Genomic DNA, 42,823 nt, shown 5'->3' on the forward strand with positions numbered 1-42,823 from the left:
TCCTTGGTGCGCTTTGAGGGCACGAAGGCCATGGACCATGCGGCCGGGATGCCGATCAGAAGGCCGATGACGGTGGAGCCGCCGGCGATGATGACCGAGTTCCACAGGTAGCGCATGTAGTCGGAGCGCTCCTGGACAACGGCATAGTTCTCAATTGTCCAGTCGAAGAACAGGAACAGGGGCGGATCGTTGATCGCCTGGGCTTCTGTCTTGAAGCTGGTCAGGATGGTCCACAGGATCGGGAAGAAGATCAGGAGACCGATTGCCCAGGCGGCAAGGGTGTTGATGGTCTTGCGGCGGGGTGTGACAGCACGGGCCATTTGGGGTCCCTCCTCAAGTGTCCAGGTTCTTGCCGACGATGCGCATCAGGAAGATGGCAACGATGTTGGCGAGAATGATTGCGTAGACGCCGCCGGCCGAGCCGAGACCGACATTCTGGCTTTCCAGGACACGCTGGAAGATCAGGTAGGTCAGGGTGCGGGTTCCGAAGGAACCGCCGGTGGTGACGAAGATCTCCGCGAAGATCGCCAGCAGGAAGATCGTCTGGATCAAAACGACGATGGTGATGGCGCGCGACAGGTGCGGCAGGATGATGAAGGCGAAGCGCGACAGGGGCGGCGCACCGTCCATCTCGGCTGCTTCCAGCTGCTCGCTGTCGAGCGACTGGATGGCGGTCAAGAGAATGAGGGTGGCAAAGGGCAGCCACTGCCAGGAGACGATGATGATGATCGACATCAACGAGGCATCGCTGAGCCACTCGACCGGCTGGGCCCCGAAGGCCTTCCACAAATGGGCCAGAAGACCGTTGACCGGGTCCATGAACATGTTCTTCCACACCAGGGCGGAGACGGTCGGCATGACGAAGAAGGGGGCGATCACCAGAATGCGGACAATCCCCTGTCCCCACATGGGCTGATCGAGCAGGATCGACAACAGCACCCCAAGGATGATCGTGATCAGAAGAACACCGCCGACAATCACAAGCGTGGTTTGAATGCTCGGCCAGAACGCGCTTGAGGACACAAAACGCGCGTAGTTCTCAAACCCCACCCAGCCAAGATCACCGCCTCTGAGCGGAAGATATCTCTTGAAGGAGAAGTAAAGCGTCATCGTCAGCGGGATAAGCATCCAGCCCAATAACAGGATAACAGCTGGCGCCATCATGAAACGCGCCGCAGAACGGGAATGCTGGGTAGCCATCGGCACACCTACATTTTTGACTGAATAAACAGTTGCGGGTTTTCCGGAAAAAGGGAGAGCGGGACACGCCCGCCCTCTTCAAGTCAGGGAGGGCTCCCTACAAACCTGAGGCGTTCGTTTCGAACACCGTCAAAAACTTTTTCCGGATGAAGGCGCGAGAGCAATCGGTCGCGATGACGGGCGCTTGGTCAGCCATATCGCGGCACCTGGTCAAGTCAGGTGCGGGCACCGCACGGGGTGAAATCTTATCGAACATTCTCATCCTCCCTGATCGAATGTCTGGTTCATGATTAGAAAAATATTTAGTTCGTGTCAATATGTTTTTTTACGCGCGTAAAATTTAAATCATGCTGACTCGCGCATCACCAACTTGCCTTCAAACAGCGTCTCGCTTTTTTCGGCACCATCGCGCCCGCTTTCAATCAGCTGAAACAGCGTCTCGACGCTCTTCGATGTGATGGCCCTGTAGTCCTGGGCAACCGTCGTCAAAGGCGGACAGGTAAAGCGGGAAAACGGATGATCGTCATGCCCGGCAACACGCATGGCACAGCCCGAGCCCAGGCCAACCCTTAGTCCCTTCTCGAAACATGCTGCCAGCAGCCCAATGGCGAGGCGGTCGTTGCTGCACAACACCGTGCTCGACGGAAATTGACGCTTTTCGATCAGCTTGAGGCCTTCTTTGTATCCGACTTCCTCAAAACCCCAGCCGTCACCGTCGGCACGAATGACGACCGGCTCGTGTCCCAGGCGGTCCATCGCCTGCTTGAAAGCCTTTCTGCGCTTGTTGGCATTCGGGTTGACCGGCTGCATTTCAAAGAAACACGGCGGCTCCCCGGAGCGGCACAGGTAGTCGACAATCAGGGGAACCGACTGAAAATTGTCCGAACCGATGAAAGCTTCTCCAACACCCTCGATATTGGCGTCAAAGAAAACCGTCGGAACCTCGCGGCAGAACTTTTCAACCGCACCGCGGTCGGATGCCCGGCCAAGCGGCCCGAACAGGACACCGGCAGGTTTTTGAGAGCGCAGGCTGTCCAGAATGTCGTTTTCAAGTTTCTGTTCGCCATGCGAACTGAAAAGGATCGGCGAGTACCCCGCATCAAGGCATTGACGTTCAAGGTTGCGCGCAATTTCAGCAAAGAACGGGTCCGCCAGATAAGGAACGACGACGCCGATCGTCTTGGTCATCTTCCTGTTCTGGTTCATTGCATAGATGTTCGGGCGAAAATCGTATTGCTCGAGGGCTTGCTCGATTTTCGTTCTCGTGGAAGTGCGTACGCTGTCCGGATCGTTGAAATATTTCGACAGCGTCGGACGGGAGATGCCGCTGATTTCGGCGAATTCTTCCATGTTCCGGATCTTGCGCTCTGCCATCAGCCGATCTCGTTTCGTCAGGACTTAACGATTGTGCCGTGCACATGGCACCAGACACTGACCCTAAAATGGGTCATAACATAACGCGCGCAAAGTTTTTTCTTTACGCAACTGATCACAAATTAGCTGAATGCGGAAACACTTTTGAGGTCGAACTCGGCGCTGAACGGATGTCGGAGCTGCCGAATTGCGCGGGTCAAAATTTGCGTTGCTCGATGTCTTTGCGCAGTATTGCTGAGTGCTTTTCCGCATCATTGCTGATTGTGTGTCGTCTGTATTGCCGTTAATCGCTAGCTTTGAAACTGAAACAGCACGCGATGGGAAAACTGGATCTCCCATCAAGCAGCTCGACTGCAACAATTCACGGCGACACTGGCCCGTGGTGTATCGCCAACGCTCAAGTTTGAACGGGGACACTTGAATGCCCGGCGCCGCCGAGACAGCAAACAACAAACAACTGGTCGACACGCTTGCCAGGATCGTCGGCAAGCGGCACGTCATCACCAACCCGCGGTCCATGGAACGGTTCTGCAAGGGTTTCCGATCGGGTGAAGGCACCGCGCTCGCCGTTGTCCAGCCGGGTACCCTGCTCGAGCAGTGGCACGTTCTGAAAGCCTGTGTCGAGGCCGACAAGATCATCATCATGCAGGCCGCCAACACGGGTCTGACCGAGGGTTCAACACCCAACGGCGAGTATGATCGCGACGCCGTCGTCATCAGTACCAAGCGAATGGACAAGATCCAGCTTCTGAACGAGGGCCGGCAGATTGTCAGCTTTCCGGGGGCGACCCTTTTCTCGCTGGAAAAATTGATGGCGCCCCTCGAACGCGAGCCTCATTCGGTCATCGGGTCTTCCTGTATCGGAGCATCGATCATCGGAGGGGTCTGCAACAATTCGGGCGGCTCGTTGGTGGAACGCGGCCCGTCCTATACCGAGTTGTCGGTTTTTGCCCGGATCACCGACGACGGACGGCTCGAACTGGTCAACAATATCGGCATTGCCCTTGGTGATGACCCGGAAACGATCCTGACGCGCCTGGAGAAAGGCGAATATTCCGACGCGGACGTAGAGGATACGAACCTAAAAGCATCCGACACGGAATATCGCATTCGGGTCAGGGAAATCGACGAACCGAGCCCGGCCCGATTCAACGCCGACAAGCGGCGCCTCCATGAGTCTTCGGGCTGCGCGGGCAAGCTGGCCGTATTTGCCGCCAGATTGGATACCTATCCAAAGCCGGAAGCAGAGAAGGTCTTTTACCTCGGCACAAACGACACGCAGGTTCTGACCCGGCTGCGCCGCCACATCCTCGCCAAGTTCGACCATTTGCCGGTGTCCGGCGAATACATGCATGCCGAGGTGTATGACATCTCGAAACACTACGGCAAAGATACCCTTGTCCTGATCGACAAACTCGGTACGGACTGGTTGCCCGGCATCTTCGCGCTCAAGGGATGGGTCGACGCCAGGCTCTCAAAAGTTCCGATACTGCCGTCAAGCCTCACCGACCGGTTCATGCAACTTCTCAGCCGGATCTGGCCCAACGTTTTGCCCGAGCGGATGGAAGCGTTCCGCGGCAAATACGAGCACCATCTCATCTTGAAGATGCGCGACGGTGGTGTCGCGGAAGCGGAAAACTTCCTGTCGGAGTTTTTCAAGACCGAAGAAGGCGACTGGTTTGCCTGTACGCCACGTGAAGGAAAGATCGCCGGCCTTCATCGCTTCGCCGCCGCGGGCGCAGCCGTCCGGTACCACGCTGTCCACTCCAACGAGGCGGAGGACATTCTCGCGCTGGACATCGCCCTTCGCCGTGATGACCGGGACTGGTTTGAGGAACTGCCTGCGGAAATCGAAGACAGCCTGATCCATAAACTCTACTACGGCCATTTCTTCTGCCACGTCCTCCACCAGGATTACATCGTGAAAAAAGGCAAGGATCCCAAGGCGCTAAAGCAGAAAATGCTCAAGATCCTCGATGCCCGTGGTGCGGAGTACCCGGCTGAACACAATGTCGGCCATCTCTATGAGGCCAAACCGGATCTGGCGAACTTTTACCGGGACTGCGACCCCACCAACTCGCTCAACCCGGGCATCGGCAAAATGTCCCGGCGAAAGTGCTATCACTGACACCGTCCTGAGTGCCGGCTTGGAACTCTGATTATTCCGCATCAGGGTAGCCTTCCGCGCGGCCCATCATATGACGTTTCCCGGAGGCTGATCGCCCCGCCTTCCAATCATCATGAAGCAAATAGTATAACGGACGTGCTCAGGCGCTCTGCCCGTTTACATTGCACAACCCACACGCTCACGAGGTGATCATGTCAAAGTCCAGCCGCAAGGAAAGTGACTCTTTCGGTGCTCTGGATATTCCAGGCGACAAATACTACGGCGCCCAGACCGCCCGGTCGCTGATCAACTTTCCGATCGGGGGCGAGACAATGCCGCGACCGCTTGTTCATGCGCTCGGCGTGATCAAGCAGGCTGCTGCCAGGGTCAACAAGGACCAGGGAAAGCTCGCGCCCGAGCTGGCGGATGCGATCGACCAGGCGGCCGGTGAGGTGGCGGCCGGAAAGTTCGATGACAATTTCCCGCTCGTGGTCTGGCAGACCGGTTCCGGCACTCAGTCGAACATGAACGCCAACGAAGTTGTCTCAAACCGGGCGATCGAAATTCTCGACGGCGAGATCGGCAGCAAAACGCCGGTTCACCCCAATGACCATTGCAATATGAGCCAGTCGTCCAACGATACGTTCCCGACGGCAATGCATATCGCGGCAGCGCAGGAAATCCATCAGAGCCTCCTCCCCGCCCTCGCCCATCTCCACTCAGCGCTGAAAGCGAAGTCGGTCGAATGGGCGGACATCGTCAAGATCGGGCGCACACATACCCAGGATGCAACGCCGCTAACGCTCGGCCAGGAATTTGGCGGCTATGCAGCCCAGGTCGAAAACGGAATTCGCCGCGTCAAAGAAGCCTCTGACGATCTATACGATCTTGCACAAGGTGGCACCGCCGTCGGGACAGGGCTCAACACGAAAAAGGGCTTTGCGGAAAAGTTTGCTGCTGAAGTTGCAAAGATCACCGGCCTGCCCTTCCGCACGGCACCAAACAAGTTCGAAGCGCTTGCTGCGCACGATGCCTATGTCTATGCGCATGGTGCACTCAACACGGTGGCAGCATCTCTTTTCAAGATCGCGAACGACATTCGCCTTCTGGGATCGGGGCCGCGCTCAGGTCTAGGCGAGCTTTCGCTTCCTGAAAACGAGCCCGGCTCCTCGATCATGCCCGGCAAGGTCAACCCGACCCAGTGCGAAGCAATGACGATGGTCTGCGCGCAGGTGTTCGGCAACGAGACCACAATCTCTTTCGCCGGCAGCCAGGGACATTTCGAGCTGAATGTCTACAAGCCCGTCATGGCCTATACGATGCTGCAATCGATCCGGTTGCTGGCAGACGCCTCCGTCAGTTTCACGGACCGCTGCGTAGCCGGCATCAAGGCGAACGAAGACAACATCACCGACCTGATGGAGCGTTCGCTGATGCTCGTCACTGCATTGGCACCGGCGATCGGATACGACAAGGCGACGGAAATCGCCAAGACTGCGCACAAGAACGGCACGTCGTTGCGGGAGGAAGCTCTGAAGTTGGGCTATGTCACCGAGGAAGAATTCGATACGCACGTGCGCCCGGAAAAGATGATCGGTCCGAGCTAGGCCAGTCATTCGCAGGAGTTGAACGCGGCGGCCGTCAAACAGAGCGGCCGCCCGTTTCATTTTCTAGCCGCCGAAGTCATCCAGCATGATGTCTTCGCGGTCGACGCCCAGTTCAAGCAGCATGTTGATCACCGACTGGTTCATGATCGGTGGTCCGCACATGTAGAACTCGCAGTCCTCGGGCGCCGGATGGTTCTTCAGGTATTCTTCGAAAAGAACGTTGTGAATGAACCCGGTGTAGCCCGTCCAGTCGTCTTCAGGCAGAGCGTCTGACAGCGCAACATGCCATTCGAAGTTCTCGTTCTCGGCTGCAAGCTGGTCGAAATCTTCAACGAAAAACATTTCGCGTTTCGAGCGCGCACCATACCAGAAGCTGATCTTGCGCTTCGACTTGAGGCGCTTGAGCTGGTCGAAAATATGGCTGCGCATCGGCGCCATGCCGGCACCGCCGCCGATAAACACCATTTCCTTTTCGGTATCGCGTGCGAAGAACTCGCCGAACGGGCCCGAGATGGTGACCTTGTCGCCCGGCTTCAGGTTGAAGATATAGCTCGACATCTTGCCGGGCGGAATGCCGTCCGATCCTGGAGGAGGAGACGCCACGCGGACGTTGAGCATGATGATGCCCTTTTCCTCCGGATAGTTGGCCATGGAATAGGCACGCTCGAGAGGCTCGTCCACCACGGACTCGTATTGCCACAGATTGAAGCGGTCCCAGTCCTCGCGGTATTCGTCCTCTACATCAAAGTCGGTGTATTTCAGCTGGTGCTGCGGTGCTTCGATCTGGATATAGCCGCCGGCCCGGAAATTGACGTCCTCGCCCTCCGGAAGTTCCAGGACGAGAGCCTTGATGAATGTCGCCACGTTTTCGTTTGAGCGGACCGTGCATTCCCACTTCTTGACGCCGAAGACCTCCTCGGGAACTTCGATCACCATGTCCTGCTTGACCGCCACCTGACAGGACAGACGGTCTCCGCAAGCAGCTTCACGCTTGGTGATGTGGCTTTCTTCGGTCGGCAGGATCGAGCCGCCGCCGGAATGGATCTTCACCCGGCACTGGGCACAGGTGCCGCCGCCGCCACAAGCGGAGGGGACAAACAGTTTCTGTTCGGCCAGCGTTTGCAAGAGCTTTCCGCCAGCCGGCACGGAGATGGTTTTCTCGCCGTTGATGCTGATATTGACATTGCCCGTCGACACCAGCCTCGACCGCGCGCCGAGAATGATCGTGACAAGCCCAAGCACGATCAGCGTGAACAGCAGAATGCCTAGTCCGAATGTCGCCACGAGGCGCCTCCGTTACAGTTTGACGCCGCTGAAAGACATGAAGGCGAGCGCCATCAGTCCGGCGGTAATGAAGGTGATGCCCAGGCCCTGCAGGCCCTCAGGGATATCGGAGTATTTGAGCTTTTCCCGGACCCCCGCCATTGCGGTGATTGCCAGCGCCCATCCGAAGCCGGAGGCAACGCCGTAGGTGACCGATTCTGAAAAATCGTAGTCCCTCTCAACCATGAACAGCGAGCCGCCGAGAATGGCGCAATTCACCGTGATCAGAGGCAGGAACACGCCGAGCGCGTTGTAAAGCGGCGGGAAATACTTATCGAGAACCATCTCCAGGATCTGCACAAGCGCGGCGATCACGCCGATGTAGGAAATCAGTCCGAGGAAGGTCAGGTCGACATCGCCGAAACCAGCCCAGGCGAGTGCGCCAGGCGCAAGCAGATAGTTGAGAATGATGTTGTTGGCGGGAACCGTGATCGCCTGAACGATCATCACCGAAATCCCGAGCCCGATCGCGGTCGAGATCTTTTTCGACACGGCGATGAAGGTGCACATGCCGAGGAAAAAGGACAGCGCCAGGTTTTCGACAAAAATTGCCTTAACGGCAAGAGAGACCAGTTGTTCCATCAGTGCGCGTCCACCACCTGGATCTTGTATTCAGGCTCTTCGACCTGCTCCGGCTTCCAGGTCCGGAACGCCCAGATCAGCAACCCGATGATGAAGAACGCGGAGGGCGGCAGCAGCAGCATGCCGTTGGGGACGTACCAGCCACCGTTGTTTACGGTTTGCAAGATGTTGATCCCGAAGAGGCTGCCGGCACCGAAGAGTTCCCGGATGAAGCCGACAAGCATCAGGATCAGACCGTATCCAAGACCGTTGCCGACACCGTCGATGAAGGACGCCACCGGTGGGTTTTTCATCGCAAATGCCTCTGCCCGGCCCATCACGATGCAGTTGGTGATGATCAGGCCGACAAAGACCGACAGCGTCTTTGAAATTTCATAGGCATAAGCCTTCAGAACCTGGTCCACGATGATCACGAGGGATGCAATGATCACCATTTGCACGATGATCCGGATCGAGCCGGGAATATGATTGCGCAACATCGAAATGAACATCGATGAGAAGCCGGTCACCAGGGTCACCGCAATGGCCATCACGAAAGAGACCTGCAGCGACGATGTCACGGCCAGGGCGGAACAGATGCCCAGGACCTGCAGTGTGATGGGATTGTTGTCGACCAGGGGATCGATCAGCATCTGTCTCTTGGTCTGCGCCATCAGATCTCTCCAGCTTGCAGTTTGGCCAGGAAGGGAGCATAGCCCGCCTCGCCCATCCAGAAACGCACCAGGTTATCAACGCCAACAGACGTCAGCGTCGCACCTGCCAGCGCGTCCACATGATATTCTTCGCCTTGCGGCGGGGCTGTCTTGGCAACGGTAATCAGCAGGTTTCCGCTGTCATCTGCCAGCTTCTTGCCCTGCCAGAGCGCCTTCCAGCGCGGATTGTCGACTTCGGCCCCGAGACCTGGCGTCTCCGCGTGCTGATAGAACTGAAGCCCGTAGATGTCGTTGCCGTTTGCTTCAAGCGAAATGAACCCGTAAAGCGTCGACCAGAGCCCGTAGCCGTGGAGCGGCAGAATGACCTTGTCCAGGCTGCCGTCGTCGTTTCGCAGCAGGTAGATGGTGACAAACTTCGACTGGCGCCCGATGGAGGCCGGATCGTCCTGCAACGCGATCGAGGTTTCCGGGTCGGAGGCCGCTGCCAGGTCATCGAAGGTGGCGGCGTCGAACTGATCGGCGAACTCGCCGGTCGCCAGTTCAAGAACATGCGGCTCGAAGACCGAGAACGCTTCGGTGACATTGGCCTGCGGGTCATAGCGTCCCGCGACCTGCAGAATATTGATCTGCTTGTCCCGAAGGGCGTTGACCTGCTGGATGGGACGCAATGAAACGGCTGCAGCCGAAACGACCATCGACGCGACCAGGCAAAGCGATACGGCGACGAACAGCGTCTTGGGCACGGAATCGGTAGGCAGGTCCAGGAACCGCCGGATGAGACCCTTTTGGGGTTCGTTTTGTCCGTTTTGCTCAGGCATTTCGTTTCGCCCTGCGTTTGATGTTTGCCTGTACCACGAAATAGTCGATGAGCGGCGCAAACACGTTCCCGAACAGTATGGCCAACATCATGCCTTCAGGAAACGCCGGATTGATGACACGTATCATCACCACCATGAAGCCGATCAAGGCACCGTAAATATATCGACCCAGATTGGTATGGGAGGCCGAAACGGGCTCGGTGACCATGAAGGCAAGACCGAAAGCGTACCCGCCGAGCACCAGATGCCAGTACCAGGGCATCGCGAACATCGGGTTGGTATCGGATCCGATGAGATTGAGCAGGGTCGAGAAGAAGATTGTTCCCGCAAGACAGCCGACCACGAGCCGCCAGTTGGCGATCTTGGTGATCAGCAGGAAGGCCAGACCGATCAGACAGGCAAGCGCCGAGGTTTCGCCGATGCTGCCCTGAATGGTGCCGAAGAACGCTTCCATCCAGCTGATACCGTTTGCAGCCAGATCCTGATAACCTTCAGACGCGGTGATCGACAGCGCAGTGGCTCCGGAAAAGCCGTCCACGGGCGTCCAGATCGTATCGCCCGACATTTGCGCCGGGTAGGCGAAATACAAGAACGCGCGGCCGGTAAGCGCAGGATTCAGGAAGTTCTTGCCGGTGCCGCCAAACACTTCCTTGCCAATCACGACCCCAAAGGAGATGCCGAGCGCTACCTGCCAAAGAGGTGCAGAGGCCGGTAGGATCAGGGCGTAGAGCATTGATGTGACGAGGAAACCTTCGTTCACCTCGTGACCGCGCACGGTCGCAAAGATCACTTCCCAGATGCCGCCGACAACGAGCGTCGTGATGTAGATCGGCAGGAAGTACATGAGGCCGTGCATGACGTTGGCGAAGGGATTTGCAGGATTGAACCCGATGCCGAGCGCTTCGATGATCCAGGCCCGCCAGCCCGACGCACCATAGGTGGCGATCGCGGAATTGACCTGGAAACCGACATTGTAGAGGCCGACGAGAATGCACGGGATCGTCGCGATGACCACATAGGTCATGATCCGCTTCATATCGATGTAGGAGCGCGCGTGCGGGGCGGCGGTCGTCACCGTCTTCGGTGTGTAAAGGAAGCTCTCCACCATCTCGTAGACGGGAAAGAGTTTCTCGTATTTGCCGCCCTTCGCAAAATAAGGCTCGACGCGGTCAAAGAAGCTGCGCAGACCCAAGGCCTAGCCCTCCTTCTCGATTTTCGTAAGGCAGTCGCGAAGCGCCATGCCGTATTCATATTTTGCAGGGCAGGCAAACCCCACCAGCCCCAGGTCTTCTTCGTCCAGCTCCAGGGCACCAAGTGCCTGAGCCTGATCCGTATCCATTACGAGCAACGCACGCAACAGCTGAGTTGGCAAAAAGTCCTGCGGCATAAGCTCTTCGAAGGTGCCTATCGGCACCATGGCCCGGCGCCCGCCATTCAGGTTTGACGTGAGCGCAAAAAGTTTTTTGGAAAAGGCTGACCCGAGAACCGGCTGGAAGGCATATTTGGACGGCATTGGGAGGATCCATCCCATGGGTATCTGCTCGCGATCCTCCTTGATCAGGGTGATCTGGCGCGCATACCGCCCGAGATAGGCGCTGCTGCCTTCACCCAGACGGCCGCTCAGGATGGAACCTGAAATCAGACGCACGGGCACATCGCCTGCTGTTTCGCCTGCAGCCAGTTCCGCCATGGAAGCACCGTCCACGGTCCTGATCAGCCTCGGATTGGTGCAGAGCGGACCACACAGCGCAATGACCCGCCTTGAATCGATTTGTCCCTTCTCGACAAGACGACCGATCGCGATCACGTCCTGGTATCCGATCGTCCAGATGGTTTTTTCAGCGCTTGGCGCCTCCAGGAAATGGATATGCGTGCCCGCCAAACCGGCCGGATGCGGGCCGGAGAACTCTGCGGTTTCGATCTTGTCGATGTCACGGCCGGGAATAGCGTCGCCCGACTTCGTGCAAAGATAGGTTTTGCCTTCGCTCAGGCTTGCGATCGCCTTCAATCCCGTTTCGAAAGCGTCGGCACTGTCTGCAATGACAACTGCCGGATCCGCGGTCAGCGGCTCGGTGTCCGTGGCCGTTACGAAGAGGGCAACCGGCCGTGTGGCCGGATCGGGCACCTTGGAATAAGGACGTGTGCGGAACGACGTCCAGAGCCCCGAGGCACACAAACGCTCGACCAGACCGTCGACCGTCGCAACATCACCCGTGCTCGAAAAATCAACCGGGGGAGCCACATCTGCGTCGACTTCGATCTCGACACTCACCAGGACGCGCCGGGCACCCCTGTTGATCGCCGTAACGCGGCCGGAAACCGGTGACGTGACCATCACCTGCGGCGTGTCCTTGTGGAAAAAGACCGGCGCGCCGGCGCCCACGACATCGCCTTCCTGCACGACCAGACGCGGCTTCAGGCCCACATAGTCATCAGCCAAAACCGCAACGGTGCGGATGGCACGCTCGTCGCTGATCTCTTGAACAGGCGCCCCCAGCACGGGCAGATCAAGACCTTTTTTGAGCTTAAAGCTTTGCACGCATCTGGCCTCCAGAGTTCGACAGCCCGCCATATGCTACGTTTTTGCTCCGGTAAAAAGCTCTATTCTTCCCTTCGACGAAATTTTTTTGTTGAATTGGTTCTCGAAACGAATGAAAAGCGCGGCACGACGTACGTCGCTCTAGATCTACTCGGAGACGGTTACCGTGGCAACAAACATGAAACTTTCCCGGCGCAGCTTCATCGTGATGTCGCTTACCTTGGCTGCCTGTAAGGGTGGATCTGATATTCTGGAGCTGTCGGGATCCACGATGGGCACCGGGTATTCGGTGACAGCCCTCGATCATGATCGCAACGTCGACAAGGCGGCTCTCCAAAAGGCCATCGACAAAAGTCTCCTGAGCGTCAACGCACAGATGTCCAACTGGGATACCCAGTCTGAAGTCTCGCGCTTCAATGCCTTGCGGTCCACCGATCCAATGACCGTTTCTGAAGGTCTTGCCCAGGTGATCCGCGTATCCAAGGAGATCAATCAGGCGAGCGACGGGCAGTTCGACATCACCCTTGGCCCGGTGATCGAAACCTGGGGCTTCGGCGCAAAGACCGCTCTCCATCGCACAGAACCCGACACTGCCGCACTTGCGTCTGCCGTTGAACGCGCCGGTCAGACCGACGGACTGAAGGTGAGCGGAACGCAGATCCGCAAGAGCAGCCCCGACACGCAGATCTATCTGCCCTCCATTGGCAAGGGATATGGCGTCGACCAGGTTGCCGCAGTGGTCCGTTCGTTCGGGATCGACGACTTCATGGTCGAAATCGGCGGCGATATCTATGTCTCCGGCCGAAACGCTGACAGCGTTAACTGGCAGATCGGCATTGAAACGCCGGACGCGATCACCCGCACAGCCTATCAGGTTGCCAGCGTTTCCGATCTCGGTATGGCGACCTCGGGCGACTATCGCAACTACTTCGAGCAGGACGGCAACCGATTCTCGCATATCATTGATGCGCAAACCGGTCGGCCGATCACCCACCGGACAGCGTCCGTCACGGTTCTTGCGGAAAACGCGATGCTGGCGGATGCCTGGTCCACCGCACTATTGGTCCTTGGGACGAAACGCGGGCTTGAGATCGCAAATCAGCGTGATCTTGCGGTCCTGTTTATTGATCGCAAGGCGGATACGAACGATATTGGTTTTGTGTCTTCAACCAGCAAGCGCTTCGACGCGCTTCAGGCCTGATAAACGGACCGGATAGCGTGCTTACCTTCGTATTGGCATTTGGGCTGCTCCTGATCGTCATTTTCGGCATGGCGCTTGGCGTGATTTTTTCAGGCCGGACCATCAAGGGCAGCTGCGGCGGCCTGAACGCGATTGCCGATGCCGATCATTGCCTGGTTTGCAACAAGGAAATCGATCCGAACAGTCCTTTGCGTGACCGACTCAATTGCCCGAGAGCGCGCAAAATGCTCGCCGAAAAGGAAGCTTGAGCCACCGTTACGGTGACGACGCGACCGGAATGAACGCGACCAGAGCCAGGCAAAGTCCTGCAATGACGCCGAACAGCCAGAGCTGCCAGCGCGGCCCCTCCTTTACCCAGACGCGGCGATACTGATACCCGGCAAAACACGCCAGGACGAAAAAGGCCGTTGCCACCAAAGGGCTGAGAATAAAATCGGCCAAATTGGAGAGTTCCTTAAGCCGCCAGATTTCGGTTAAGCTGAGTGATCACTCAACGTGTGGACACTCAGCAGGGAATTCAGGATCATGCCAAGCTCTTATCAGGCCCCCAGCCGCAAAGACAAGATGCAAGCCACGACCCACAGTCAGTCTTCCAAATCGAACACGTCGAACGAGACTGCAACGGTCCGGAAGATTCTGGACACGAAAGGTAAGGACGTGTTTGCGGTGCGCCCGCAGAACAGCCTGCATGAGGCCGTCGAGCTTCTCAAGGAGAAGCGGATCGGCGCGGTTCTGGTAAAGGACGCGGAAGGCAAACTTCAGGGCATCCTTTCGGAAAGAGATATCGTCCGCAGGCTTGCCGAAACGCCAGGTCAGACCCTCGGGCAAAAGGTCGAGGACATCATGACCACCAACGTGGAGGTTTGCGCGCCCGATGATGCGCTGATTTCGGTCTTGCGCAAGATGACGGACGGTCGCTTCCGTCACATGCCCGTTATCGAAAATGACACTATCCTGGGCATCGTGACGATCGGAGACGTGGTGAACTACCGGCTGAAGGAACTCGAATACGAATCGCTTCAGCTCAAGCAGCTCATCGTCGGTTAGCGGGAGCGCGCCTGTACCTTTTCCGGTTCGGCCTTCTGCGGTTTCAAGACAGGTGCACCATAAGTGTTCGGGATTGCCTCCTCGAAGACCCTGATCAAGTCGAGGTCGTTTTCTGCGTCCTCGGCGATCGGCGCCAGTGCAAGATCAGAATAGTTGAAGCGATCCGGATCCTTCAGAACCTTCCGGTGGATACGGGAAAATTTGAGGTAGAGCATCAACCACGACGAGACGCTGACAACGTGTTCCAGCATCCGGCGCGGATAGAACACAAGAGGGTGTTCGATCTTCATGCCGTGGCGGCGGTGGCGCCTTGCCTTGCGCCGAACCACGCCCGCTTCCAGCGGATGAACCTTTTCGATGAAGATGGAACCGTAGAAAGCGCCCAATCCCAACATCAGCTGGTGCGTTTTCAAGCCGCGCGCGACGCCGCGCCGAAGCACTGTTTCCACGTGTTCTGGTGAATAGAACTGTTTCCAGCAATCGAGATAAACCTTCTCCCATTCCGCATCGCTCATCACTGGGTGGTTCGAAACCCGGTGATTGAGATCGTATTTGTTCATGTCCGGATCCATCCACACGCCCTTTGCAGCGAGCTTCTGGTGATCTTCGGAACCGGGCAGCGGCGTCAGGAAGAAAAACTCGATCAGGTCCAGCGGCAATTCGTTCTTGATGATTTCGATATTGCGGTGGATCTTTTCCGGCGTATCGTCCGGAAATCCGAGGATGTATCCCGCATAGGTGACGACGCCGACATCCTTCCAGGCCTGCAGCATCTTGCGGTATTCCCAGATCTTGTTCTGGCGTTTCTTGGCTGCCATCAGCGCATCTGGATCGATGTTTTCAAGCCCGATGAAAACCCGGTTGCATCCGGCCCGCGCGGCAAGTTCTATGAACCCTTCCAACCGGTGGCACAATGTGTCGACCTGGATGATGAATTTGAAGCGCAGCTTTTCCTTTTCCCGCAGATAGGCCAGCCGTTCCAGGATCGACTTCCAGTTCTTGTTGCGTGCGAAATTGTCGTCGGTGATGAAGAAACGCTTGATGCCCTGCGCGTGGTTCTGGCGAATGATCGCCTCAATGTCGTCGGGCGAGCGGTAGCGCGACTTTCGGCCCTGAACATTGATAATCGTGCAGAAGGAACACTGAAACGGGCAACCGCGCCCTGAATCGAAGCTTGTGTAGTGCCCGGCGGTTCCCTGGATGTTCTGGCTCGGCAGGTAGGGCAAGGAAGCACCCGACATGTCCGGCATGTCGTGCATGAAGTTGTAGAGCGGCTTCTGTTCGTTGTTCCAGATATCGCACAACAGCTCGCCCATCCGCCCTTCGGCCTCGCCGGCATAAATCGTCGCGCCCAGCTCCTGGGCTTCAACGATCTCCGGAGGCGTTTCCGGCAGCATCGCCAGGCATCCGGCTGCGTGAAATCCTCCAATCACCACTGGCACGTCGGCCGCCCGGAATTGACGCGTCAGGTCCAGCGCTCTCGGAAACTGGTTCGACTGAACACCCACCAGCCCGACAAAACCGTTGTCCGCCGCCTTGATGCGGGCAATGATCTTTTCGACGTTCAGGATCGTGTTGGTTTCGTCATGGGCGACCAGGTCAACTGAAACGCCCTTCCCGAGCACCTCAGCCTCTGCGGCATCGCGAATGAGACCGTATACCGATGCCAGTGAGTTGGACGGGATCGTGTTGTTCAACCACTGAATGACGTAGCCGTCGTCGTCATAGTGCGACGGTTTGATCAGGACGATTGCAAAAGACTTCTTTTCGGACATCGCCCTCCCCCGATATCAGCAGGCCGGTTGGAAACGAACTGGAAAGCGCGCTGCATTGCCCATAATAAATTTATAGTTGTATTTTAGGTTTATTCTTTGGATATTGCCTTATCCAAAGTTCCCATTCAAGAAATTTGCAGGCTTTAGAGAATATCTAGAAATCTATCGGAAATAAATTCTCAGTCAAACGATTGCGGAATCAATCAAATTCGACTTGAGCTCAACACTCAGTGTCTATTTTTTTGTGTGCGAAGTGCCTTGGACAGCCCGCCATATGACAAAATAAAAAAACTTCCGCAGAGAAAAAAGCGCCTCGCAATCCGAGATGGATTCGAAAATGCAACCGAGCCCGACAATTTCCAAAACTTGAGACCAGGGTCCGGACCCATAAGCAAATCTGGCACAAATGGGTCACGTCGGTCGTGTTCAGCAGGACCGAGGAACAGCACGCCAAGGGCGACCCATCTGCTGGCTGGAAGGCCTTACGCTAACGCTTCAACGCCGCGTCGCATCTGAGCGTTCCCGCAGGCTGCGGCTAGTGCGGGGACTTGGGAAATTTAGACGGCACCTTTCATGATGCCTGATATCCGCTCCAGGTCTGGAAGCCCGGATGCCTTGGAGAAACCGTGGACGGCTTGCAGGAAGTTCATGTTCAATCCGTTCTTGGCGGCCAGTCCCCGGCTTTCTGCCATTTCCAGCAGTGGTGTCTGAAGCGGATCGTAAACAATGTCATAGACGAGCACATCGGAATTGGCCTGATCCAGATCGGAAGCGTCCAATGGACTTGCGTCCTTGACGCCGTTGGCAAAACCGACCGGTGTGCAGTTCACGATCAAGGCGCTGTCGGCGATCGCTGGCTTAATCTGGTCATATGAGATGATACTCGCGCTTATCTTGTTGCAAAAGTCCTGCACGATTTCAGGTGTTCTGGAAACAATGGTCAGGGATGCGCCGGCGTCGGCCAGATACGCCGCAACGGCTTTTCCGGCGCCGCCCGGACCGAGCAGCAAGACCTTCACGCCACTGAGGTCAGGTATGGCGGTGCAGACTTCAGTCAGAGCAGCTTCACCATCCGTATTCGTGCCGCAAAGAATTCCAGCCTCGTTGCGAAACAGACAGTTTACCGCGCCAATCTTCTGGGCTTGTGGCGTCAGACGTTCCGCACCCAGCCAGGTCGCAATATCTTCCTTGTAGGGCACGGCAACCGCACCACCGATGAAATCCGTATCGGCGGCGAGATACTCAAGAAGCTTCTCCAGGTTTTCCGAAAGGACATCCATCGGGACCATGCGTTCCGCGCGGTCGAATGCTTGAAACGCAGCGTTCCAAAGCAAGGGTGAGCGCGCACCTTTTGAAGGGGAAAGTCCGATAATTCCCGCATATCTCTTGCCGGCATCAAGACCAGGTTCGTTCTCCAGGAATTCAGCAATCTTCATAGCACCAGGTCCTTGAGCATTTTTTGGCGACGGCCGACGCATCCGTCATTTTCGTTTTCGACCGGCCCGCGCCAGATGTTCGAGCGCGAGGCCAGTCTGAGGTAAAGGTTTCCCGCCTCATTGAAACCATTCCGCCCAGATCCGGAAAGAGACGTGAGCAGGTTCAAGCTGGTCCCCGTTTTCGTCGCAGATCAGGAAAGACTTCTTCCCATGGTCCTGTTCACGACACGCGCGACACCTTCCATGGACTGCATCACGTCGTCAAAAGCGTCGAAGTTGATCGGCTGGAGAGGGTCGACCGCCGAGTTTTCGGGGTCCGGATGCACTTCAAGCATAATGGCATCGGCTCCACAGGCCACCGACGCCAAAGACATCGGCTTGACCCAGTCTCTCCAGAAAGTCGCATGACTTGGGTCGACGGCAACTGGCAGGTGGGTGATGTCTTTCGCGGCCGGAACGACTTGAAGATCGAGCAGAAAACGCGAGGAGTCCTTGTGTGTGTGCGGGACGGTCACGCCGCGCTCACACAAGATTACCTTCTCGTTTCCTTCCACGAGCGCATATTCCACCGCGCCGAGCCAGTCCCGCAGCGAGCAGCCGAAATGACGTTTGATCATGAGCGGTTTGCCGGTTTTGGCTGCGGCGGTGATCAAAGGAAAGTTCTGCATGTTGCGAGAGCCGATCTGAAGAATGTCCGCAACCTCGCACACAAGGTCGAGGTAACGCTCTTCCATGATCTCGGTAATGATCCCGATTCCGGCCTCTTTCTTCGCCGTCCCCAGCCACGCAATGCCGTCTTCCCGGGTTTCGGTGTACTTGGCAGACCGATAGGGAAAGGTAAGCGGCTTAAAGGCGCCGCCGCGCAGGAACTGAGCGCCGCGAGCCTTCACCGCAAGGGCCGTTTCTACAATCATGTCTTCGTTTTCGACCATATTGGGGCCGGCAAACACCGGAATATGGTCGCCACCAAACTGCGCACCAGCAATTTCGAACGTCGAAAAATGGTCCGCTGATTTCTTCGCGGCCAGTGGAAACTTCGTCGCGAGGTCTTCGCTCGAGACATCTTTTCCGGGGGCTTTGTTTTCAATGGCCATGAGTGTCTCCGTTTACGGTGGGTGTGCGAACGCCGAGTCGCGAGGAAAGGGGTTTGTCGTCGATATTGACCCAGGTTCCGGCTTCAATGCTTTTGTAAAGCGCGTGCACAAGCTGGACGCTACGAACCGCGTCATGTGCGGGCACCGGTGGCTCTAGATTGCCGGTCCGCAAGCTGTCCACGATATCCTGGAGCATCGGGCCATGGCTCAAGCCGTAGCCGGTTGGGACCGCTTGGCTGAATTCTTCAAAGACATTCTCGTCAGAAGGCCTGCTCTCAATGAATTCCCAGACATCAATCTCATTGAGTGCAATGCCGCCGATCTGCGCCGTACCCTTTTCGCCGACGATGGAGAGAGACGCTTCGAAGTCTCTCGGTCGGGCAGCGGTGGTCGCCTCAATCGTGCCGAGTGCGCCGTTGGCGAACTGGATTGCGGCGACCATGGTGTCTTCGGCTTCAAGCTCGTTCATGCGGTTTGCCATGGCTGCGGAAACACGTTCGACCGGCCCGCAAATCCAGTTTAGGGCATCCACGTGATGGATCGCCTGCTGATTGATAACACCGCCATCCATAGCCCAGGTGCCATGCCAGTCATCTTCGTAATAGGCTTGCTCACGGCACCAGCGAAGGCGAATGCAGGCCGAGATGATGCGGCCGAAACGGCCTTCGACGAATGTTTCTTTCAGCTTCCTGACCGCGGGGTTGTAGCGGTTCTGAAAAATGCAGCCATACATGCGCCCCATCGAGGTGGCCAGTTCGGCGAGTTCGTAGGCATCGTCAGGAAGCAAGGTGATGGGTTTTTCCGAGACGACGTGGCAACCCTTTTCAAGAGCTGTCCGGGCGTGCACCGCGTGATCACCGCTTGGTGTGAGCACCAGAACCAGATCCGGCCTCGCTTCACCGATCAATTCGTCCAGCGACGAATAGGCGGTCGAATTGAGCGCACGCGCGGTCGCGCTTGCAGCCTGGCTTCGAGCGTCAGCACATCCGACAATTTCAAGCCCGCTCACCCCCGGATCACCGGTCAGGATCTTAACGTAGTGTTGCGCAACTCGCCCGCAGCCCAGGAGGCCGACTCGAATGTTGGTTCTATTCATGATTTGGGCTTCTCGCTACCATTTGCGCTGCGCCAGTTCAGGAGCATTTGCTCGGTCAACTGCATGGTCTTTTGGTCACGAATTTCGATACGTGACAGTGGGTCATTCACCTCAACGATCCCGAGCCGTCCCGACAATGGTTCTCCCAGGCGAATGTTCATCGGGTGTGTAACGCATCCCAGCCCGAACAGTCCAACCAGAGCATGCTTGTCGCGCAGATTGCGGGGCGTTGAAACCGGTTCGCTGGTATCTTCAATCCGGCCGTCCCGGTCTCGGAACCAGATATGCCGGCTTTCGCTCTGTCCGGCGATCACGGCATCAAATCCTTCGTCCAGAGCAAGCGAAATCATTTCCTCGAGCAGCGTATCGGGCCTGAAGGGATACGTTTCGCCCAAGACAGCAACAAGGTCCGGCACACCATACAAGTGCTCGACTTCTTCCAGGGTCCATTGCAGCACGTCGCCGATACCGACGATGTCGTCGCTGAGATGAGCCGGTCGAAGAAACGGAACCTCGGCTCCGAGATCTCTGGCAAGCTGCGCCGTTTCCTCGCAATCGGTGCTGACGATGACCTTGTCGATCGAGGGGGAGGCCTGCGCCTGCATGACCGCATATTTCAACAGCGGTCCGTTTTCACCAGTAATCGATTTGCCCCGCACGGGTATGATGGCGAAAACCTGGGACTTGTGCATGGCGTGGCGGCCGAGATCCGCCGCTCCGCTGATCTGCTCCATTATCCGCACGACATTGTGTGCCCGGTCGGCATCGAGATCCTGGTGAATCCCGTGATAATGATAAACGGAAGCCTCCGGTTCGTAGACGATCTTCAATCCCGCATCGATAACGGTCTTGCCCCACAGGCGGTCTTCGATATTGGAAAGATCATTGTCGAAGGGAAAGCGCTCCCAGATACTCCGGCGAAACGCTGAGTTGGCGTTGTGAAAGAAACTGTCTTTGAGCTGAGTTTTCTTGTCGAGCCCGAAGACGATCATGAGGTCGCGCTTGTCGAATGGCGAACTGAACGACAACGGTTGCTGGCGGCCGTAAACACCCGCGACGTCCGGATCATCCAGATCCGCAACAAGATTTGTAAGCCATGCTTCGTTGGTCGGTACGCAATGTCCGGAAAGGCACACCAGAATGTCGCCCTTGCTGGCCTCGATCCCGAGATTGATCGCCAGCCCAGGCTTGAAATCCGTGATTTCTACGAGATTGATCGGATACTTGGATGCTTTGGCAACTGTGCGGTCTGTTGATTTGTTGTCGACCAGAATGACCTCGAAATTCGGATAGTCCTGTCTGAAAACGCTCTTGAGGCAGGCGCTGATCCAGCGTTCTTCATTCTTGGTCCTGATGATTATGGACACCAGTGGTGCATTGCTCATTTACGTGCTCTGTATTCTCGAGCCTTCATCAAATGGGCTCTAGTGCGCTTTGGTACCGAGTTGCAGCGCCGGCCACCAGTGCCTGAAGACCACATGCACTCGATTTCACCCGAACCCCGGGCTGAAAAGGGCGTTGCGGCGCTGTTGTTAACCACGAGACCAGCTTCAGTGCAACCGGAATGGGACGAACTCAGTGGTCGGGGTTCAGAATTTGGGGAGCATTCGTAGGGTCATTGGCTTTCAGCCAGGCTATTGCCTGTTCACAGAGAAAAAAGTCGAATTCGTTGTGAATGTCCAAACCCGTTTCGGTCCTATCGTTGATGATCGGAAGCACCTTGTCACCGATACGGCGTCCACCGCGCCAAAGATGGGCCCTGCTTGCGCAGGTCAGACCGGTGTCCTCCCTGTAGATCTTCTTGCGGACCTGTCGTGAGGAATAGGAAGCCATCCAGTCCTGAAGGCGGCGGAAGCCGACTTCATCGTCGTTCATCCAGTAGTTCTTGTGTGTCGCATGTGCCGAAAATGCGCTTTCAAGGTCCGGATTGTCCTTGAGCGCGTCGACGGCCTGCTTGATCCAGGCAGGATTTCTGAAGATGTCCGTTGCCGTCAGAAAGACGCAAATGTCAAACGTGTCGTTGACGAGCGCTTCGTAGCTTACCAGCGCGTGTTGCAGCGTTTCTTCGGTCGTCGAAAGGTCTTGCGCCAATTCTGCCGGCCGGATGAAGGGGACTTTGGCACCGTAACATTTTGCAAGTTCGGCAATTTCCTCAGAGTCGGTCGTCACGAGTACTTCGTCACAGACGCCGCTCAGCCGGGCGGCGGATATCGGGTATGCGATCAAAGGATGTCCATCAAGTGACTTAATGTTCTTTCCGGGCAGTCCCTTGGACCCGCCCCTTGCAGGAATAATCGCTATCGTCTTCATTGCTTCGATCTCTGTCGGTTTAGGTCGCGCTGATACCGTGTCGGGTTCCGAGGGCTCCTGAATGGTTACGCGTCATGCTCGTATTCTTAAACAGGTGGTGCAGCATATACTTGGGCAGGATCGCCATGGCTACCGCACTCTTGCCGGCCCGCCGCAGGTTTTCCGGTTCGTCTTCTCTTTTTTGATTGGTCGGGAAGAAAACGATCCAGGTCACCCGCCCGGAGAATTCAAAACATCATCTTCCGAAAATTCTGTCTTTTGTTTCGCGATCAGAATGAAGGATCTTGTTTTCGATGTAGTGTTTCACATTTTTCTCGGCAAACCGGAAATAATATGCCGCCTTTTCTGAAAGCGGACGTCGAGCTGGTGCGCCCGAAGCATCGAATTTTTGAATTCTACCTTCCCGCACCAGGTCATCGACCCAGCTCTTTTCTGCATTCAGGTCATGAGTGTGCATGCCCTGGTGCGTAAAACCGAAAAGGCGAAGTTGTGCCTGTGGCTCTGCTTCCAGCAATTCCGCGATAATGCAGGCGCCGGTGGTCGGCTCGAAATCGGTTGTCTCGGCATATTTCTGCAGTTGCTTTCGCGCTCTTTCGATCGGACCGAAACCGAGATATCTGGGCTTGCATTCCTTTTCGAACAGCCAGTCGACGCGGCCATTTTCCTCGCGATCGTTGACCCAGACTTCCCGGGCGCGGTGAAGCGCCACGGGATTGATGCGTTTGCACATGTAAACGCGGGCACGATTGATTGCCAAAACATCGACCCGTCGGCCCGCAGCACCACACGACCGCGCCCTGTTGAACCTCAGGACGAGATCTGCTTCATCGATGTGCCCGGCATTTTCTTGTGATACGGGACCGTTCCCGACGACGGAGATCGAACCGATGTCTTTGTCGTTCAAAATACTGCTGATCATATTTTTCCGGTGAAATACAGACGTACGCACTCACACAAGTTCGCGTTTTCAATGCGGCGGACGTTAGCTTTCCTCCAACTTCAGCACAAGCATGTGAGCTACTATTCCAGTCCTTTGAAACGTCTTTGGTTTCCCCAATCTCGCTGACGACTTCATTGAGCCTACTTAGTTCCGGCTGGCTTTCGGGTAGGTTTGCGCTGAGACAGCATCGCTTCCCACCTCGCCTTTCGTCTTGAGTAGCGAAACATCACCCGAATTCCAAGCGCGTTTCCTTCTCACGGTTGATGTAGGCAGGCCAGCGGCAGGGATCCCTGGCACGCAAAAATCGGGGCGAACGGAATATTTTGTCGTTCGGATCGTTTCCCTCATGACCGCGCTGGTGCGGTGCAAAGAACTGAGAGAAACATCATGGAACCGATTGCCCCTACCCGTCTGATTTCCGCCAAGCGCTCTTACGCAATGCGCCGCGTAAACCTTTCTGAATGCACGCATCTTAACGTCACCGCCCAAAACCCACAGTCCGGTGACCTGGTTCTGGCGCGTGTGCAGTCCATCGGGTCACACAAGCGTATCGAGCTTCCGAACGGCCGCAAGGCGGTCCTCCATGAGGGGGATGAGATACTGCTGGCATTCGGCAACAGATACGCACCCGACCAGTATGAAGCCTATGTGCCCGAAACGCTCGACCCCTGCCATATGGTGGCGGCCGGTGGGATCGCCGCAAAAGCCGTGACCTGGCACGACAGGTTGTCAGGTCCGACGGCCATTGAACCGATAGGCATCCTCTCACGGTCGAACGGTGAAGCGATCAACCTGAAGCAGTTTGCGCTACCAACCATCGCCTGCGCGATGCCGTCTGCAGTCTTCGGGGTATTCGGAACCTCCATGAATGCCGGCAAGACAGCAACAGCCGCAGCGCTGGTCCGCGGTTTTGCAAGGAGTGGCTACAAGGTCGGTGCGCTCAAGGTCACCGGCACGGCTGCCGGCGGTGATCCCTGGCTCATGCACGATTCAGGAGCCACACAAGTCCTCGATTTCACCGATGGCGGTTTGGCGACCACCTTCGGAACACCGCTGGACACGATTGTCGCCACAACGCGCAACCTGCTGCGCACCCTGCATCGCTCGGGCTGCGATCTCGCCGTCGTCGAAATCGCCGACGGTCTCTTTCAGGATGAGACGCGACAGGTTGCCGCCAGTCCCCTGATGCACTCCCTGTTCGACGGCGTCCTTTTTGCCGCCGGCGACGCGCTTGGCGCAGTCGCAGGCGTTCACAGCCTTGAAAGACTTGGCTATCCGGTTCTCGGCATTTCAGGGGCTGTCATGCAGTCACCGCTCGCCGTCCGCGAAGCCATTGTGAATGTGGACGTGCCCGCGTTTTCGCTCGCGGACCTGCAGAACCCGAACACAATCCCGGGGATGATGGAACACGCCGTTTCCGGGCACCTTGCGGCGGCACAGTGACATGTCGTTCCCGAAACGGGCGCCGGGCCTTCCACCTGTGTGGAACGCCCGGCGAAGCATCGTTTGCGCCGGGTTGATTGCGGTTGGCAGCGGCCAGACGCTCGGTGCCATTGCCCTGTCAACCAGCTCTGCCGCGCTCTTGAACGGTGAACCGGTCGCCTTTGGAATCCCGGTATTGGCAGCGCTTTTGATAACCACCTGCGTGTCGCTTTGCCTCTTTGTGATCCAGAGCCGCACCGCTGAACGGTTTGCGCTGTCTTATGTCCACGACGTGAGAATGGCGTATGCGCGGCATGTCCTGTTGCTGCCCTTTGACGGCAGGTCTCCGGGCATCGGCCTGTCACTGACCCGAATGGTGAACGACCTCGGCGCGATCAAGCTGTGGCTTTCCAGAGGCTTGCTTGCGCTTGTGACGCTGGTACCGACCTTGGCGACGATCGCTGCCTGGATTGTGTTGGCCGAACCTACCTTCATCCTGCCACTGGCTGTGGGCCTGGCGGTTTGGGCCTTGGGCATCTTGTCAGCTATGCCATCGCTCCGCCAGAGCATCAGGCTTGCGCGCAAAAAACGGGGTGGAATTGCTCTTCTTGTTGGCCGGGTGTTGCCCGATCGCCTGCCTCTGTTGATGCACGGCAAGCTCACGCCGGTGCTGCAAAGGCTGAGCAAGAAGAGTGTTGACGCCTGCCGTCATCTCACCGCCCGCGCCACATGGTCAGGCGTGATGCGCGCGGTCAGCCGGGCAACGTTTCCGTGTGCCGTGGCCGTGTTTGCCCTGTCAGGTGGCGCCGACGGTGGCGCAATCGCGCTTTTTCTCCTCGTCTTTGCCTTCCTGTCGGCACAGCTGGAAGCCGGAGCGGCAGGCCTTGAATATTTCGAGGCCAACCGGGTTGCGCGTGCGAAACTATCTGGCGTTTTCAGTCTGAAGCCCCTTGCCCCGTTTGGTGACCGGACCGAAGCTGCCCCCAACTGGCGAGAATCGATTGAAATCACCTCCCTGGAACTTCCATCGGGCAAAGTGTTCTCAGCCCAAATTCCTGCTGGCGTGACGACCAGGCTTCAGCTTGCAGAAGCACAAGACCTCAATCACCTGGCGCTGAGCCTGTGCGGACTGACTTTGGACGCATCTCAGGAAAGAATATGTCTGGATGGAATCGCGTTCGCCGATCTGGACCAAAAAACCCTCTGGCGCGGCATAGCTCTGGTCTCGCCGCTCAACGGGTTTCCGACGTATCAGACAAAGCGCGCTGCGGTCTCGCTGGGAGCTCGCACCGGAGCGACTGAAGCAGAGCTGGCCAGTCTTGAGCGCTTGTTCGGTGTTGAGACCGGTCCTGTGCCTGACACTGCACGCAACTTGCCGGAAGCAGACAGGGTGAGGTTGCGTTTGGCCCGTGCCTTTCTCAGAAAGCCGCATGTACTCGTTCTCCACGATGATGCACTCCTGGCAGACGAGGACCTAGTGGCAAACCTCACAAGATTGGCAGAAGAAAAGGGAACGACCCTTGTGCTTTTGAGCCGTCGGTCTCCAAGTTGAAAAAAGGTGCGGCTTTCTTGAAGCAAGCCGCACCTTGAAGAACTGCAGAAGACCGAGCACCTCTGCGTGTCGTTTCAGCAAAGACCACCGACCTGCAATAACCCTGCCCCATACGTCGTATCGTGTCCGGGATCCCCCAGGTCCATTGCCGTTGATTTGAGTAATTCGTAGATCTCTTTTGGTGATTTCTCCGGAAACCGGGCCATCGCGAGCGCGACCGCAGATGTTGCAAACGGGACTGCAAACGATGTTCCGGTTTTCCACTTCGCGCCTTTTACCGATGCAGCGGACCAGACTTTGACGCCCGGCGCCGCCAGATCGATATACTCGCCCCTGTTTGCGCGACGGAATATGCGCTTGTTTCTGTCGACTGCAGTCACCGACAGAACGAAATCGTATGCCGCAGGATAGACAGGTTCGGAAGTTGGCCCGCCGTTCCCGGCCGCAGCGACAAAAGCGATGCCCTGGCGCTCAAAGAGATCCAATAGCGCTGCTTCAACGACCCGGTTCTGGGGCCCTGCGAGACTGAGATTGATAACAGCAACGTCTTCATCCGAAAGACTGTAGAGCGCTTCGACAAGCGTGAACGCATCTGCGCGTTCGTCCTGCCCGGCACGGTGGAAGGCATCGATCGCGACCAGCCGCGCCCGAGGCAACAGCCCTGGCACTCTCGTTCCGGGCTGCCCCACAAGAAGGGATGCGACTGCGGTGCCGTGACTGGCTTTCGACGCACGAAGCTCTGTGTCCGCCAGTCTAACGACAGTCAATTCAGCGCCCTTGAAGACGGGATGATCTTCGTTGATGCCGGTATCAATCATGCCGATGCTGCCGCTACTTGCACAGACTTGCGATTCTGCGCTTTGAACCCCCGGCCAGTTCACGAGTTGATAGGCCGCGCACCCTTCGCCGCGGCAGGTTACGTCGTCCCGCTCCGGCCTGAAATAATGATTGAAATCCGTGTCTTCGCCCGATGGCAGCGCTCGCACTGCGTCGCGGGCGTCCTGCAACGGCAGTCCGTTCGGAACGGCCAGGCGATAATAGCGCTGTCCGCCGGCAACGGACCGCTCCTCCAGGATGCTGTATCCCTGGCTCAAGAGGCTTTGAAGATCTTCGGAGTTGATATTCAGGACGACGATTTCACCGGCCACGAAGAGAACCGGCGGCGTTGCGCGGCCGCGTGGGGCAGGCTGTGGTTGCTGCCTGCCGCCGAACAAGCGTCGCAAGGGGCTCAGGATGGAACCACCTTCCGAAGCACCGATGCCCGAACGGCCGGCGCCCGGCGCCGTGCGCCTCTCACCCGCTGTGCCAGGCCCGTTGCCCCCGCCGTACCCGCCGGCATCGCTGTCGTCGTCATCATCATCATCGTCATCGTCCTCCTCATCGGCAAATGCCTTTGAGATCAGAGGACTGTCGAACGATCCGCCACCCGCGACAGGAAAGAGGAAAGCAAGGGCGAGGATCAGGATGATCAACCGGGTCATTTTTTGTCCTTTCAGGTCCAGGCCTTTTTTCTGGAATAAACCGTTGTGTCATTCGTATTCCAATCGATTACGAATAAGCGGCCTGAAAATTCCATCGGTTGCTTGATTTCCAGAAGGTCGCTGCATGCCGGATTGTTTTCATATTGCCCTTACCGAAAAACTGCCGAACCTGAGGCGGTTCGCGATGTCGCTTTGCCGTTCACCAGATCTTGCCGATGACCTTGTTCAAATAACGGTCGAAAAGGCTTTGCTTGCCCGCAGCAGTTACGACCCCGCCTCACGCATCGAAGCCTGGCTGTTCCGCATCCTCAAAAACGCCTGGATCGACATGACCCGCAAGCAAAAGGTCAGAGGACAGGAACTCGACATAGACGAAAAGCCGGAACTCGGTGGCCAGGAACATAATGCGGGCGAAACCCGGCTGATGGTTGCCCATGTTCTGAGCGCCGTTGAAACGCTGCCACTCGAACAGCGGGAGGTCCTGATCCTCGTTTGCTTTGAAGAGCTCAGCTATGCCGAGGCGGCGGACATTCTGGATGTACCCAAGGGCACGATAATGAGCAGGCTCTCCAGGGCCCGGACCGCGATTGCGGCAAAAGTTGGAATTAAATGACACTCACAAACGTATTCCGCCCAGGACAAGACAAATGACGGATCAAACTCAAATGACGGATGAACTCATTATGGCCTATGCGGATGGCGAGTTGCCGGAAGCGGAGGCCAAAAAGGTGGAACGTGCCGCCGAAACTAGCGAAGAGGTTCGCGACAAAATTCGCATGTTCAAACAAACCGCGCGCGAGCTTAAGGGCGCTGCAGCGGATCTGCCGCCCGTGCCCGATCAATTGGCCGACAGGATTTCCACCCTCCTCGCCGAAGACACCGGTGCAAGGGACCTTCCCGCAGATGGAAATGTCGTCCCGTTCGCACGAAAAGCGGTGTTCCGCCAGTGGCCAACAGCCCTTGCGGCCTCGATAACGCTTGCCATCGGACTTGCTGTCGGCATGTCGGCCGGACCATTCGGAACGCCCGATACGACATCGCCCTTCGGTATTGCGGCACTGGCAGATCCCGGGATCGATCGGGCGCTCTCTGAAGTGGCCTCGGGAGGCAGCACGTCGCTCGACTCCGGTGCAACGCTGAACGTCATTGCCTCCTTTGTCGATGCGGACAGTACCCTTTGCCGGGAGTTCGACTACGAAGCAGTCAACGGTCCATCGATTGTTTCCGTTGCCTGCCGGGTCGGGCAGACATGGGAGCCCAGGATCGCAATCGCTGCCAGCAGCGAACAGTCAGCCGTTTATGCGCCGGCCTCTTCGCTGGAAGCGCTTGAAGCCTGGTTGTCCTCGTCCGGCATGGGCAGTCCGCTCGAACTGCCCGAAGAAAAGCAACGCCTCGACCGGATTGGGTCCGGAACGTAAGCGCAGCGGTGAAGCACCGCCGCGCAGGATCCCCACCTTAGTCAGCCAGGCCGTCGTTCCGCGCGCGCGCTTCGGCATCGATATGCGCCTGCGTCACCCGGTTGTGCACTTTCATCGTACGCTGGACCCGTCCGATGAAGCCAGGCTCCTTGGCATAGCCGAAAATGGCGGTATGGCGCTCCCCTTTTCCTTTGACGACGCGGTGGAGCGCAAACCGGCCCTTGAAGATCTGGAGATCACCCAATTCCAGGGACAGCTGCCGGACACGATCGCTCTTGCCGTCCAGCACTTTCTCCACGTCCTCGTAGCATTCGTCGCCGGGGCGCCGCAGATCCGGCACATATTCGAACGCGCCGCCTTCCTGCGGTTTGCGGGTCAAGAGGCTGACAATGAACTCGTTGGTGTCGTAGTGCCAGGCAAGTTGCTGGCCCTCCTTCATCACGTTTACCACCACCCCTGCAAGCGGATCGTCGAACGTGAAGAGCGCGTCCTCTTCGAGGCAGTCGGCGATGAAGCACTGGAAAGCGGGGTTGCGGTAAAGAGACAGGCACAGACCGTTTTCCGGAAAACGATCCATGGCAACAAAACCATTGGTGTTTTCAGAGTAACGGCGGCGCGGGTGGCTTTCCGGCAAGGAAGGATCGTCGGGCGTGAAGTAGGGATTGATGGATGAGGTTGAAAAATGCGCTTGAGGCGCGACGCCGCCGACTTCTGCGTCGAATGCCTCGCGGTAGTCCTGGCGAATGAAGCCGTCGACCCGCGAACACCCCTCCTCGTTAAGAGCCGCCCGAACCTGCGCAAGCTTCCTGGCGTAGGCGTCACTCTCCGGTTCATGGATCGGCCAGCGATCCAGATCAACACATGCAAGCGTTCCGAGAACGGCAGTGGCGTGATCGTGCTTCATTCCAAAACCTCCCGTCAAAAATAAGAATTCAAAATGGATGACATTCAGAAACCGCCGCGTAAAATGGAATTTCTATCGAAAACTATAAGAGTAGCTTATGCATTTGCTGGATCTTGCCCACTGGGCCCTCGCCGCAACCCTGAAGGAGCGCGGAACACTGTCAGCGGCGGCCTCGGCACTCGGCATCACCCAGTCGGCAGCCACTCAGCGCCTGCAGGAGGCGGAACGGCGCCTCGGCGTCTCGCTTGCGCGCAAGGACGGGCGCACACTCATTCTCACCGATGCCGGCGAGATTGTTGCAACAGCCGCCCTTGCAACGCTGCCCGATCTGCAGCAGGCCGAGAACGACGCCATATGGCAGGGCAAACGCAATGCCAATCAGCTCAAGCTGGCCATCAACCACTTCGATCCACCGGCTCTCGCGCTCCGTCTGATCGGCATTTGCCACAACGCGCTTGAAGGGACCACCGCCGAGATCACGCGTGTTGCCGCAGACAAGCTTATTACCGCAATGAGCGAAGGCACGGCCGATCTTGCGTTTTATCCCGGGCCATCTTCGCATCCAGGTCTTGGTTGCCGACCCGTTGCAACGGACAGGCTCGTGGCAGTCTTTCCCAAAACCACGACCGTCGTTGCAGACACGAAAGTGCAGCCTGACGCATTTGCCGGAACACCGTTCCTGACCTATGACCTTCGCCCGGCACCGGGGTGGGAATATGACCGCTTCTTCAACCGGGGGCAGTCGTTTCCCGGCAAGGCGGTCAAGATCGAATCCACCGAACTCATCTGCCGGATGGTTGCCGAAGGCGCCGGCAGCTCAATTATTCCGAACCTGTGCGTTCGTCTCTCCGACTATTCGGACAGGCTTGCGATCGCGGAACTGGATAGCGAACCGATCCTGTTTGATTGGCACCTGCTTCATGGACCAGGCGTCCCCGACGACCTGATCGGAAACATTGCCGACGCGTTTCAGGAATGGCTCATGCCCACCATGACGTTCTCGTCTAAAAGCTAGGGAAGAAGGCACCTGAAACCCTTTTCAGGACCATGCCATTTCTTGCTGCAAAGAGCCGCTTCAACCGGCATCACATTGCAAAGACACTGCCGCTTCGCACCTAAAGCCGCGCAACACCAGGATCCATTGTATCCAGGCGGCGATAAACGCGAAATTGCGCCCAACTTAAAGTTCAAACTTAAAATCACTTAATGCAACTTAATTTTACTTAAGTAGATAAAAATATAAGACAAAATATAATTACAAAATATACGTAACACTCGTTACAAAATAAATGACAATAAAAATTATATGTTTATGATTCACCAATGAATACAATAATTAAACATCAAAAATTGTATGCAGGTTGCAATTTTAACTTGACACTCCATTAGTAAAATTTTTATTAAAAATTAAATTCCAGAAGCGTTCCGCACAAGGTGAGCGCGAAGTGTGTAATTCCTGAATTTAGAATTAATTCAAGATGTTAGGGAGCAGACAATGACAAACTCAGTGCTGGATCCGGATACGGGTACGTCGGCCGGAGGAAATCCTCCGCGCACAGATATCGACGTCGATAATACCGAAATAGAACAGGCCGTTCTTCGGCTCGATACTCCCTTTGATGGCAACTTTCCGGGGGATGTCCGAGTTGGCTTTGGGACCGCCAGCAATGTTTCCGCCGAATTCTCTGATCTGATTGGCGGGAACAACGTCGAAGCGCGTAACAAGGGTTCGTTTAACGATGTTGAGAAACTGTTCATCGAAGCCTTTGAAGGCGACGGAATAGATGGCGTAGAAATCAGGATCCGGGACAATCGGACCGTAGAATTCGTGCTCCAATCCACAACTGACGGAGCCAAACCGGACTCGTTCATCGTCACCGGTGAGTTTGTCGAATCCTACTTCGAGTCGCTTTACGGACCGAACTACATTATCGACCACAACTCCAACACCATCATCGACGGCGAGAAATACACCGCCAGCATTACCGATGATGTTGCCGACACGACAACACTCGTCTTCAACGACGAATACGGCTCCAGGATTACCGACAGCGTCAAATTCGGCTTTGGCGGCAAGTTCGGCGAACTTGGCAAGGCGCTCAAAGGCAGCAACCTCGATTTTCGCGCGGGCAAATCCAACGGCGACGATCTTGAACGTCTGCTGAAAGAGGCCATCGAACCTGATGGCATGAGCCTTGGCGGAACCAACAAGATAGTCGCGACCGTGGTTGACGCACAGACCGTCAAGCTGACCACGTATGTGGATGGCGCAATGCCTGACGAAATCATCCTGACCGGCGACTACATAGACGGTTTTCTGAAGGCCAACTTCAACAATTTCGCCGTTGGAAATGATGGCTTTGCAGACAACGATCTCACGCGCGAAGATTTTGATGTCGACAATGGTGTCCAGGAAAACGTCACCATTATCGTCAACAACGAGTTCGGCACCAGCCATCCAAACACAGTGGAGTCGAACTTCGGAATTCACCTGAGAGACGCACTCAAGGGAACTGAGCTGGACCTGCGCACCGGGCGGTCTGACGGTGACGATCTGGATAACTTCCTTGCTGATGCCTTCGACTTCAACAAGGACGATGGTGAAATCGGAATCAACGGTATCAACGCCGAAGTGCTGAACGACTTCACCGTTCAGTTCACCTTCAATTTCGAGTCGGACGACGCCAACAACGATATCCTGACAATTTCAGGCGAGTGGGTCGAAGGCTGGCTCGATGAAAACGGGTTGGACAGCTTCGACTTCGTCAACGGCGGTCTCGATATCGGCAGCAGCGAAACAATAGCTTAAACGCCGCCTGAATCGGCCTGTGCCGACTGACCCCAGGCTTAGGCCAAGGCGCACGCTAGAAACCAGACCTGCAGCCCGAATGTCGCTGGAGTCGTTCGGGCTGTAAGTGCGATTCAAAAGCTGAAATGGAAGCTGTGTTCTAGAGTTAGCGAAACTGGATGAGCAGACACTTTCTTGCCCCTCCTTCCAGCGCTCTCAATTCGATCGCTCGCTGATCCTTGCTCGGGTTTGTTGGCACGTTTTACAACCAAGGGAATTCTGTCAAAATACAAGGGTAATGCAAAGGGAGGCTGAAGATGCTCCGGTATTTCCTCGTATTCCTTCTGGTAGCGATCCCGGCATTGGCGCAAACGGGCGAACAGGTTCGCACCGTGCAACAGGAACTGGCGAACAAAGGTTATGATGTCGGCACGGTCGACGGGCAGTTCGGCCCAAAAACCGCAGCCGCCATTGCGCTATACCAATCCGACTGGCAACTCCCGCAAACCGGTGAAATCAGCGATGAGCTGATCTCTCGTTTGTGGCTTGAGCATCCAGACACTGTCGCCAATCCGCAAAAAGCGGAAAATCAGGATTGTCTGATATTTCTCCCTGAACGCGAGGCGCAGCAAAAGATAATCTTCGAGGGTGATTGCACGACCGGAAAGCGAGAAGGTCAGGGCAAAACAACAATCAGCTATGTCAAGTTCGGCGAGACATTTGAATACAGTTACGAAGGCAACTACCTTAACGACCGCTTGCATGGGCAAGGCAAGTTCGTGGCTTCCGACTTTGTTTTTGAAGGCAATTTCCAGAACGACGTCTTTGAGGGAAAGGGTGCCTTGATTTGGAATGACGGCACCCGCTACGACGGCGACTTTCAAGAAGGAATGATGCACGGAAGAGGCGCCTACTCAATGGCGAACGGCACCCGTTATGAAGGCGAATTCCACACCGGCAAGTGGAACGGACAGGGTATTCTGACATTAGCCAATGGCGGCAGATTTGTAGGCGAATTTCGAGAGGGAAGTTTGCAAGGAACCGGCGAGTTTTTCAGTGCCACGGGAAATCACTACAAAGGCGAATTCAAGGACAACCTTCTGGATGGCCGGGGCAAGTTAACCTATCCCACTGGGGCGTTCTACGAAGGTGAGTTCCAAGCAAACAAACCGCATGGTTCTGGCAGTTACACCTCAGCTGACGGGGAGGTTTTTTCAGGCAGCTGGAAAAGCGGTTGCTGGAGCAATGGGACAAGATATGTGGTCTTGTTCACAACCGCCAAGGCCTGCGGATACGAGTGACATCCATCGCAAATCAAAGCCATAATTTGCTCCTAACAGGCGGGGTCATGGCCAATGGAATTCGATAACCCTCAGTCTTGGGCGTGGTCTCCCGATCGTACTCCCGACCCAGATGCGGCCTGGGAAATTGCCTGTCTGAAAAACCTTGCAATCGCAATCCAGCAACACGCCGACCAAATCGACGTTTTTCTCGATGTCGAAGACAGTGACTGCATACACATCAACATCTTCAAATCGCACAGGAAAACAGGCGAAGCCTACGTGAACCGGAGTGCCGAAGCCAACGACCATCCGATGTTCAGTGTCTACTATGGATCCGAAGAGCAGGAATTGCACAGCGCCTCACTCGATGAGTGCGCCAGACACCTGATCGCCTCGAACGGATTTCCGGTCAGTCGTTGACGGAGCTTTGTCGCGACGCTTGTCCGGCAACTCAAAAGGCGGTCTGTCTATTTGCCGTCAGTGCTTTTTGTCTTTTCGGACAGATACGCCTCCCTCGCCGCTTCCCAGTCGAGATGGAACCGGTGGTCCCAATCATAAAGATCACCTTCTACGGCCTTGTCCATCGCGGCAGTCGTGGTCCAGGGGGCGATCCAGGCCTGCGGCGGCGCGGCGTGGAGCTCTGGATACGCAGCCTCAAGCGCCCTCACCATCGCACTGATTTTCGACTGACGGACTTCCGGCTGAGCAATTTGAAAGTCATCGCCATAGAGTTCAATGCATGCCACTTCAGCACGTTCCGCCATCGTTTTGGTCTGGTTCATTCAACCCCCAGGAACGGCTGCATCATGGAATGAGCTACTCAGCTTTTGCGGTTGCCTGCTTGCGATGGTCATAAGCTACGAATTGTCCAACGCAACCGAATTCGAAACTGTTGATCAAGGCGCGTATGTCGCCCCTGCATTCGGCAAAACTGCACTCGAAGGAAACCAATCCAAAATCATCGACCCTGACAACAGCTCCAGGCGGCTCGGAATTGAAGATCACTTCGTGGCCGCGAATTTTCTCGATCCCAATTCCACGTTCGGCGGAGGCTTTCCTGACCTCTTCATTTTCAAAGATAGCCGCGACGAGGCTTGCCATTTCGGTATTTACGGTATCAATCACAACCTTCAGAGACTTGTCACTTGACCGATAGGTTCGCGTGGCTTGCACGCGAATGGGTGTGGGCAGTTTCTGCGTCTCGAACTTTCCAGTTCCAAGACCGCTCAATGCCCCCAGAAATCTTGAGAACTCTTCCATCTCGGGTGTTGTCAGTTCGATCTCGGTGATTTGAACGTCGTCGGGTGCCCAGCCACCGCCGGCTGGGGGGAACAACCGTGCCACTGTCACGCGGTCCCATGTTGGGTCAGACAGATCGATCGGGCATGACGCATGCGCTATCTCATCGTCGCCCGGGTCTTTCCCGCTTGACGCTTTGGCGACACTCGCAGACGACGTCTCGGTCTGCGCCCGGTGCGCCAGGTCTCGATGGTGGCGCGCACCCTCATGGTCGGGATTGATCTGAAGCATACGGTCAAAATCGGATATTGCTTCGGACGTCATGCCTTTGCGCGTATGGGCGAGACCGCGATAATAATGGACTTCCGGGTGGTCGGGCTGGATCTCAACGACCCTGTTGTAATCGGTCAGCGCTGCATCCAGGTTGCCTTCGTCGGCGTGCGCGATGCCGCGGTGGTAGAGCAATCCGGGGTGATCCGGAACCATTGCCAGCGTCGCATTCAGGTCGTCGATAGCGCGGCGCTGGTCGCCGATGGACATGTAGGCAAGGGCGCGACCGTAAAGGGCATCCGCATAATCGGGCTTGGCTGCAATTGCGGCGTCAAAATCCGCGATCGCCTTGTCAGGTTTGCCGGATTGCATGTGAATCCGCGCACGGCGATTGAGCGTATCGAAACGGCCGGGGTCAATTGAAATAACGGCGTCAAAGTCGGCCAGCGCCTTGTCGATGTCCCCCGCCTGCGCAAAAACCTGTCCACGCGCATCAAGAACGTCGGTGCTGTCGGGATAAGAGGCAAGCACGCCTCCGAAATCGGCCAGCGCTGCATCGAGATTGGCAAGCGCGGCATTGGCGATACCGCGTTGATAGAGAAGCTCAGGATTGTTTGGAAAGCTTGCGATCACAATGTCCAAGTCGCTGACGGCACGGGCAAAGTCGCGCTTTTCGATAAAGGCCCGGGCGCGGCCGGCATAGGCATCGGGAGAGCCGGCAATGGCAATTGCCGAGCTGAAATCTGCGATCGCCAGGTCGATTTCTCCAACTCCGGAGAAGGCCCTGCCTCTATGGGTCAGGGCGTCGGCGTGTTTGGGATTGCGTTCGATGGCGGAGCCAAGGTCTCTGATCGCCGCTGCTGCATCACCGACCGCCGCATGCGAAACGCCCCTCAAATAATAGGGATCAGCCCTTTTCGGGAAGAGCTTGATGGATTGACCATAGTCTTCAATTGCCTTGGTGTGATTGCCGATGCGCGCATGGCCAATGCCTCTGTAAACATAGACCGTGGCCTGGTCGGCTCCGCTCAGCTTTCGTTTTTTGAGCAGATTGGTGCAGCCCTGGATCCGTGTTTGCGGGTCGGTCGATTGGCAGTCAGTTGCGTCGTCGGCCGCAGGCGAGGTCACCCACAGTCCCGTCAACAACACAGCGCCCAGCAATGTGCGGTAAAACTTGCTCGATTTCAGTATGACCTATACCTCCATCGTCCGTTACTTCCAAAGTATCACTCTGGCAAATTGTTGTCCATTTCGGGCGGAAGCCCGCAAACGTGCCCTGCCCCGGTACGACTGCACTGACCTGCTTTCGATGAAGTCTCATCGCTGTCCACCTTAGTGGCCCCCCGACATGAGCGCGACTTGTAAACTCGAACAGGGAATAACCTCAAGAACAGTAGACTGCCCAGATAATTTACTGTGAAATCGCAGCTAATCTCAAAATAACGACGCGAAAAATAATGTATTAATTTCAGCGCTCTATACTGGCACGCGCCACACTTTAGACAAACCACTCGCCTTAGGGTACGGACACATAAATGAAGGCGGTTTGGTTTGGATCGTTTTGGCCGTATGCAAGGAGCGAAAGCGCAGGAAATGTGGTTCATTTTCAAGCCTTTCGCGACGCGGCAGATGGCCAAAACGGCCAAATCCGAAGGACGGCAAAATGGCTTCACCTCACAGCGTCACCGTGCTTGACCGGGCACAAAGCCCGCTCTTCACACGCTTCCTCGCGAGATTTCGCCATTTGTGCCGCCAAATCGACTTCATTTATGGGTTCGTACCCTAAAGATCGTGTATCTTGAGGTTGATGTTCTGATTCATTGGCACGACGGGGGGCAAATGACGGTACTCATCACCGGCGGCGCCGGATATATCGGTTCGCATTGCTGTGTCGAATTCCTGCAGGCCGGCCACGACATCGTGGTTCTGGACAACTTGTCAAACGCCAGCAATGCCAGTCTTGAGCGGGTCGCCGAAATTACCGGGCAGAAGATCCTTTACGAGAATGCCGACATCAGGGACCGGGCGGCTCTGGAAGCAACACTCACGAAATACAAGTGCAGCGCGGTCGTGCATTTTGCCGGACTGAAGGCAGTCGGTGAATCAACCAAAATCCCCCTCGCTTATTACGAAAACAATGTCGTCGGCACGCATACGCTTCTGTCCGCCATGGCCAATTGCGGCGTCCGGCAGATGATCTTTTCCTCCTCCGCCACCGTTTATGGAGAACCGCAATTCCTGCCGCTGACGGAAGAGCACCCGACCAGCGCGGTAAATCCTTATGGGCGCACCAAACTCATCATCGAGGATATGCTGCGCGATGTCGCTGCAAGCGATCCGGCATGGCGCTTTGGCATATTGCGCTATTTCAACCCGGTCGGTGCACATGAGAGCGGCCAGATCGGCGAGAACCCGCTCGGTATTCCCAACAACCTGATGCCGTTCATCACCCAGGTCGCCGACGGTCGGCGCGAGGAACTTGCCGTTTTCGGCAACGATTATGAAACGCGCGACGGGACCGGAGTGCGTGACTACATTCACGTCATCGATCTCGTCGAGGGGCACCTGCGCGCTCACGAGGTGCTGGCATCCGGCTCTGCCCCGTCCAATTGTTTTGCCGTCAACCTCGGCACCGGCAACGGCTACAGCGTTTTGGAGATGGTGCGCGCATTTGAACGCGCATCAAACAAGGAAATCCGGTATTCCTTCGCGCCGCGCCGTGAAGGTGACGTTGCCGAGTGCTTTGCAAATACGAACCTCGCGGAACAGCTGCTGGACTGGAAAGCAGAGCGCGATCTCGAAACCATGTGCCGTGACACATGGAACTGGGTTTGCAAGAACCCCCGCGGGTATGAAGCCCTCACATCGTAAGACGGCTCTTCTGGGTGTAACGCTCAGCGTGCCGACGAACGGCGGCCGGGCTTGTCCCAGTCGATTTCACCATCAGCATCCGATGCAAGATCGGTGTCGCTGCCTGTATCGCCCGCTCGAGGTCTGGCAATTTTCGCGCGGCGAACACTCTGAAAACGTTCGGGGAACCAGGTATGCAGTTGCCGCAGAAAGGGTTGCAGGCTCTTGTCCCAGCTGCGCTCGGCCGACCGCACCACAGCCTTTTCAGAAAGCTTTTTCAAAAGTTCGGGCGCCTTGCTCAGACGTTGCAGGACATTCGTCAGGTCATGCGTTGCAATACCGTCATCGCTCGCCCTGAGAAGAATACCATCGGCCTTGTGGTCGATGAGCTCCGACACTGCACCGACATTCGTCGCGATCGGGACGCACCCGAGACGCTGCGCTTCGATGATCGTTAGCGGAGCGCCTTCCCACCTTGAAGGGAGGACGATGACATCGGCCTTTGAAAGCAGACTGCTGAGGCGTCGGCTCTTGTAAATTGGTGGTTCGACCTGGATACCGATTTCAGCGAACCGCTCCCTCCACGAGCCGCCTGCTCCCGTATCCATTACGTCAGACCCAATGATACGCCAGTCGATCCCGACACCGCGCTGCTTCAGCATTCGGGCCGCTGCATAGATGCGCTCAATCCCCTTTTGCCGGTCCAACCTTCCAAGGAACAATGCCTTCAGATTGCCGTCCCGCACAGCCGGCCGGCTGGCCGTAAGTTGCTGAACCTCTTCCGGCGCCAATGGATACCCGGCTGCATTCGGGATATGCAGCAACTTCGCGCTCGGAACGCCCATCCCATGCAGCCACTCCGCCATATCGCGCGAACAGGTCAGCACGCTGTCATAGATATGCTCATACGCCAGCGCCAGGTAAGGATGTCCGGCAGCGCGTCCCATCTCGGACGTGTCGAGCACATGCACGTAACTGACGATCTTGGCGCCGCGCTGCCTGAGTTTGCCGAAAACGGCATTCACCGGGGCAAGCTGGTTGTTGACGATCACGTCGAGGCCGGACAGAAAACCGAGCAGTTCCTCGCTCCGCGCGTCCTCGTCGTGGCCCATGAGAATATCCTGCCCGGAAAAGGTATTTGGCCCGCCCCACAACGGATAGTCGTCGGCCAGGAAATTGATGCTGTCGAAAACGCCGTCGTTTTCCGGGATGTGTTTGTAAATCGGTTTGCCGAACACATAGAGATGCACCTCACAGCCCGCGCTTTTCAAAACGCGGGCAACCGCGTAGGCGACCCGTTCAACGCCCCCAAACTTGGCGATCGGCAGCAGAAGCCCCACGCGAATAGGACCGTTTTCACTGGTCAGCCGGGGCATGATTGGAGCAGCTTCCAGCGAATGCCGCAGAAGCTCGTAATACTTGCTCCGATCCGGGAAATAGGCCTTTCGCCAAATCCAGCGTCTGTCCGACGCGGTCCGGTAACCTGAACTCTTCAAGGCAGACAGCGTGAAAAGCAGGGCATCCGTCGAAGATCCCCCGGCCGCCTCTTCGTCACCGGTGTCAAACGGCCCGCGCACAACGATCTCCGCAATTTTCGGCAAGGGCTTTTGCTTGCCGAGCGTACGCACCCATTCGTCTGACGCATCATCTACACATTGCTGAAGAAGGTCGTGAGAACTCATCCAGGCCGAAGGCTGTTTGGACAGATCACCGCCGTCTCCGATCGTCGATACGTTGACGGCAAACTTGTCCCTGTCATTCTCAAGACGGATCGCCACAAAGTGATGCGTCTGCGCCAGGCGTTCGCCGAGCCAGAAAATGTTGTGAAGTAGACCAGATGCTCCAAGTGCCTTGAGGAAAGCTGCGGGCATCCAGATCCAGAACGGTGGAATACCAAAGGTTTCCGGCTCTGTACGCGCCGCCCAATACATCCGCTCGAACGCGTCAAACGCACGCTCTTTGTGCGGCGCGAGGGGATCGGTAAAGAGATCGACTTTCTGGGATTGCTCATGGAAGGCAACGTAGCGCGGGGCTTCCTCGTGCTCCCAACCCAAAAGCGTATCGGCAGAAAACAGTTTTTCGTGCTTGGCTCTGATGTAACCAAGAATGCTCTCTCTGGTCCGGTTGGAGGCACGCAGCATGCTCTCTGCACGCTGGCGGTACTCAAAGCCGAAAAACGGATGGTTTGTTCCCTGAAATCCTTTCGAGATTGCCTGCAGCCAGAAGTCCCAATCCTCAAAACCCGACTTCATGGATTCGTCGAACCGGACACCGGCATCAAACACGGACCGGGAAACAAGACTGCCAGCCTCGCAAATGTTGTCGAAAGTCACGTGAAGCAGCCGCGAATATTGCGTCAGATAGTTGCCGCTCCACTCGATGCCGAACTTGTCGATGCTTGGATAGATCCAACCGATGCCCTTGTGCGCCCGCATATGCTCCAGTAGGACCCGCATCGCCGGCGGTGTGATGCGGTTATCAGCATCCAGAAAATAGATGGCCTCCAAATCGCTGAAAGTGCGCAGCGCGAATTCGATGCCGTGGTTGCGTGCCGAGCTCAGTCCGCCATTCGGCTTTCTGAGATAATAGACATTGTCGTTGGCGAGCGCGTAGGCCTGCCCGATCTGGGTGGTTTCAGGATAAGGACAACCGTCATCGACAATGACCACGGCAATCTTGAAAGGGGCTTCCTGCGTCAATGCGGAATCGACAGCCTCAGTCAGCAAAACCGGGTGCTTGTACGCCGGAATGAGGATCGCAACCGCCGCAGATGGCTTGTCAGCACCACCGAACCGGGCGAAGCGCACGTTTGGCTGGTTCGCTCCTGTTCTGGTCTGGCGCAACATGACCGTCATCCGTTTGCAATGGCACGGAAATTGGCAAACTTGGCCCAGGCGAATGCATTGCGCCCCGAGACGCTCATTCTCGTCGCAAAATAAACATTCTGCCAGGTGATGACCTGGTCGCTTGCAAAGGCACTGATGTGAGCGCTGTCCCCATAGGAGACGGTTTTCCACCCCGAGAATGCCTCGCCCGCCTCCTGCTGTCGTTCTCCTTCGAACATGGCCTTGGCAGCCTTCAGATCGGCAGCGACTGCGATCGCGAAGTCGATATCTGCCGAACGGCTGTTGTCGATGAACGCTTTGGCGGACATGCGAACGGTCTGCGGCGGACAGGCACCCGGCAATCCGCCGATCGTTATCCCTTTGCGCGGCGGATGACATCCGACGGCGCGCTCGGTCGGGAGTGGCATGATCGCCTCGAATTCGAAGGAGACCTCGTCGGAATTCGCCAGTGTTGCATGTTCTAGAATGCCCGGCGCAACGGGCACATCGCGAAAGCCCTCTCCCGCCGAGGCCTGCTGGGACCGCGCCGGAATGTAATTCGCCGAGGGCGGCATCGCTACACCCGGAATTCCACCCCACACCTGTAATGCAAGACTGTGCTTGAGAAGCGGCATTCCGTTTGACGCATCCCGCACCTGGAACATTTCGATCGGTTGAGGGTCCCCGAGCGAAAGCCTCGGGACATCCTCACTGGTCTCTTCAACCTGCAATCGGAATTCCAAAGTCCTGTTGAGCCCGGCAATCGACTTTGACAGCCCAAAGACATTCCAGCCGGCCATCAAGTCGCCGCTCGCAATCTGCCAGGTGTCGACAACACGCAGGTCTTCAAGCGCGATCAGCTTTGCGCGCATTACGAGATCCTGGCGCGCAGCCTGGCTGTCCAGGTGAAGCGCTACGCCGCTGACGCCCGAACTTGCAACGGGAAGAACCTGGCTGATGCCATCATCGGAAGCGTTTGCAAATATGTCTGCGTCCGGCTGGCTTTCGGCGGGTTCGTTGCTGAAGACCAGGTCCAGCGGCTGCAACCCGTGCCGGCTTAAAAACGTTTCAATCGCAGCAAACCGGTTCTGTAGATCGTCGTTCAGGCTCCTCAATGTCCTGAGTTCCCGATTTGAAAGCACAAGACGTTTTGCCGCCGCCTTAACGTGTTCGCCGGCCAATGCGACAACCGATGCAATCGCGTTGATCTCCTGTCCCTTTTTCCAGGTGACGATCGCAGGAAGCTGAACGACACCTTGCCGCTGCAACCATTTGAACAGAGTATTCGCGTCACCGGCAGCGCCTGGGTCTGCCAAGACGGCAAGAGGCATCAGCGGCGCTTCCATGACCTGAAATTCTGCGCCGTTTACGTCGGAAAAATTCAGCTTGCCATCGCGAACGCCATCGAACCAGACCGTATGCACCGCCTCCGGCAAGGCGCTCGGAACGTCATTGCGGGCGATTCCGATGACAATCAAGGTCAGGTCCTTGAGGAGCCGCGCCGATATTGCCGGATTGTCGACGATCAACGCCTCTTGTGCGGCCACAATTGTCATCAAGAGCCCCCAAAATATTTTCACTGCACCGGTCTTTGTTCCAGGGAACCCCGCTGCAGGACCACCAAATCCACGATCGAAAATTCTTTTTTGTTTGTGTCCACATTACGGCGTTATAAAGTAAATTTTCAAA

36 protein-coding genes and 1 pseudogene are annotated in these 42,823 nt (G+C 56.6%); 14 read left to right on the forward strand and 23 right to left on the reverse strand.

Translation table 11 applies throughout. The features are described 5' to 3' along the window. The 3 genes and pseudogenes from RBB47_RS29505 to RBB47_RS29515 all read right to left on the reverse strand — a co-directional run. Window positions 1-320 (reverse strand): annotated as a pseudogene (locus tag RBB47_RS29505) (carbohydrate ABC transporter permease); the annotation flags it as partial. 13 nt (window positions 321-333) lie between these two features. After that, window positions 334-1,200 (reverse strand): carbohydrate ABC transporter permease, encoded by an 867-nt coding sequence (locus RBB47_RS29510; RefSeq protein WP_305989517.1) that lies wholly within the window; start codon window positions 1,198-1,200, stop codon window positions 334-336. A gap of 345 nt (window positions 1,201-1,545) precedes the next feature. Further along, window positions 1,546-2,574, reverse strand: a complete 1,029-nt coding sequence (locus RBB47_RS29515) for a LacI family DNA-binding transcriptional regulator (RefSeq protein WP_305989518.1) — start codon at window positions 2,572-2,574, stop codon at window positions 1,546-1,548. A gap of 421 nt (window positions 2,575-2,995) precedes the next feature. On the opposite strand from RBB47_RS29515, the gene dld reads away from it, so the two are divergent. Together dld and fumC are read left to right on the forward strand one after the other, a co-directional pair. Further along, complete coding sequence (gene dld, locus RBB47_RS29520; RefSeq protein WP_305989519.1) at window positions 2,996-4,702, forward strand: D-lactate dehydrogenase; 1,707 nt, start codon at window positions 2,996-2,998, stop codon at window positions 4,700-4,702. 191 nt (window positions 4,703-4,893) lie between these two features. Continuing rightward, window positions 4,894-6,288 (forward strand): class II fumarate hydratase, encoded by a 1,395-nt coding sequence (fumC, locus tag RBB47_RS29525; protein ID WP_305989520.1) that lies wholly within the window; start codon window positions 4,894-4,896, stop codon window positions 6,286-6,288. Between the two features lie 63 nt (window positions 6,289-6,351). Here the strand turns inward: fumC and nqrF are convergent, their stop codons facing one another. Genes nqrF through RBB47_RS29555 form a run of 6 tightly spaced genes read right to left on the reverse strand, consistent with a single transcriptional unit; the run spans window position 6,352 to window position 12,203 of the window. Further along, a complete protein-coding gene (gene nqrF, locus RBB47_RS29530; protein WP_305989521.1) occupies window positions 6,352-7,572 on the reverse strand; it encodes an NADH:ubiquinone reductase (Na(+)-transporting) subunit F in 1,221 nt (406 codons plus the stop codon). A 12-nt stretch (window positions 7,573-7,584) separates the two neighbouring features. Next, window positions 7,585-8,193, reverse strand: a complete 609-nt coding sequence (gene nqrE / locus RBB47_RS29535) for an NADH:ubiquinone reductase (Na(+)-transporting) subunit E (RefSeq protein ID WP_305989522.1) — start codon at window positions 8,191-8,193, stop codon at window positions 7,585-7,587. Continuing rightward, window positions 8,193-8,846, reverse strand: a complete 654-nt coding sequence (locus RBB47_RS29540; RefSeq protein WP_305989523.1) for an NADH:ubiquinone reductase (Na(+)-transporting) subunit D — start codon at window positions 8,844-8,846, stop codon at window positions 8,193-8,195. Before RBB47_RS29540 ends, nqrE begins: the two co-directional genes overlap by 1 nt. Then, window positions 8,846-9,664 carry a Na(+)-translocating NADH-quinone reductase subunit C gene (locus tag RBB47_RS29545; protein WP_305989524.1) on the reverse strand — a complete coding sequence of 273 codons (819 nt, stop codon included), beginning with the start codon at window positions 9,662-9,664 and terminating at the stop codon, window positions 8,846-8,848. The genes RBB47_RS29540 and RBB47_RS29545 overlap by 1 nt, the downstream gene beginning before the upstream one ends. Next, window positions 9,657-10,856 carry an NADH:ubiquinone reductase (Na(+)-transporting) subunit B gene (locus RBB47_RS29550; RefSeq protein WP_305989525.1) on the reverse strand — a complete coding sequence of 400 codons (1,200 nt, stop codon included), beginning with the start codon at window positions 10,854-10,856 and terminating at the stop codon, window positions 9,657-9,659. The genes RBB47_RS29545 and RBB47_RS29550 overlap by 8 nt, the downstream gene beginning before the upstream one ends. 3 nt (window positions 10,857-10,859) lie before the next feature. After that, window positions 10,860-12,203 (reverse strand): Na(+)-translocating NADH-quinone reductase subunit A, encoded by a 1,344-nt coding sequence (locus tag RBB47_RS29555; RefSeq protein ID WP_305989526.1) that lies wholly within the window; start codon window positions 12,201-12,203, stop codon window positions 10,860-10,862. 178 nt (window positions 12,204-12,381) lie between these two features. On the opposite strand from RBB47_RS29555, the gene RBB47_RS29560 reads away from it, so the two are divergent. Together RBB47_RS29560 and nqrM are read left to right on the forward strand one after the other, a co-directional pair. After that, a complete protein-coding gene (locus tag RBB47_RS29560) occupies window positions 12,382-13,404 on the forward strand; it encodes an FAD:protein FMN transferase (RefSeq protein ID WP_305989527.1) in 1,023 nt (340 codons plus the stop codon). Window positions 13,405-13,421: 17 nt separating this feature from the next. Further along, the gene (nqrM, locus tag RBB47_RS29565) at window positions 13,422-13,652 is read left to right on the forward strand and encodes a (Na+)-NQR maturation NqrM (RefSeq protein WP_305989528.1); all 231 of its coding nucleotides are present in this window, start codon (window positions 13,422-13,424) and stop codon (window positions 13,650-13,652) included. Between the two features lie 7 nt (window positions 13,653-13,659). Here the strand turns inward: nqrM and RBB47_RS29570 are convergent, their stop codons facing one another. Further along, window positions 13,660-13,845, reverse strand: coding sequence for a hypothetical protein (locus RBB47_RS29570; protein ID WP_305989529.1), 186 nt, complete (start codon window positions 13,843-13,845; stop codon window positions 13,660-13,662). Window positions 13,846-13,929: 84 nt separating this feature from the next. Here RBB47_RS29570 and RBB47_RS29575 point away from each other — a divergent pair, with 84 nt between their 5' ends. Then, complete coding sequence (locus RBB47_RS29575) at window positions 13,930-14,451, forward strand: CBS domain-containing protein (RefSeq protein ID WP_305989530.1); 522 nt, start codon at window positions 13,930-13,932, stop codon at window positions 14,449-14,451. On the opposite strand, the gene RBB47_RS29580 is transcribed toward RBB47_RS29575, so the two are convergent. The 7 genes from RBB47_RS29580 to RBB47_RS29610 form a co-directional block, all read right to left on the reverse strand. Continuing rightward, window positions 14,448-16,226: a radical SAM protein gene (locus RBB47_RS29580; protein ID WP_305989531.1), complete on the reverse strand. Its 1,779-nt coding sequence runs from the start codon at window positions 16,224-16,226 to the stop codon at window positions 14,448-14,450. The genes RBB47_RS29575 and RBB47_RS29580 overlap by 4 nt on opposite strands. Window positions 16,227-16,783: 557 nt before the next feature. After that, window positions 16,784-17,662, reverse strand: a complete 879-nt coding sequence (locus RBB47_RS29585; RefSeq protein WP_305989532.1) for a shikimate dehydrogenase — start codon at window positions 17,660-17,662, stop codon at window positions 16,784-16,786. Between the two features lie 191 nt (window positions 17,663-17,853). Continuing rightward, window positions 17,854-18,756, reverse strand: coding sequence for a 3-deoxy-7-phosphoheptulonate synthase (aroF, locus tag RBB47_RS29590; RefSeq protein WP_305989533.1), 903 nt, complete (start codon window positions 18,754-18,756; stop codon window positions 17,854-17,856). Beyond that, window positions 18,746-19,852 (reverse strand): Gfo/Idh/MocA family protein, encoded by a 1,107-nt coding sequence (locus RBB47_RS29595; protein ID WP_305989534.1) that lies wholly within the window; start codon window positions 19,850-19,852, stop codon window positions 18,746-18,748. Before RBB47_RS29595 ends, aroF begins: the two co-directional genes overlap by 11 nt. Beyond that, window positions 19,849-21,237 carry a glycosyltransferase gene (locus RBB47_RS29600; RefSeq protein ID WP_305989535.1) on the reverse strand — a complete coding sequence of 463 codons (1,389 nt, stop codon included), beginning with the start codon at window positions 21,235-21,237 and terminating at the stop codon, window positions 19,849-19,851. The genes RBB47_RS29595 and RBB47_RS29600 overlap by 4 nt, the downstream gene beginning before the upstream one ends. 190 nt (window positions 21,238-21,427) lie before the next feature. Continuing rightward, on the reverse strand, window positions 21,428-22,162 hold the full coding sequence (locus RBB47_RS29605; RefSeq protein ID WP_305989536.1) for a cytidylyltransferase domain-containing protein: 735 nt from the start codon (window positions 22,160-22,162) through the stop codon (window positions 21,428-21,430). A 235-nt stretch (window positions 22,163-22,397) separates the two neighbouring features. Next, window positions 22,398-23,081 (reverse strand): hypothetical protein, encoded by a 684-nt coding sequence (locus tag RBB47_RS29610; protein WP_305989537.1) that lies wholly within the window; start codon window positions 23,079-23,081, stop codon window positions 22,398-22,400. A 408-nt stretch (window positions 23,082-23,489) separates the two neighbouring features. Here RBB47_RS29610 and RBB47_RS29615 point away from each other — a divergent pair, with 408 nt between their 5' ends. Beyond that, entirely contained in the window at window positions 23,490-24,545 is a 1,056-nt protein-coding gene (locus RBB47_RS29615) for a hypothetical protein (RefSeq protein WP_305989538.1), read from the forward strand. A 1-nt stretch (window position 24,546) separates the two neighbouring features. Further along, window positions 24,547-26,076 (forward strand): hypothetical protein, encoded by a 1,530-nt coding sequence (locus RBB47_RS29620; protein WP_305989539.1) that lies wholly within the window; start codon window positions 24,547-24,549, stop codon window positions 26,074-26,076. 74 nt (window positions 26,077-26,150) lie between these two features. Here the strand turns inward: RBB47_RS29620 and RBB47_RS29625 are convergent, their stop codons facing one another. Next, window positions 26,151-27,557 (reverse strand): S8 family serine peptidase, encoded by a 1,407-nt coding sequence (locus RBB47_RS29625; RefSeq protein WP_305989540.1) that lies wholly within the window; start codon window positions 27,555-27,557, stop codon window positions 26,151-26,153. A gap of 124 nt (window positions 27,558-27,681) precedes the next feature. Here RBB47_RS29625 and RBB47_RS29630 point away from each other — a divergent pair, with 124 nt between their 5' ends. Further along, entirely contained in the window at window positions 27,682-28,170 is a 489-nt protein-coding gene (locus RBB47_RS29630) for an RNA polymerase sigma factor (protein WP_305989541.1), read from the forward strand. A gap of 34 nt (window positions 28,171-28,204) precedes the next feature. After that, window positions 28,205-28,975: an anti-sigma factor gene (locus tag RBB47_RS29635; protein WP_305989542.1), complete on the forward strand. Its 771-nt coding sequence runs from the start codon at window positions 28,205-28,207 to the stop codon at window positions 28,973-28,975. Between the two features lie 37 nt (window positions 28,976-29,012). Here RBB47_RS29635 and RBB47_RS29640 read toward each other — a convergent pair whose 3' ends face one another. Beyond that, window positions 29,013-29,879 (reverse strand): hypothetical protein, encoded by an 867-nt coding sequence (locus RBB47_RS29640; RefSeq protein WP_305989543.1) that lies wholly within the window; start codon window positions 29,877-29,879, stop codon window positions 29,013-29,015. A gap of 97 nt (window positions 29,880-29,976) precedes the next feature. On the opposite strand from RBB47_RS29640, the gene RBB47_RS29645 reads away from it, so the two are divergent. The 4 genes from RBB47_RS29645 to RBB47_RS29660 all read left to right on the forward strand — a co-directional run bounded on the left by RBB47_RS29645 (window position 29,977) and on the right by RBB47_RS29660 (window position 34,370). Further along, entirely contained in the window at window positions 29,977-30,894 is a 918-nt protein-coding gene (locus RBB47_RS29645; RefSeq protein ID WP_305989544.1) for a LysR family transcriptional regulator, read from the forward strand. A gap of 480 nt (window positions 30,895-31,374) precedes the next feature. Beyond that, window positions 31,375-32,688 (forward strand): hypothetical protein, encoded by a 1,314-nt coding sequence (locus tag RBB47_RS29650; RefSeq protein WP_305989545.1) that lies wholly within the window; start codon window positions 31,375-31,377, stop codon window positions 32,686-32,688. 296 nt (window positions 32,689-32,984) lie between these two features. Further along, entirely contained in the window at window positions 32,985-33,968 is a 984-nt protein-coding gene (locus tag RBB47_RS29655) for a peptidoglycan-binding protein (protein WP_305989546.1), read from the forward strand. Window positions 33,969-34,022: 54 nt separating this feature from the next. Next, window positions 34,023-34,370, forward strand: coding sequence for a hypothetical protein (locus RBB47_RS29660; RefSeq protein ID WP_305989547.1), 348 nt, complete (start codon window positions 34,023-34,025; stop codon window positions 34,368-34,370). Window positions 34,371-34,417: 47 nt separating this feature from the next. On the opposite strand, the gene RBB47_RS29665 is transcribed toward RBB47_RS29660, so the two are convergent. Together RBB47_RS29665 and RBB47_RS29670 are read right to left on the reverse strand one after the other, a co-directional pair. Then, the gene (locus RBB47_RS29665) at window positions 34,418-34,732 is read right to left on the reverse strand and encodes a hypothetical protein (protein ID WP_305989548.1); all 315 of its coding nucleotides are present in this window, start codon (window positions 34,730-34,732) and stop codon (window positions 34,418-34,420) included. 34 nt (window positions 34,733-34,766) lie between these two features. Then, window positions 34,767-36,587 carry a tetratricopeptide repeat protein gene (locus RBB47_RS29670; protein ID WP_305989549.1) on the reverse strand — a complete coding sequence of 607 codons (1,821 nt, stop codon included), beginning with the start codon at window positions 36,585-36,587 and terminating at the stop codon, window positions 34,767-34,769. 711 nt (window positions 36,588-37,298) lie between these two features. Here RBB47_RS29670 and galE point away from each other — a divergent pair. After that, on the forward strand, window positions 37,299-38,330 hold the full coding sequence (gene galE, locus RBB47_RS29675; protein WP_305989550.1) for a UDP-glucose 4-epimerase GalE: 1,032 nt from the start codon (window positions 37,299-37,301) through the stop codon (window positions 38,328-38,330). A gap of 23 nt (window positions 38,331-38,353) precedes the next feature. Here the strand turns inward: galE and RBB47_RS29680 are convergent, their stop codons facing one another. Continuing rightward, the gene (locus RBB47_RS29680; protein WP_305989551.1) at window positions 38,354-41,155 is read right to left on the reverse strand and encodes a glycosyltransferase; all 2,802 of its coding nucleotides are present in this window, start codon (window positions 41,153-41,155) and stop codon (window positions 38,354-38,356) included. Between the two features lie 5 nt (window positions 41,156-41,160). Beyond that, window positions 41,161-42,690, reverse strand: a complete 1,530-nt coding sequence (locus RBB47_RS29685) for a DUF6212 domain-containing protein (RefSeq protein WP_305989552.1) — start codon at window positions 42,688-42,690, stop codon at window positions 41,161-41,163. Window positions 42,691-42,823: the final 133 nt, after the last annotated feature.

This window comes from Roseibium sp. MMSF_3544 (assembly GCF_030732845.1).
Taxonomy (GTDB): Bacteria; Pseudomonadota; Alphaproteobacteria; order Rhizobiales; family Stappiaceae; genus Roseibium.

Excerpts from the sequence above, each read along its gene's own strand:
- RBB47_RS29510 (WP_305989517.1), bottom strand. The coding sequence starts at position 1,200 with ATGGCTACCCAGCATTCCCGTTCTGCGGCGCGTTTCATGATGGCGCCA.
- RBB47_RS29515 (WP_305989518.1), bottom strand. The coding sequence starts at position 2,574 with ATGGCAGAGCGCAAGATCCGGAACATGGAAGAATTCGCCGAAATCAGC.
- dld (WP_305989519.1), top strand. The coding sequence starts at position 2,996 with ATGCCCGGCGCCGCCGAGACAGCAAACAACAAACAACTGGTCGACACG.
- fumC (WP_305989520.1), top strand. The coding sequence starts at position 4,894 with ATGTCAAAGTCCAGCCGCAAGGAAAGTGACTCTTTCGGTGCTCTGGAT.
- nqrE (WP_305989522.1), bottom strand. The coding sequence starts at position 8,193 with ATGGAACAACTGGTCTCTCTTGCCGTTAAGGCAATTTTTGTCGAAAAC.
- RBB47_RS29540 (WP_305989523.1), bottom strand. The coding sequence starts at position 8,846 with ATGGCGCAGACCAAGAGACAGATGCTGATCGATCCCCTGGTCGACAAC.
- RBB47_RS29545 (WP_305989524.1), bottom strand. The coding sequence starts at position 9,664 with ATGCCTGAGCAAAACGGACAAAACGAACCCCAAAAGGGTCTCATCCGG.
- RBB47_RS29560 (WP_305989527.1), top strand. The coding sequence starts at position 12,382 with ATGAAACTTTCCCGGCGCAGCTTCATCGTGATGTCGCTTACCTTGGCT.
- RBB47_RS29575 (WP_305989530.1), top strand. The coding sequence starts at position 13,930 with ATGCCAAGCTCTTATCAGGCCCCCAGCCGCAAAGACAAGATGCAAGCC.
- RBB47_RS29580 (WP_305989531.1), bottom strand. The coding sequence starts at position 16,226 with ATGTCCGAAAAGAAGTCTTTTGCAATCGTCCTGATCAAACCGTCGCAC.
- RBB47_RS29585 (WP_305989532.1), bottom strand. The coding sequence starts at position 17,662 with ATGAAGATTGCTGAATTCCTGGAGAACGAACCTGGTCTTGATGCCGGC.
- aroF (WP_305989533.1), bottom strand. The coding sequence starts at position 18,756 with ATGGCCATTGAAAACAAAGCCCCCGGAAAAGATGTCTCGAGCGAAGAC.
- RBB47_RS29595 (WP_305989534.1), bottom strand. The coding sequence starts at position 19,852 with ATGAATAGAACCAACATTCGAGTCGGCCTCCTGGGCTGCGGGCGAGTT.
- RBB47_RS29600 (WP_305989535.1), bottom strand. The coding sequence starts at position 21,237 with ATGAGCAATGCACCACTGGTGTCCATAATCATCAGGACCAAGAATGAA.
- RBB47_RS29605 (WP_305989536.1), bottom strand. The coding sequence starts at position 22,162 with ATGAAGACGATAGCGATTATTCCTGCAAGGGGCGGGTCCAAGGGACTG.
- RBB47_RS29610 (WP_305989537.1), bottom strand. The coding sequence starts at position 23,081 with ATGATCAGCAGTATTTTGAACGACAAAGACATCGGTTCGATCTCCGTC.
- RBB47_RS29615 (WP_305989538.1), top strand. The coding sequence starts at position 23,490 with ATGGAACCGATTGCCCCTACCCGTCTGATTTCCGCCAAGCGCTCTTAC.
- RBB47_RS29620 (WP_305989539.1), top strand. The coding sequence starts at position 24,547 with ATGTCGTTCCCGAAACGGGCGCCGGGCCTTCCACCTGTGTGGAACGCC.
- RBB47_RS29625 (WP_305989540.1), bottom strand. The coding sequence starts at position 27,557 with ATGACCCGGTTGATCATCCTGATCCTCGCCCTTGCTTTCCTCTTTCCT.
- RBB47_RS29630 (WP_305989541.1), top strand. The coding sequence starts at position 27,682 with ATGCCGGATTGTTTTCATATTGCCCTTACCGAAAAACTGCCGAACCTG.
- RBB47_RS29635 (WP_305989542.1), top strand. The coding sequence starts at position 28,205 with ATGACGGATCAAACTCAAATGACGGATGAACTCATTATGGCCTATGCG.
- RBB47_RS29640 (WP_305989543.1), bottom strand. The coding sequence starts at position 29,879 with ATGAAGCACGATCACGCCACTGCCGTTCTCGGAACGCTTGCATGTGTT.
- RBB47_RS29645 (WP_305989544.1), top strand. The coding sequence starts at position 29,977 with ATGCATTTGCTGGATCTTGCCCACTGGGCCCTCGCCGCAACCCTGAAG.
- RBB47_RS29650 (WP_305989545.1), top strand. The coding sequence starts at position 31,375 with ATGACAAACTCAGTGCTGGATCCGGATACGGGTACGTCGGCCGGAGGA.
- RBB47_RS29655 (WP_305989546.1), top strand. The coding sequence starts at position 32,985 with ATGCTCCGGTATTTCCTCGTATTCCTTCTGGTAGCGATCCCGGCATTG.
- RBB47_RS29660 (WP_305989547.1), top strand. The coding sequence starts at position 34,023 with ATGGAATTCGATAACCCTCAGTCTTGGGCGTGGTCTCCCGATCGTACT.
- RBB47_RS29665 (WP_305989548.1), bottom strand. The coding sequence starts at position 34,732 with ATGAACCAGACCAAAACGATGGCGGAACGTGCTGAAGTGGCATGCATT.
- galE (WP_305989550.1), top strand. The coding sequence starts at position 37,299 with ATGACGGTACTCATCACCGGCGGCGCCGGATATATCGGTTCGCATTGC.
- RBB47_RS29680 (WP_305989551.1), bottom strand. The coding sequence starts at position 41,155 with ATGTTGCGCCAGACCAGAACAGGAGCGAACCAGCCAAACGTGCGCTTC.
- RBB47_RS29685 (WP_305989552.1), bottom strand. The coding sequence starts at position 42,690 with ATGACAATTGTGGCCGCACAAGAGGCGTTGATCGTCGACAATCCGGCA.